At 53.5% G+C, this 44,930-nt stretch carries 34 protein-coding genes; 17 read left to right on the top strand and 17 right to left on the bottom strand.

The window, feature by feature from the left end:
• Nucleotides 1-16 precede the first annotated feature (16 nt).
• A complete protein-coding gene (locus FDX22_RS02460) occupies nt 17-8,023 on the top strand; it encodes an Ig-like domain-containing protein (RefSeq protein ID WP_255432692.1) in 8,007 nt (2,668 codons plus the stop codon).
• A 65-nt stretch (nt 8,024-8,088) separates the two neighbouring features.
• Nucleotides 8,089-8,340, top strand: a complete 252-nt coding sequence (locus FDX22_RS02455) for a hypothetical protein (protein WP_370316670.1) — start codon at nt 8,089-8,091, stop codon at nt 8,338-8,340.
• Between the two features lie 157 nt (nt 8,341-8,497).
• Here the strand turns inward: FDX22_RS02455 and lapD are convergent, their stop codons facing one another.
• Genes lapD through FDX22_RS02430 form a run of 5 tightly spaced genes read right to left on the bottom strand, consistent with a single transcriptional unit; the run spans nt 8,498 to nt 15,131 of the window.
• Nucleotides 8,498-10,432 carry a cyclic di-GMP receptor LapD gene (lapD, locus tag FDX22_RS02450; RefSeq protein WP_137362598.1) on the bottom strand — a complete coding sequence of 645 codons (1,935 nt, stop codon included), beginning with the start codon at nt 10,430-10,432 and terminating at the stop codon, nt 8,498-8,500.
• Between the two features lie 9 nt (nt 10,433-10,441).
• Nucleotides 10,442-11,131 (bottom strand): cysteine protease LapG, encoded by a 690-nt coding sequence (gene lapG / locus FDX22_RS02445; RefSeq protein ID WP_170974770.1) that lies wholly within the window; start codon nt 11,129-11,131, stop codon nt 10,442-10,444.
• A gap of 5 nt (nt 11,132-11,136) precedes the next feature.
• Nucleotides 11,137-12,030: a transporter substrate-binding domain-containing protein gene (locus FDX22_RS02440; RefSeq protein WP_146716665.1), complete on the bottom strand. Its 894-nt coding sequence runs from the start codon at nt 12,028-12,030 to the stop codon at nt 11,137-11,139.
• On the bottom strand, nt 12,014-12,946 hold the full coding sequence (locus tag FDX22_RS02435; protein ID WP_137399658.1) for a transporter substrate-binding domain-containing protein: 933 nt from the start codon (nt 12,944-12,946) through the stop codon (nt 12,014-12,016). The genes FDX22_RS02440 and FDX22_RS02435 overlap by 17 nt, the downstream gene beginning before the upstream one ends.
• Entirely contained in the window at nt 12,939-15,131 is a 2,193-nt protein-coding gene (locus FDX22_RS02430; protein ID WP_117343167.1) for a bifunctional diguanylate cyclase/phosphodiesterase, read from the bottom strand. The genes FDX22_RS02435 and FDX22_RS02430 overlap by 8 nt, the downstream gene beginning before the upstream one ends.
• A gap of 621 nt (nt 15,132-15,752) precedes the next feature.
• Here FDX22_RS02430 and FDX22_RS02425 point away from each other — a divergent pair.
• The 9 genes from FDX22_RS02425 to FDX22_RS02385 all read left to right on the top strand — a co-directional run bounded on the left by FDX22_RS02425 (nt 15,753) and on the right by FDX22_RS02385 (nt 27,647).
• Entirely contained in the window at nt 15,753-17,945 is a 2,193-nt protein-coding gene (locus tag FDX22_RS02425) for an EAL domain-containing protein (RefSeq protein WP_117343168.1), read from the top strand.
• Nucleotides 17,946-18,010: 65 nt separating this feature from the next.
• Nucleotides 18,011-20,101 carry a Cache 3/Cache 2 fusion domain-containing protein gene (locus tag FDX22_RS02420; RefSeq protein ID WP_146716664.1) on the top strand — a complete coding sequence of 697 codons (2,091 nt, stop codon included), beginning with the start codon at nt 18,011-18,013 and terminating at the stop codon, nt 20,099-20,101.
• Nucleotides 20,098-21,165 carry a chemotaxis protein CheB gene (locus tag FDX22_RS02415; RefSeq protein WP_137362602.1) on the top strand — a complete coding sequence of 356 codons (1,068 nt, stop codon included), beginning with the start codon at nt 20,098-20,100 and terminating at the stop codon, nt 21,163-21,165. The genes FDX22_RS02420 and FDX22_RS02415 overlap by 4 nt, the downstream gene beginning before the upstream one ends.
• Nucleotides 21,162-22,574, top strand: coding sequence for a protein-glutamate O-methyltransferase CheR (locus FDX22_RS02410; protein WP_146716663.1), 1,413 nt, complete (start codon nt 21,162-21,164; stop codon nt 22,572-22,574). Before FDX22_RS02415 ends, FDX22_RS02410 begins: the two co-directional genes overlap by 4 nt.
• An 11-nt stretch (nt 22,575-22,585) precedes the next feature.
• Entirely contained in the window at nt 22,586-24,703 is a 2,118-nt protein-coding gene (locus tag FDX22_RS02405; protein WP_146716662.1) for a response regulator, read from the top strand.
• A gap of 22 nt (nt 24,704-24,725) precedes the next feature.
• Nucleotides 24,726-25,082 (top strand): response regulator, encoded by a 357-nt coding sequence (locus FDX22_RS02400; protein ID WP_135911512.1) that lies wholly within the window; start codon nt 24,726-24,728, stop codon nt 25,080-25,082.
• 15 nt (nt 25,083-25,097) lie between these two features.
• Complete coding sequence (locus FDX22_RS02395) at nt 25,098-26,783, top strand: diguanylate cyclase (RefSeq protein WP_115257615.1); 1,686 nt, start codon at nt 25,098-25,100, stop codon at nt 26,781-26,783.
• The gene (locus FDX22_RS02390; protein WP_096755949.1) at nt 26,780-27,304 is read left to right on the top strand and encodes a chemotaxis protein CheW; all 525 of its coding nucleotides are present in this window, start codon (nt 26,780-26,782) and stop codon (nt 27,302-27,304) included. The genes FDX22_RS02395 and FDX22_RS02390 overlap by 4 nt, the downstream gene beginning before the upstream one ends.
• Nucleotides 27,288-27,647, top strand: coding sequence for a hypothetical protein (locus FDX22_RS02385; RefSeq protein WP_096755950.1), 360 nt, complete (start codon nt 27,288-27,290; stop codon nt 27,645-27,647). Before FDX22_RS02390 ends, FDX22_RS02385 begins: the two co-directional genes overlap by 17 nt.
• 74 nt (nt 27,648-27,721) lie before the next feature.
• Here FDX22_RS02385 and FDX22_RS02380 read toward each other — a convergent pair whose 3' ends face one another.
• The 6 genes from FDX22_RS02380 to sitA form a co-directional block, all read right to left on the bottom strand.
• Complete coding sequence (locus FDX22_RS02380) at nt 27,722-29,344, bottom strand: serine hydrolase (RefSeq protein WP_146716661.1); 1,623 nt, start codon at nt 29,342-29,344, stop codon at nt 27,722-27,724.
• A 90-nt stretch (nt 29,345-29,434) separates the two neighbouring features.
• Nucleotides 29,435-30,157 carry a cysteine hydrolase gene (locus tag FDX22_RS02375; protein WP_117343175.1) on the bottom strand — a complete coding sequence of 241 codons (723 nt, stop codon included), beginning with the start codon at nt 30,155-30,157 and terminating at the stop codon, nt 29,435-29,437.
• A gap of 171 nt (nt 30,158-30,328) precedes the next feature.
• Nucleotides 30,329-31,180 carry an iron/manganese ABC transporter permease subunit SitD gene (sitD, locus tag FDX22_RS02370; RefSeq protein ID WP_117343176.1) on the bottom strand — a complete coding sequence of 284 codons (852 nt, stop codon included), beginning with the start codon at nt 31,178-31,180 and terminating at the stop codon, nt 30,329-30,331.
• Nucleotides 31,171-32,034, bottom strand: a complete 864-nt coding sequence (gene sitC / locus FDX22_RS02365) for an iron/manganese ABC transporter permease subunit SitC (RefSeq protein WP_048213040.1) — start codon at nt 32,032-32,034, stop codon at nt 31,171-31,173. Before sitC ends, sitD begins: the two co-directional genes overlap by 10 nt.
• Nucleotides 32,031-32,852, bottom strand: a complete 822-nt coding sequence (gene sitB / locus FDX22_RS02360; RefSeq protein ID WP_115257617.1) for an iron/manganese ABC transporter ATP-binding protein SitB — start codon at nt 32,850-32,852, stop codon at nt 32,031-32,033. Before sitB ends, sitC begins: the two co-directional genes overlap by 4 nt.
• Nucleotides 32,849-33,766, bottom strand: a complete 918-nt coding sequence (gene sitA, locus FDX22_RS02355) for an iron/manganese ABC transporter substrate-binding protein SitA (protein WP_146716660.1) — start codon at nt 33,764-33,766, stop codon at nt 32,849-32,851. The genes sitB and sitA overlap by 4 nt, the downstream gene beginning before the upstream one ends.
• Before the next feature lie 186 nt (nt 33,767-33,952).
• Here sitA and FDX22_RS02350 point away from each other — a divergent pair, with 186 nt between their 5' ends.
• Nucleotides 33,953-34,297 (top strand): nitrous oxide-stimulated promoter family protein, encoded by a 345-nt coding sequence (locus FDX22_RS02350; protein ID WP_096755954.1) that lies wholly within the window; start codon nt 33,953-33,955, stop codon nt 34,295-34,297.
• 78 nt (nt 34,298-34,375) lie between these two features.
• Here FDX22_RS02350 and flhA read toward each other — a convergent pair whose 3' ends face one another.
• From flhA to hypA, 6 genes are all read right to left on the bottom strand, one after another.
• Nucleotides 34,376-36,454, bottom strand: coding sequence for a formate hydrogenlyase transcriptional activator FlhA (flhA, locus tag FDX22_RS02345; protein ID WP_115257620.1), 2,079 nt, complete (start codon nt 36,452-36,454; stop codon nt 34,376-34,378).
• A 131-nt stretch (nt 36,455-36,585) separates the two neighbouring features.
• The gene (gene hypE / locus FDX22_RS02340) at nt 36,586-37,596 is read right to left on the bottom strand and encodes a hydrogenase expression/formation protein HypE (protein WP_146716659.1); all 1,011 of its coding nucleotides are present in this window, start codon (nt 37,594-37,596) and stop codon (nt 36,586-36,588) included.
• The gene (gene hypD / locus FDX22_RS02335) at nt 37,593-38,714 is read right to left on the bottom strand and encodes a hydrogenase formation protein HypD (protein ID WP_096755957.1); all 1,122 of its coding nucleotides are present in this window, start codon (nt 38,712-38,714) and stop codon (nt 37,593-37,595) included. The genes hypE and hypD overlap by 4 nt, the downstream gene beginning before the upstream one ends.
• Nucleotides 38,715-38,987 (bottom strand): hydrogenase 3 maturation protein HypC, encoded by a 273-nt coding sequence (hypC, locus tag FDX22_RS02330; protein ID WP_096755958.1) that lies wholly within the window; start codon nt 38,985-38,987, stop codon nt 38,715-38,717.
• A complete protein-coding gene (gene hypB / locus FDX22_RS02325; protein WP_096755959.1) occupies nt 38,978-39,850 on the bottom strand; it encodes a hydrogenase nickel incorporation protein HypB in 873 nt (290 codons plus the stop codon). Before hypB ends, hypC begins: the two co-directional genes overlap by 10 nt.
• Before the next feature lie 85 nt (nt 39,851-39,935).
• A complete protein-coding gene (gene hypA, locus FDX22_RS02320; RefSeq protein ID WP_096755960.1) occupies nt 39,936-40,292 on the bottom strand; it encodes a hydrogenase maturation nickel metallochaperone HypA in 357 nt (118 codons plus the stop codon).
• Nucleotides 40,293-40,490: 198 nt separating this feature from the next.
• Here hypA and hycA point away from each other — a divergent pair, with 198 nt between their 5' ends.
• The 5 genes from hycA to FDX22_RS02295 all read left to right on the top strand — a co-directional run.
• A complete protein-coding gene (gene hycA / locus FDX22_RS02315) occupies nt 40,491-40,949 on the top strand; it encodes a formate hydrogenlyase regulator HycA (RefSeq protein WP_096755961.1) in 459 nt (152 codons plus the stop codon).
• A gap of 144 nt (nt 40,950-41,093) precedes the next feature.
• Entirely contained in the window at nt 41,094-41,705 is a 612-nt protein-coding gene (gene hycB / locus FDX22_RS02310; RefSeq protein ID WP_096755962.1) for a formate hydrogenlyase subunit HycB, read from the top strand.
• Complete coding sequence (gene hycC / locus FDX22_RS02305) at nt 41,702-43,528, top strand: formate hydrogenlyase subunit 3 (RefSeq protein ID WP_117343180.1); 1,827 nt, start codon at nt 41,702-41,704, stop codon at nt 43,526-43,528. The genes hycB and hycC overlap by 4 nt, the downstream gene beginning before the upstream one ends.
• A 2-nt stretch (nt 43,529-43,530) precedes the next feature.
• Complete coding sequence (locus FDX22_RS02300; RefSeq protein WP_096755964.1) at nt 43,531-44,454, top strand: respiratory chain complex I subunit 1 family protein; 924 nt, start codon at nt 43,531-43,533, stop codon at nt 44,452-44,454.
• Between the two features lie 17 nt (nt 44,455-44,471).
• The coding region (locus tag FDX22_RS02295) for an NADH-quinone oxidoreductase subunit C (RefSeq protein ID WP_186805275.1) at nt 44,472-44,930 on the top strand (459 nt) is incomplete at its 3' end.

The following is a 44,930-nucleotide window of genomic DNA, read 5'->3' as shown; positions in this document are numbered from 1 at the left end:
GAACACCACGGTAACGCTGGATACCCAGGCGGCAAACGCCATCAGTATTGATACCGTGGCGGATGACAATATCGTCAACCGCAGTGAGTCCCGGATGCCGACGCTGATTTCTGGCGCGGTAACCGGGGACGCGCAGCCGGGTGACCCGGTGGCGGTGCAGGTGAACGGCCAGACCTTCAATGGCGTGGTGATCACCGACGAACACGGGGCGCTGCGCTATAACGTGGCGGTGCCGACCTCCGCTCTCCACGAAGGCCGCAACGACGTGCAGGTCACCGTCACCGGCGTGGATACGGCAGGCAACACCGCGGTGGCGGTGCAGAACACCACGGTGACGCTGGATACCCTGGCGGCGGATGCCATCAGCATCGACACCGTGGCGGATGACAACACCGTCAACCGCAGTGAGTCCCGTATGCCGACGCTGATTTCTGGCGCGGTAACCGGGGACGCGCAGCCGGGTGACCCGGTGGCGGTGCAGGTGAACGGCCAGACCTTCAATGGCGTGGTGGTCACCGACGAACACGGGGCGCTGCGCTATAACGTGGCGGTGCCGACCTCCGCCCTCCACGAAGGCCGCAACGACGTGCAGGTCACCGTCACCGGCGTGGATACGGCAGGCAACACCGCGGTGGCGGTGCAGAACACCACGGTAACGCTGGATACCCAGGCGGCAAACGCCATCAGCATCGACACCGTGGCGGATGACAATATCGTCAACCGCAGTGAGTCCCGTATGCCGACGCTGATTGCTGGTGCGGTAACCGGGGATGCGCAGCCGGGTGACCCGGTGGCGGTGCAGGTGAACGGCCAGACCTTCAACGGCGTGGTGGTGACTGATGAACACGGGGCGCTGCGCTATAACGTGGCGGTGCCGACCTCCGCCCTCCACGAAGGCCGCAACGACGTGCAGGTCACCGTCACCGGCGTGGATACGGCAGGCAACACCGCGGTGGCGGTGCAGAACACCACGGTAACGCTGGATACCCAGGCGGCAAACGCCATCAGCATCGACACCGTGGCGGATGACAATATCGTCAACCGCAGTGAGTCCCGTATGCCGACGCTGATTGCTGGTGCGGTAACCGGGGATGCGCAGCCGGGTGACCCGGTGGCGGTGCAGGTGAACGGCCAGACCTTCAACGGCGTGGTGGTGACTGATGAACACGGGGCGCTGCGCTATAACGTGGCGGTGCCGACCTCCGCCCTCCACGAAGGCCGCAACGACGTGCAGGTCACCGTCACCGGCGTGGATACGGCTGGCAACACCGCGGTGGCGGTGCAGAACACCACGGTGACGCTGGACACCGAGGCACACAACGCCATCAGCATTGATGATGTGACGGTCGATAATACGCTGAATTTTGATGAGCTATCGGCGAAAACGCGGACCATTACCGGTACCGTCAGCGGGGAAGATGCCCGGGCGGGTGACCGGGTAGATCTGGTCATCAACGGTCACGATTATCACGGGTGGGTGATCGACCTGGGCAACGGCAGCCTGGGCTACAGCATTGCGGTGGACTCCGCCGCCTTTGCGGACAACAGCGGCAAGGTGCTGAAAGATGTTGATGTGCACGCCAGCGTAGTCTCACAGGATGCGGCAGGTAACGAGGCGGTGGCGGTCAGCACCCACACCGTACATCTCGACAACTACGCCGAAAACCAGGTGCATATTGATCAAGTAGCCGTCGATGACATTATCAATATTAAAGAGTTTTCAGAAAACGGCGGCGTTACGCATATCACCGGAACAGTGACCGGTATTGACGCGAAAGCAGGCGATGTGGTGACGCTGGAGCTGAAAGGCGGATATACCCTTACAACGACGGTGATTGCGCTGGCGGGTGGTGGGTTAGGTTATAGCTTCCCGGTAAACACCCATATGCTGATAACGCATCCGGAGATTTACGTTACCGTGACCTCAACCGATGCGGCAGGTAACAGCGTCACCCATAGCGAGTCAAAAGCTATCGACTCGGATATGTACACACAGTCGCATATCACCATTGATGGCGTGACCGCTGATAACTTCATCAACATCAAGGAGTCGACGGACAATAACGGTCAGACGAAGATCAGCGGCACGGTGAGCGGAGATGCAAAACTGCATGACACCGTTGAATTGATGATTGATGGTCATCGGTACTCTGGTTTTGTCGAAGCATTGCCTGGCGGGAATCTGGGGTATCACATCCTGGTGGATACCCAGTCGCTGGTTAACGATCCGGTGATTCATGCCCGTATCAACACCACCGATAATCACGGTAACGAAAGCACCGCCACGACAGAACGTACCGTTGGGCTCGATCTCAATGCCAGCGCCAGTATCGGTATTGATACCGTGGCAGGTGATGACATTATCAGTCATGCCGAATCTCTGCTGAACACGACGACGATAACAGGACCGGTCGGTGGCGATGCGAAACCTGGCGATGTTGTGACCTTAACGTTCAACAACCAGACCTGGCACGGTAGCGTGGTGGTGCTGGCGGACGGCTCGTTAGGCTACAGCATTCCGGTGAGCACCAAAAACCTGCCTGATGGTGTCGATCAGAACGTGCATGTTTCAATCTCCACCGTCGATGAACACGGTAATCAGTTAACCGTGTCCCACGATCATACGGTGCATATCGACCTGCATGCGGATGCGAAAATCACCATCGATAAGGTGACCGACGATAATGTGCTGAACCACTTTGAACTGGATAAGCCTAAACAGTTGGTGAGCGGTACGGTGGGCGGCGATGCACAGGTCGGTGATGCGGTGAACATTGAGATTAATGGTTACACGTTTACCGGCAAGGTTATCGACCTGGGTGGGGGTAAGCTGGGCTATCAAATTCCAGTTGATTCGGCTGCATTCAGCAATAACCAGGGTAATCAGGATAAAAATCTCACCTTTACGGCAACGGTGACTTCCCACGATGCGGTGGGTAATGAAGTCACCATCGGCACTTCCCACACTGTTCATATCGACAACCATGCAAGGGCAGGGATCACTGTTGATACTGTAGCGGGTGACGATGTGCTCAATGGTGCAGAGGCTGCTCGACATACCACCGAGGTGATGGGTACCGTTTCTGGCGATGTGAAATTCGGCGATAAGGTGCAGATCATCGTCAACGGGCATACCTACAATACAACCGTACAGCACTTACCTGAACATAATGGCGCACTGGGTTATAAACTGGATGTTCTGACCCGCGATCTGCTTAAAGACCCTCATATTATTGCCCAGGTCAATGGCGTGGATGCTCCACACAATATTCAGCATATGCAGACGCCTCACGATCTGACGGTGGATCTGCACGCGAAAGCAATGCTGAGCATCGATCCCGTTACCGGCGATAACCGGGTGAACGGTGATGAATCTCACCAGCCGTTTACCTGGGTAACCGGAAAAGTCGCTGGTGATGTGCACGTCAATGATGTGGTGTATCTGACGGTGAAAGGCCACGTCCTGACAGGGAAAGTTGTCGATCTGGGCGGTGGAGTTCTCGGGTATAGCATCAAGGTCAGCACCGCTGATTTGCTGGCCGACCCGCACTTAACCGCCACCGTCAGCACCACCGATGCGGCGGGCAACGTGGCGAAAGCGGATGCCGAAACGACGGTGATTATTGATACGCGTGTCGACGCAGCAATCAAGATTGATACGGTAACGCCGGATAACACGCTTAACCGCGATGAGCAAATGCAGGGCCATACGCTGGTCAGCGGCACGGTTACCGGCGAAGTGCATCCGGGCGATCCGCTGGTGATGACAATCAACGGGCAGATTTATACCGGGGTGGTGGAAGACCTCGGCGGTAATAAAATGGGCTTCCATATTTCGGTGGCGACGTCCGATATTATCGCCAGCCCACATATTGATGTGTCGATGGATGTCACCGATACGGCGCAAAACCATGCGCATATTACGGCACACCATAACGTGGGGCTGGATGATAAAGCCTACGCCGCAATCACTATCGATCCGGTCACCGGTGATAAGGTTCTGAACGGTGCTGAGTTGCAGAAAACAACCACCGTAGTGAGCGGGACGGTGGGCGGTGACGCGAAGGCGGGCGATATTGTTCATCTCAATATCGGCGGACATCTGGTGGACACTCAAGTGATTCCGCTGCCGAATTTGGGCGGAACATTAGGCTACAGCGTCGATGTGGCCACCCAGTGGTTGCAGCACGATCCGCATATTACCGCCACCATTACCGCCACCGATCCGCATGGCAATAGCGCCACAGCGCAGGCGCAGGATGTCCTGACGATTGACGACCATGCTGTTGCTACGGTGCACATCAACCCGATCGTTACGGCGGATCACGATTCCGTCATCAACTATAACGAGGCGCATAACCCGCTGACAACCGTCACCGGGACGGTGGGCGGTGATGTGCTGGTGGGCGATTGGGTTGAGCTGACCGTCAACAATCAGGTCTATTACGCCCAAGTACAGGACAGTAACGGGCAGCATACCTTTAGCGCGGATGTCTCCACGCTGGACTTGCTGTTGGATCCGCACATCCATGCGGAAGTGTCGGCCACAGACGCGGCAGGTAACGTGGCATATGGGCATGATGACCGTCCGGTAGTGATTGATACCCATGCCGATGCCAGGATTACGATTGATTCAATGACCACCGGTTTATTGCCTAACATGACGACCCCGCAGGATCTTGCTCCGGGCAGAAAACCTGACTATGTGATTGTCACCGGACATGTTGACCCAGATGCTAAGTTGAATGATGAGGTGATTCTTATTGTTGGGAATGGGATCCGATATACAACCCATGTCATTGAATTACCAAATCACATTCTGGGTTTTCAGGCCTCAGTGAGCACGGGCGATCTCGGTGATAACGGTAATATCACCGTGTCGATTACCACGCATGATGATCATGGTAATACCGCGACGGCAACGGACCACAAACTGATTGATCTGCCATGGACTCACAATCAGGCTGTCAGTGGGAATACGCCGTATATCATGCATAACCCGCCAGCGATCACTACGCCACCAACCGGCACTGGAACGTCAGCGCCGCATCAGCCGCATGTTCATCTGACCGTTGATAAGGTGACGGGTGATGATGTGCTGAACCACGATGAAGCACAAAAAACCACCACGCCGGTGCGCGGGCGGGTGACGGGGGATGTGCATGCCAACGACGTTGTCACCGTCACGGTGAACGGCGTGGACTACCACGGCAAGGTATTTGCGATTCCGGGGCTGTCAGGCGAATTTGGCTACCAGGTTGATGTTCCCTCAAATGTGCTTCAGGCACACCCGACGTTTGATGTCTCTGTTACCGTGACCGAGGGCAATCTGACGGGATCGGATACGCAGCATAAGGTTATTAGCATCGACACCGATAACCCTATCACTATCAACATGAACCCTGTGGCCAGCGATGATGTCATCAATGGCAAAGAAGCGCTTACAGGCAAAACGATGATAACGGGTACGGTCAAAGGCGAAGGGTTACACGATGGCAGCGTGGTGTCCTTGCAGGTCAATGGCAATACCTTAACCACCGTGGTGCATGACAATAACGGCACGCTGGAGTGGTCAAAAGAGGTCAGCATTAATGACCTGCGCACCAACCCGACTATTGTTGCGACCGTAACCGGCACCGATGCGGCCGGGAACACGGTCACCGGGTCGACGGACCGACATGTCATCGTCGATCTGAACGCCGTTGCGGGAGTGACGATTGATAACATCACCGCTGATAACGTGCTCAACGCGCAGGAGTCTGATGTCAATGTGCATCCGACGACGACGGTGACGGGCTCCGTGACCGGCGATGTGAAGTCCGGCGATATCGTAACGCTGGAAGTGGACAATCATACCTACACCGCGACGGTTGATAACCAGTTGCATTATTCGGTGGATATCGACACCCAACACCTGAACGCCGACCACTCAATTGTGGCGAAGGTCACTGGTCATGACGTTCACGGTAACGATCAGGACGCCAGCTACACGAAGAACTTTACGCGTGATACCACAGCGGCAGCGACGGTGACCATTAACACCGTCGGCGGTGACGATGTCATTAATGCGGATGAAGTGAAGGCAGGCCAGATTGAAGTCAGCGGCACCGTGGGTGGCGATGTGCATAAAGGCGATAAAGTGCATATCACCGTCAATAACATCACGGTGGATGCCGATGTGGTCGAACTGCCGCATATGAACGGACAACTGGGCTACTCCGCGTTAGTGAGCACCGCTGGTCTGCAAACCGATCCCACTATTTACGTTAGCGTGACGGGTGAAGATGCGGCGAAAAATACCCAGACTGCGAACAGTCAGAAACCGGTGACCATTGACACCAATGTGGTGGCAGAAATTCATCTGGATAAGGTGTCGGATGATGATGTGTTGAATAACGCGCAAACGAAACTTCAGCACACCAAAATCAGCGGCTATGTCACCGGTGATGTTGACGTTGGCGATCTGGTCACCATCAGGGTCGGCGGCAAAGACCTGGTGGCGAAAGTTACCAGCAGCGGCGGTAAAAAAGTGTTTAGCGTCGATGCCAGCACCGTGGATTTGGTCCATGACCAGAATATTACGGCGCACGTTACCGCCCATGACGACGCGGGCAACCGTCAGGAAATCGATACTGCGAAAACCCTCACCATTGATCGGGAGGCGAAGGGGACGGTGGATATCGATAACGTCACTGCTGACAACGTCCTGAACCAGCAGGAGCTGCAGGCGCTGAAAACGACGATTACCGGTACTGTGGGAGGGGATGCGCAAAAAGGCGATCCGGTGGTTTTAACGATTGGTAACCGTACATTTAATGGTTCGGTGGACGTGCTGCCAAGCGGCAAGCTGGGCTATCAGATTGATGTGGATACCGATGTATTAAAAGCCAACACCAGTATTGATGCCAAAGTCACTGGTCATGATGCGCCCGGCAACCCGTACAGCATCCATATATCCCATTCTTACGTGGTGGATGATCATGCCGAAGGTACGATTGTCATCAATAACGGTATTGCAGGGGATAACGCGGTAAACCAAACGGAATCTCAACACGACACGGTTATTTCTGGCGTCGTTACCGGTGATGCGCAAGTGGGGGATAGCGTCACCCTGACGGTGAACAGTTTCTCCACAACGGTGAAGGTGACACAGGATCCGCACAGCAATAAATTGGTTTACGCAGTTGCGGTACCGACCAGCGCGCTGAATGAAGGCGATAACGACGTTCAGGTGAAAACCACGGTTAAGGATGCGGCAGGTAACACGCTGGATGTGACCGATCATAAAACCGTGGTGCTGGATACTCACGCTGATGCCACTATCGTGGTGGATAAAATCACCGGCGATAACCACATTTCGCAGGCAGAGTCGCAGAACGCGATCACCCACCTTACCGGCAGCGTAACCGGCGACGTGCATGATGGTGAACACATTACAGCGCGGGTCAATGGTCATCAGTACGATACGGTTATTCATCTGAATAATAACGAACTGCGTTATGACTTTGCGGTGGATACGTCGACCTTGCGTACCGGCCATAATCGCGTCAGCGTGATGGTTGAGGCGAACGATAACCACGGCAATACCACGACACATGCGCAAATGGCTGATGTCACCATGGAAGATCATGCGCCAGTGAAAGCGCATGCGGCAGACAAGGGACAGCACGCCGCAGCACAGCATGCGCTGCACAATCTGTTTGATGACAGCGCATTGTCTTTGTCATACGCGCCAGCGGCATCCGCGCACGGACAGGCGGCAGCCGTACTGGGTCCTGACGATAAAGCGAAGGCCGTGCTCGATAAAGTCGACCTGAGCGATTTGGCCCGTGAGCTGCATGAAGGCGTTGATATTGCGAAGTACATTCAAAGCGGCGGCGATCATCATCTGATTGCCAGCCCGGCGAAGGTTGCGCATGGCATTGACACGGCAGTCTCCACACCGTTGAGTAGCGATGTGCATGCGTCAACGTACTCGCTGGATCACCTGATCGCCAAACCGGAACAAAATCACTCTCACTAACGGAAGCTGACTGCCCTGTGTACACGGGGCAGTCGCGTCACGACATATTAATCTAAGGCAACAAGATGAATGCTGTTCCACCTGATGAACACGGCACTGAAATAGACAACCAACAGTTCCTGGCCATGCTGCAAAAGAGCGACCTGGAGATGGTGCGCGTACTGGATGACTTGATTTACCTGTTGATCCGTAAAGGCGTTATAGCGATTACCGATCTACCGCCGATGGCGCAGGTTAAATTAATGAATCGCGCGAACGCGCGTCAGGAACTCGGGGGGTTAGAACAACTGCTCGGTAACGATGACCGAATTTTTTAACGGCAACAGACAGCCTGCAGACAACGTAGAAAATGCCCGGTGGCGCAGGCTTGCCGGGCCTACAAAAATCATAACCATTTGATTTTGTAGGCCGGATAAGCGAAGCGCCATCCGGCAAAAGCAAGCAAAACAACGGCGTCCAGACGGCCTGTTTTCATCACAGCGGCGCGGGCTCGCCTAACAGCTGTCCCATTGCGCCATCCACGCCCAGTTCCTGCAACACCTTAAGCTCACCTGCGGTTTCAACGCGCTCGGCAATCAGCGGTAAATCAATACTGCGGGTGGCGTTACAGAGCACTTCAATAAACAAGCGCTTATCTTTTTCTTTGTCGATATGGCGGATATAGCTGCTGTCGATTTTCAGATACGCCAGGCCCCACTGTGACAGATGACCAATCATATCGAAGCGACTGCCGAAGTGTTGCAGGCCCAGCGAGCAGCGATATTGACTTACGGCTTTAACAAACATCGCCATTTGGTTCGGCCCAGGTAGCTGGTTTTCATCCAGCTCGAGAATTAACCGACCGGCCAGCTTTGGTGCGTATTTCAGCGGATTTAACAGGTCGGAAATGGCGCGAGCACTGGTTACTGAACTGCCTGAAATACTCAGCGCTAACTTACCGGGGGCGATTTTCAGCTGATTTAAGGTCAGTTTTAACATGACCTTGTCCAGACGATGGCTCCAGCCAAAGCGGTGGATCCACGGCAGGAAACGACCGGCGTTAATGGTATTGCCCTGCTCATCAACAATGCGCGACAGCACTTTGTAATGCAGGATTTTATCCGGCTGATGACAATCGACCACGGGCTGATACACCAGCTGAAATTGCTGATTCTCCAGCGCGTGCTCCAGACGCACAAACCATAAATGCTGATCTTCGCTCGCTGTGGCGACCTCTGTCGTCGGCACGACCTGGTGGTCGGTATGCGTTTCCGCTTCGACCAGCAGACGATCGGCCTGAATCAACAACGACTGCGGACTGTCTCCGGCGCTGAAGGGCACCATGCTGCAGTAGGCGACCGGCTGTTGATCTGACATTCCGGTGGCATAAAATGCCGTCAGTTTTTGCGTCAGCGAAGTACGCAGTTCCAGCATCTCACCGTGCGTGACGCCGGGGCAGAGCAGGGCGAACTCGCCGCCCCGAATGCGGGCGAGCGTGCTGTCGAGCGGCGCGTATTTGGCTTTGTGTGCATTCAACAGGTTGGCGATATTCAGCAACAGCTTATCGGTATGCGGGCCGCCAAAACGCTGGTTCAGCCCCCCCAAATCCTGAACGCGAACCAACATCAAATAGCCCGGTGCGGTATCCGCATCGCTCAGTCGTGCCTGCAACTGCATATCAAATGCGCGGCGGTTGGCAATACCGGTCTGGCTGTCGAGATAGGCCTCATTGTGCAGGCGCTCGCTATAGATAGCCTGCTCTTCAAAGAGTGATTTCAGCTTGGTCGCCATCAGGTTCATGGCTGCGACGACCCGGCGCAGTTCCGGCGTTTTTGGCAGTTCAGGCAGCGTCAGGAATTCGCGACGGGTAATCGCTTCTGATTGTTTCGCCAGATAGTTAAGCGGGCGCAGCAGTTTACGCAACAGCATAACCCCCGCCAGCAGGCAGGCCAGACTACAGGACAGCATCCACACCAAATTGCCTACAGTGCTGCTCCACAAACGTTGCACTGCAAAGATGGGGTCACTGGTGACCTCCACGCGGGCGGCCTGTTGCCAACCGCGCATAATGGTGGCATTGCCCGTTTGCGGGACCACATCTACCAGATCCACAAACCAGCCGGGTACATCCGGGATCGACGCCGCCGCGTGACGTTCCAGCATCGTTGTACCGTTGGTCAGATCGACGATGCGGATTTTTTGATAGTAACCACTATCAAAAATAGAGCTCACCATCAGCTCGATCATCGCCGGATCGTTGACGTTCGGTGTGAGTGAAACCCCCAGAGCCGTTGCCGCATCCTGGGCATGCGCCAGCAGCTGGTTGTTGTATTGATGGCGGGAGCTTTCCAGCGTCACAATAAAACTGCCGCTGAAGACAATCATCATGAAAAGAGAAATAGAAAAAAGTAACTGTTTAAAAAGTGACACTGACGTTCCCTATTTATCTATCGGGAAGCCTTCTTCCCGCATTTTGGTGAATACTTGCTGCCAGCGAGAAAGTCTCTTGCTGTCCCCAATACGTTTTGTGTTCTGGTTGCCCGGCAGCCACAGGCCGCTATCGTTAAATGAGTACACCGGTAATAAATCCTGACGCTGGCTGGCCGGTGAAAGGGTGTTTGTCAGACTATCGAGAACCAGAGGGATGGCGTCAGGCGTGGCATACCAGGTCAGTACCATATGTGCGCGGTTTAAACGTAGGGCTTTAACGTAAGTGATACGCAGCTTCTCTTCGGAAACACCCAACTGCCGCAGCGTGAAATATTTTGCGATGGCGTAGTCTTCGCAGTCCGCTTTACCCTGGCGCAGGGATTCCACCGGCGTCGCCCAGTAATCGACGTTGTGCCAGACGTCGCTATCCTCGGCGTAACGGAGCTGGGTATTAAAAAACAGATTTACCGCGCGCAGCTGTGTTTGCTCATCGGCATGGCGCAGTTGAATTAAGAGCTTTTGCCAGGCGTTGATGCGCTGTTGTGCCGCAGCGCTGGCGGGGCCATAGAGGACATCGGACTTCTGCATGATGGTGGCAAAATCCCACGCCGCGCGCAGCGAATTGACCATCAATAGCAACAACAGCGCCCCTGGGATCTGCCAGAGGCGAAGTAAGCGAGTGAGTGAACAGACGCTTATTTTTTTCAAGGGTGATGCTGACACGGTGTAGCAGGCTGATTTCCCGTATGTTTACAGGCATAAGGCGCCAGCCATTTTTTGCGCAGCTGTACATTAATAGGGGAAGCGAAAATGGTTTTCAGTGAACTGTCGATGAACGCCACAAACTGCGGATCGTTTTTGCGCATCATAATGGCATAGTGCATATCCGCGCCGATGGTTTCGGCTGACACGCTGAATGTGTCAGGCAGTTCACTCTGATTAATCAGCGGCCAGGCCAGGATATCATCGATAAACAGCGCTGCAGATTCATTCTGCGCCATTTTATTAAACGCCCCGTTTATCGTGGTAGTGGTTATTGTTGAAATATTAAGATGCTGTTCCCGGTTCGCCTTGTTGAATTCCAGCAAATCTTTTGAACTGCCTGTCAGGCTAACCGTTCGTCCTTTTAAGTCAGCCAGGGAATGAATATTGTTTTTACGTAAAGAGATGATGCGCATTTTCGCGATGTAGTAGTTAACGGAAAATGAAACGCTGGAGGTCCGCTCTGGCGCGTTAGTATTTACGCCACAGTCCATGTCTATTTTACGTGTTTTTAATGCAGAAAAGCGTTCCGCAAAATTCACCGGAATATAATGAATGGTTAAGTTATTGAGCTTGAGATACTGCCGCAGTTTGTCCGCAATCAGGTTACACACCGCAATGGTATACCCCGTTACCTTGCCGTTTGGGTCGGTAAAGGAAAACGGCGGCAGCTGGCGATAACCCACGTTCAGTACGCTGCTGATTTGTATGTGTTCCAGCGTGGCGGCATTCTGCTGCGCCATCAACACAGGGGACACGGTGAGGCCAGCCAGTAAAATCAGCCCCTGCGCCACACGTTTTATCCGGGCCATCTCATGCTTAATTATATTTTTCATAATCAAAACCGATCTTCTTTTTTGCTGACGTTAATGCTTTCAGATTATCTGACATGGGAATATTTAAATTGATGGCTTTCGGCGGTATTGGAGACTGAAACCATTTATTGTACAAGGTCGTAAACTCACCGCTGGTCATCAGAGAAGATAACGTGTCATCCACAAAAGCTTTAAATTCTTTATCGTGTAAAGGGAGCAGCAGTCCCGCCGGAAGTGGCGCACTGAGCGCAATACGGGATAGCATATATTCATCCGGGTTGGCGGCCTGCGCAATCATCCCTTTTAATAATACAGTGCTGGAAATCAGCGCCGGATAGGCGCCGCTCTGAACGCCATTGAAGGCGACGTTGTTGTTAGTATCCAACTCAATATTAATGTTAAGCGCGTTGGCGGTATTAATTTTCTGTAGTTGCTCAACGTAAACTGTGCCGCTTTTTACCAGCACGCTGTGCCCGGAAAGTGCTTGTAGATTGCCATTATAATCATTCCTACGCATCACATAGCGAGTGCTGGAAAAGTAAAATGGCAATGAGAATTCGCTAATGCTGTGGCGACCCTTCGAATAAAAAGCCGGAATGCACATGATATCGGCCATGTGTTTTTTAATGAGCACAAACTGAGATGCCGAGTTTGCGCGCACCCATTGCGTTTTCAATGTTTTAAGCTGTAGTTTGGTTTTCAGCGCCGCGACGATATTTTTACAGATATCAATGGAATAGCCAGCAGGTGACGTACCTTCCTGGTACGAGAAAGGAAAGGCATCATCCTGGTAACCGAGGGTGATAGTTTTCATACTGGCAATCTTCTCCAGCGTGCGCTGTTCGGGCAAAACATCCGTCGCGCAGCGTGCAGAGAAGGGGATTAACAGCGCAGCGGCAAGCACAATACGCGTTGCCAAACGCAGGCGATTAGTCATGCATAACCTCTTCTGCAAGGGCTTCATCGGCAAAAGCAGACAACACGTCACGCTCGCGCAGCGGATAGCTGAAGAAATATCCCTGCACATGTTGGCACTTAATTTTGCGCAAAATGTTGCGCTGGAGCGGTGTTTCCACCCCTTCCGCGGTGACGGAGATATTGTACTTTTGCGCGAACTGGATAAGCATCACAATCAAGTACTGGCTGGCATTATCCTGCTCTAATTTATCGATAAGCGTGCGGGCAATCTTGATGCGCGTGAAGGGATAGACCAGCAAATAGTCCAGCGCGGCGTAGCCTGTTCCCAGATCGTCCATTGCGATGTCGATCCCCATCGCGCGGATCTCTTTCAGTACCGGGAGGGCAATAGACTGATCCAGTTTCTCGGATTCGGTGATTTCAATTTCGAGTCGATTGGCTGACAGTTGGCTGGTGCGTAACGCTTCTTTGATGACGTCGACCAGCCCAGGGCTGTGTAGCTGGTTGGCTGACACATTGACGGCAATGCGGATGTGTTCCGGCCATTTTGCGGCGACGGCGCAAGACTGGCGAATGACCCATTCACCTAAACGCACAATCAGGCCCGAGCTTTCAGCAATATTGATAAAGTAATCCGGGTAAATCAGCCCTTTCGTCGGGTGATTCCAGCGGATCAGAGATTCGTAGCCGTGAACCGTTTCATCCTGCAGATTAACGATGGGCTGGTAGTAAAGTTCGAACTGCTCGTTATCAATACCATCAATAATTTCCTGATTAATGAACAGGCTGTGGCTCTGTTTCATCACCATGCCGTCTTCGAAGAAATGGAAGCAACCGCGGCCATGGTGCTTGGAGGCATACATGGCCAGATCGGCATTGATCATCAATGTTGAGGTATTATTGCCCTGATAAGGTGCGCTGGTAATGCCAATGCTGCAACTGATAGAGAACGTGTGGGTGCTCCAGCTAAACGGTGTGCTCAGCGCGCGGAGAATACGTTTCGCCAGCCGGTTCGCCTCTTTAACGGCGTTGTCGCTGACCTGTTGCAGAATCGCAAACTCATCCCCGCCCAGACGTGCCGCCATATCGTTTGGCCCCAGCAATAATTGCAGGCGCTGCGCCACGTTGATTAACACTTCATCGCCGGCTTTATGGCCGAAGGTGTCGTTTACCGGCTTGAAGTTGTCGAGGTCAATCAACAGCAGGTTGAACGGTTTCTCTGCCTGCTGGACTTCACTGACGCGTTTATCCAGCGCCAGTCCGAAAGAGACGCGATTGGGTAAGCCTGTCAGCGAATCATGATGGGCCATATGCTCCATCTTTTGCGACATTTCATGCATGCGCTGTAGATAGCCGCGTTCTTTCATCGCGACGCGCAATTTTTCAATGGCGCTGGCGAGATGTCCAATCTCATCATCCTGGTCAAGATAGGGGGTGACAGAGTCGGTTTCTTCGTGGGCAATGCGGGTAATGGAGTTAATCAGCAACGGAACCGGGCGGAACAGACGGCGCATGAACAGCGTCACCAGCGTCAGAGTTGCCAGTAAAATGAGGACGAAAATGATACTGCTTTTTTTCAACATCGCATCATAGGCAGCGTACAGATCACTCTTCTTACCAATGCTGCTTATCAGGCTGCCGAGGATTTCACCTGAGGGCGTCAGAACAGGGACGGCGCTGATGAAGCACGCTTCGCCGTTGATCTGGGCAAATCCGATATAGTCATTGACCAGCACATCACGTGGCAAACGCCCGGCGAAGGAGATTACCCCGTCGCCCTCTTCAGACTTATTGTTGATGCCCACGAAACCTTTATCGGGCGTATACAGGAACATCCAGGTGGGATTGTGCGTTTGCGCTGAGGCTAGTGCCAGAACGTCTACCGGGTTGTAGCCGGTCTGAATAATGGAGTCGGTATCGCCAAGCTGTCTGTCCGAGACAATACGGGATATTTGCCCCGTGTCGCGGGTTTCAACCGAAACGGTGGTATACACGCTGCGGATGATGTAGGTCATGATCTGGGCGTTGGCTTCTGCTCTCTGTACCCACTGCTGATAAGAAAAGTTGTCGATCAGGCTCCAACTGGTAAAGGCACCAGCACCAAACGCAATAATGATCCCCGCCAGCAAAAACTGTGTTATTTTGCCGGTGATCGAATGTTGCCATCCTTTTATTGCCTTTAGGGAAAACAGAGACGTGGCCACGGATTCTTTTTAATTCCTGAAAATACACATATATGCTGAATTAAATTTCTTTTATGACTTAATGAAATAACAGTATGGGTATTTTTGTTACAAGTAAGTAGATGAAAGGTGTGAAACTCTCAGGTACAACATTTAATTAACACTGGAGCTGAATAGCTAACGATAAAATAACGGTGTATAAATATAAGGATCGCTGTACATTTCGTCAACAGATAAAAATGTACATTAAAACACAATTTCATTCAGTGGTGATGTGTCGTATTAATGTTGACATTAATGCCTGTAAGGAATGTTTTTTGTACACACGTTAAAGATGTGCGATGGATACGCTGGCGGTGCTGTGTTTTTACACTATTAATCAATTGATTAGGTGGCTTATTAACTGGTGAGATAAAAATAAAAATATCATGATATGTCCATTTTTATCTATAAATGATGGTTTATTTTCTGATGCGATATGAATAAGATGCACGCTTCAATGTAGAACCTTTTTTATTTTCTCAGTGTGCGGTTAATGTCATCAATTTTACAATGGTTAATGACTGGCCCAAATGGATTTGTTTGCGACATTAGAATCTGGATTAAAGTCCTATTGGTATAGTGTATAGCGGATAAATTGATTTGGACGCAATAATAAATACAAACACTGCAAAAATCACTCGTGAATGGTGTCTGCCGCTTGCTATTCCTGGCCTTTTTTATCCACTGGCACACTATCTTAACGGTTACTGCATTCTTAATAATACTCTATTAACCGTTTACGATCTCAAATTAGCCGTATTTTCCGCCGCATTGGTTCTCTTTGGTTATCGGGTTCTGCCGGGGATAATGCTGTTTCTGGCGGTGATGTTTTGGGTTGGTCCTGTAGGCGAACACGTGGATGCGTTGTGCCTGACGGCGGCATCGACGCTGAGCTATGCCATTTATCGTAAAGTGACGGGCAGACGCAGTAGCGCCAGCTTTAGCCGGATCACCATCAGCCTGAATCGTATGATTTGGCTCTGCGGCTACAACATTTTGCTGTATCTGCTTTTCAGCAAAATTTTCGCCTTTGTGGTTCCCCACAGTCAGCGATCGGATGTGGCGAACCTGCATATTATGAGTCTGGAAATGCTGGTGCGTGTCCAGGGACTTGCTAACGGTTGCCTGACGGGGATCCCCTTTTTCTATAAAGCATTTCGCATCCTGCGCCGACCGTCCTGGTTGTTTACCTTTATTAAGTCGATCGGCGAACAATGCAAAGGCAATGTCACGGTATACGGCGTCATGGCGTGGTGCACCGTGCTTATTGGTCTGATGCTATGTTTAACGTCGCCCTATAACTCGAATATTTTCTTCTCATTCTACAGCCTGATCCTGCTTTTCCCGTTGATGCTGTGGGGAGCTATTAAGATTGGCCACTCATTTACGATGCTAGTGTGGACGGTGGTATTAATTATTCTGGGCAAGCATAACGATAATTATATCGCCAGCGATGAGAGTTTCATGCTGCACCAGGCTATGGTTTCAACGCTTATTTTTATCTTTTCACTCACCATTGTGATTATGGGCGCGCTGGCAAAATTTACCCGTCAACGATTTAGCCAGGCGCTGGTATTAGGTCTGACCGACCCGATGACGGGCATGGCAAACTTGCGTGCGCTGAAGACGGAGCTTTTTACGACCGAACATGCGACGGTGTGCCTGATTCAACTCCCCGAACTGGAGCTTTTTTCCCGCCGCTACGGTTTTCATTTTCGTACCCGTTATCAGAAAATTTTGGCTGAGCATTTGCAAAAGCACTTGGTCGAAAGTGAGAAGGTCTATTATCACGCCGGTTATGATCTGCTGATCAGGCTGGAAAATTGTACCTGGGAGCGGTTGTGTGATTTATACCAGGCTGCTAACGGTTTTCGCCTTTTTCATAATAATCAGCGGCTGGGGTTTCGCAGTGGTTTGGGCTATTGCCTGATTCACGATGTGAGCGATGACATCTATCAGTTGGTGGGGAAACTGGGCATGGTCGCGGGGTTGTCTCTGACCAACGGCAGACCCGAAAACCTGGAAACGCAACATAGCCGCATGCTTGGCAACCATATTGTGGATAAAACCGATATTCGCACGGCGTTGCAAAATGCGTTGGATAACAATGCGTTTGTGCTGATGGCCCAGCCTATTGTCAGCACCCAGGGCGAAGAACACTATCATGAAATATTGATCCGCATGTTAAACGATAAGGGTGAGTTTATTTCGCCAAACAGTTTCCTGCCGGTGGCGCATGATGCGGGGCTGGCACCGGAAATCGATTTATGGGTCATCGAAAATACGCTCAAAGCCATGTGTCACCATCCACAGCGTTGCTTTTCTATTAACCTGGCACCGGTGACGGTGTGTCGTTCAAATATTGTCTCGAAGATCACCCAGCTCTTACAGGAATACGCCGTCGCGCCGCAGCGAATTATTTTTGAGATTACCGAAGCGGATACGCTGTCCGATAAACAACAAACCGTAGAAACGCTGCGTTTAATTCGCCAGTTAGGCTGCCGGGTGGCGATTGATGATTTTGGTACCGGGTTCGCCAGCCATGCGCGTTTGATGAATATCGAGGCGGACATTTTGAAAATTGATGGCTCGTTTATTCGGCGGATCACGGAAAGTGAAATCAGCTACTACATCGTTGAATCATTCTGCCGCGTTGCCGAAATGAAAAACATGCAAGTCGTCGCCGAATTTGTGGAAAACGCCAGTATTCAGGCATGCCTGGAGCAAATGAACGTGGGGTGGTTGCAGGGATATCACATTGGTAAGCCGACACCGCTGCTCACGCTGAAATAGCGTGGCGCCAGCACAATTCTGACTCAAAAAAAGAACAGCGCCTTCTCAGACAGAGAATAAAAAATATGAGTGACATGATTAAAGTAAAAGAACGCCCGGCGGCCATATCTTCAGACGGACCCACTGCACGAGTGCTCGCCTGGCTGCACAGTATTCACCTGGGTGTCGCGATGAAACTCGGCATGATTCTGGTGGTGTGCATTGCCACGCTGCTGATTGGCGCCTCTTTTATGTTATCGAATTATCTGTCCAGCGAGCTGCAGGTCAATGCGCTGGAAATGATCAAAACCAACACCCGTATTTTCCATAATAGTATTGCTAATGAGTTCCAAAGGGTTACCCGGGATGCGGAGCATTACAGTAATGTTTATATTAACAATTACCAGAACGTGGCGGCAAAACCGCTACGTTACATGGACTCTACCGAATTAAAAGCGGTTCTCAGTAACACGAATACCAATGCACATTTCACCGAATTAACCAGCGTCTTTGCCAGCACGTTTATTCTGCAGGGCGAGCAGTTTGTTCGTGTCAGCAGTACGTTGCTGGCCAGTTCAGGTAACACGGCAACGACAACGGCACTGGGGCGCGATAATCCGGCATTGCCATTACTGCTGAAAAATAAACCGTTTTCTGGCGTGGTCACGCTGTTTGGTAAGCAGTTTATTAGCCACTATGAGCCGATTGCCGATAAATATGGTCAGGTGATTGGTGCCGTGGCGGTCGGGTTTGATGTCAAACAGACCCTGCAACCGATCATCAGGCACTTACTCGATGTACATATTGGTAAAAATGGTTATGCCTACGTGCTGGACGCCGGGTTTGATCCCGGACGTATGCTGTCGCATCCTTCGTTGGCAAACCAGCAGGTGGTGAATATTACTGACGCCAACGGTTATAAGCTGTTTGCCGATATCCTCGAACATAAAAATGGCATCACCTACTACAACTGGGTGAGTGGTTATGGTGTCGCACCTAAGACCAAAGTTGCCGTCTATGAGTACATTGAAGGGATCAACTGGATCATCGCCACCACCAGCTATGTGGATGATGTCGCCAAGAGCAGCAATCTTGTGCGCAATGGCCTGTTGCTGTTCACCGCGTTGCTGTTACCCATCATTTTATTGCTGATTGCGATTGCCAGCCGCTTCCTGATTTCACGCCGTCTAAACCGCGTGCTGAGGATTGCGCAGACCATCGCGGAAGGTGACTTAACGGTGGATGTGCAGGTGGATCATCCTGATGAAATTGGCGAACTGCTCGGCGCGGTAGAAATGATGCGCCAGCGCCTGCACTCGCTGGTGGGGGATATGGTGTCTCATGCGAACTCAGTGCACCAGGCATCATTGCACATCACCGAGGCGGTAGACGGCCAGGCCTCAACCAGCGTGGAGACCTCATCTTCGGTGGCTGAAATTACCTCCACCATGGAAGAGCTGTCGGCCTCTTCCACCCAGATAGCCGAGCATTCGCGGGCGGTGGTCGATATTGCCAACCAGACGCTTGAGGATTGCAATAAAGGATCGGATTCGATGTCGCAGCTGCTGATGCGTATGACGGATATCGACAACGATAACCAACAAAACATGCGTGAAATCATGATGCTCGGCAACAAGTCGACGGAAATCAGCCGCGTGATGGTGATTATTAACAGTGTGGCGGATCAAACCAAACTGATCGCCTTTAACGCCGCGCTGGAAGCGGCCAGCGCCGGAGAAGCCGGGAAACGTTTCTCCGTGGTGGCGGCTGAAATCCGTCGTCTGGCGGATTCAGTCACCGAATCGACGGTTGAAATCGAGAATAAAATTAGTGAAATCCAGAACGCGATTAATCGCCTGGTGCTGAACGCGGAAAAAGGTGGCGAGAGCATAAAATCGGGGACGAGGGCGTGTCAGCTGAGCGCTGAGCACCTGAATGATATCGTCGTTACCGCAGAGCAAACCTCTACGGCGGCGCTGCAGATCTCGCTGTCTACCCAGCAGCAGAAAACCGCCAGCAATCAGGTGGTCATGGCGCTGCGTGAAATTGTTGTCGCCAGTAACTACACGTCGCAGTCGATCAAAGACATTCTGATTGTGAGTCAGGATATGACACAGTTGTCGAAGGCGCTGAAAGAGGCCTCTGCATCATTCACCCTGATGGATATGGATGCATGAGTAGCCGCGGTATTCGGGTACTGATCCTGGATTTGGGCAGCGTGTCGCGCAACCAACTGGTCAAGCAACTGGAAGATCATCCACATATTTCGGTGGTTGGGCAGGCGGCCCATCGCCGCCAGGCAATGCGGTTGTTGCAACAGTTAGGGCCTGATCTGCTGATCCTTACGCTGGAAACGTCGACCGCCGATAACGTCGAGATCGTTGAAACCATCATGGCGACCAGCGCAATCCCTATCCTGGTCATGCATTTTGGTGGTGAAAATGCAGGCGATGAGGATTACATCTCTCGCGGGGCGCTGGCGGTGTTGCACTATAACTACGACTCCCCACTTGCCACCCGGACGCTGCATCGACAGGTGGAACTGCTGGTGGGCGTGAAGGTCATCCGTCATATCAAGGGGTTACGCTACCCTGCAGAACCGAGTGTGTCGGGCACGCGTTTGGCAATGGAAACGGTTGAGACCACGGCCGACTGGCCCTATGTGCTGGCGATTGCCTGTTCGACCGGTGGGCCGCAGGCGCTGAGCAAACTGTTGCAGGATTTACCCGGTACGTTCCCGTGTCCGGTACTGATTGCCCAGCACATTGCCGATGGTTTCGCCAAGAACATGGTGCACTGGCTGGACAGCGTAACCGATCTGAAGGTACGGCTGGCGCAGGATAATGACCCGGTGGAGGCCGGAAATGTCTATATCCTGCCACCGGAACAGCATCTGATCGTCAAAAGTAACCAACGGCTGGCGACGGTTCCACGACAAGAAAGCGACGTGTATCACCCCAGCTGCAATCTGTTACTGGAGTCGGTCGCTGAGGTGTTCCGCGAAAAAGCGGTCGGGCTGATCATGACCGGGATGGGCAGCGATGGATGTCGCGGCATCGAGCTTATCGTCCAGCGTGGTGGGCGAACGCTGGCGCAAGATGAAGAAAGTTCGGTGGTCTTTGGTATGAACAAGAACGCGATTGATAAGCAGCTCATACACCGCACGATCCCGCTGAATGGCCTCGCGAAGGTGCTGCTTTCGATGGCAGGTCACGGGCATTTCGAGAGTACATTGCCATGATACCCAACCTTCCAGAATATGCCCGCTTGATCAAAGAACGGGTGGGTTTGCACTTTGATAATGCGATGGAAGCGCTGCTGAAATCGGCGCTGAGTCAGCGCATGGCTGAGCGTAATATCACTGATTACTATGAATACTATGAAAAACTGCGGCTGTCGCAGGACGAGTTTGATCGCTTTATTACCCTGATTACGATTAATGAAACGTATTTTTTCCGTGAAAGCGACACGCTGGATTTAATCTGCGAAAAATGGGTGCCGCGCATCATGCAGCAGCGTAGCGGTCCGGTGCGTATTCTTAGCGCAGGGTGTTCATCAGGGGAAGAAGCCTACTCGCTGGCCATCAAACTGCATGAAAAGTACCAGGATGGGATGGCGGAACGGGTTGAACTCTACGGCTGTGATATTGACCCGGCAATTCTCGCGAAAGCCAGAAATGCCAGCTATTCCAGCTACTCGTTTCGTGGCGTCGATCCGTTAATTCAGCAGCGCTATTTTACCCGTACGGGAAACCAGTTTCGGCTGCATGACGCCATCCGTGAAAAAGTGTCATTCCACCGCACCAACATCATCAAAGAGCAACTGCTGCCGGAAGTGGACATTATTTTGCTGCGCAACGTGTCTATCTATTTCGACACGCCGACCCGCCGCGAGCTGCACGCAAATTTGCAAAAGATGCTGCAGCCGCACGGCGCTCTGTTCTTCGGCAACGCAGAAACGCTGGCGAACAATTTCGATATCCTGAAGCTTGAGCAGGAAGAGAGCATTTTCTATTTTTGCCACCACGCTGAATCTCCTCGGGTAGTGCCAACACCACGGGCTACGCCGCGCGTGACCGTTACCGCCCCCGTTGTTGCCGTCGAGCCTGCCGCACCCGCGACGCTTAAGTCTGACGACTGGCTGAAAAAGTCGCGTGCCTGCCTCGATGAAAAACGTTTTTCCGATGCTGAAAAGTGCATCGCCTGCGTATTACGCAGCGATCCAGGCCATCAGGATGCGCTGCTGATTCAGGGCGTGATTGCGCTTGAGCAGAGAGAGTTCTCGCAGACCACCGGCAATGCGCAAAAGATCCTCGCCCAGGATGAATGGTCGGCAGAGGCAAAAATGTTGCTCGGTCTGGCGATGATGTGGCAGCACCAGACGCAGCAGGCGATTGCCTGGTTCAAACAGGTGGTTTATCAGGAACCGGGTTACTGGCCCGCGCATTATTATCTGGCCGAAATGTATCGCCAAAGTGAACTTCACCAGCCCGCGCAGCGGACTTATCGCGTGGTGATGCAATTACTTAACGATGAAATCAACAATCCTTCAACGGTGTGTCGTCTACGTTTGCCGATGGTCTTTCCCGGCACGACGTTTCGCTTTCTGTGTGAACATCAACTGGCGCAATTCGCCCATCAAAGCGGGTAATAAGAACGATTATGGCTATCGATCTGAAAAAATTCGTTCTGCGTTTTATTGATGAAGGGAGAGGTCATTTGCAGACGCTCAGCGAGGGGGCCTTTCTGCTCTCCGCTGGGGAACATACTGATGCCGGGATCGGTGAGATGTTTCGCGCCGCGCATACCCTGAAAGGGGGCGCTCGGATGCTGAAACTGCAAAGTATCGCCGATGTCACGCATCACCTGGAGGACGTCCTGAGCGAACTGCGGGAAAAAAAACTGACGCCGGACCGGGCGCTGGGCAACCTGATTCATGAAGCGGTGGAGTATCTCTCAAACCAATTGACCCAGCTTTTTGTTAGCGCAGGGGATAACCAGCTGCCGCCTGCGGATGCGGGGCTGTGTGAACGTCTTGCCTGTGCGAGCCGTGGTGAAGCCGCTACGTTGGCGGTGGAGGCGGTTATTCACGCGGACAAACCCGCGCCGTCGATTACCGTGGACGGTGGCATTAAGCAGGCTGACTTCGTGCGCGTTAAGCTCAACAAGCTGGATGATCTGATCGACATTCTGGGGGAAGTGGTCGCCGGTCATGACCGCCTGGAACAGCAGATACAGAACCTGAGTCACATTGTGCCGCGGTTGTTAGGGCTAAGCGCAGAGCAACTTCGTCAGCAGATCCGCGATTTCAGCGCCCAGTTAAAAGAGAGCGTACAGGTTCAGCATTTGCAGATGTTTGAACTGTATGACGTGGCGGCGCGGATCCGCATGCTCCCGCTTTCCACGCTCTTTGAGCCGATTTCATTGCAGGTGAGTGAGCTGGCCTCCACGCTGAATAAGCAGGTGGTCTGCCGCTTTGTGGGCGGGGAAGTGGAGATTGACCGCCAGCTTATTGACCGGCTATCGGAGTCGCTGACGCATCTACTGCGCAACGCGGTCGATCACGGCATTGGTGACATTGATGAGCGGTTGGCGCTCGGTAAATCCACGCGCGGTACGATCACCATCACTACCCAGCAGGATGGCAGCGGAATATTACTGCGGGTGGAAGATGATGGCCGTGGGCTGAACTATCCGGCCATCAGCGCGAAGGCGGTCAGTAGAGGACTGGTTCCCGCGTCGATGGCCGGGCAGCTCTCCGAGCAGGAGTGCAATGAACTTATTTTTCATCCCGGTTTTTCAACCAGCAAAATCGTTTCTGAACTGTCCGGTCGCGGCGTCGGTCTTGATGTGGTGCGCAAAACGGTGGTAACCGATTTGCAGGGGGATTTGCAGGTGTACAGTCGGCAAGGTGTCGGAACGAGTTTCACGCTGCGTCTGCCGGTATCACTGACAATGATGCGTATCCTGCAATTTGAAGAGCAGGGACACCTGTTTGGGTTGCCCGCTCAGTACGTGGTTGAGGTGGTGGAGTACACCCCGGAAGGGATCAGCGATATTGCCGGACGCCCGGCCATTATTTTGCATAACGAGTTTATTCCGGTGGTTTGCGCAGGCCTGTTACTCGGTATACACGCACGTCAGGGAAGCCGTTCTCCGGCGGGGCAGCGCTTAATCATTGTGCAGAATCAGTACAGCAAGATGGCGCTGCGGGTCGATAAGTTGCTCGATGAGCGCAAGATGATGATCAAACCGCTACCGAAGCATATGCAACAGCAATCGCTGGTATCCGGAATGGTCCAGACGCCGGAGAACCAGCTGGTCAGTATTTTACAAGTTCCGGCGTTGATGGCGATGGCGCAGCAATCGCGACAAACCAGTACGCCCGTAAAACCGGTGAGCGTGGCGCAAAACGCCTGGCATGTGCTGGTGGTTGATGACTCGCTGAATACCCGCGAGATAGAAAAAAATGTACTGGAAGCGCACGGCTATCAGGTGACGCTGGCGGAAGATGGGCTGTCAGGCTTGCAGAAAGCGAAACTGACCCAGTTTGATGCGGTCCTGACGGATGTCGAAATGCCGTTTATGGACGGTTTTACCTTCACAAAATCGCTGCGTGGCGAGAAAAACTACCAGCACACGCCGATTATTATCGTGACCTCCCGCGCCAAGGAAGAAGACCGGCGGCGCGGTATTCAGGTAGGCGCGGATGCCTATATTGCCAAGGGCGATTTCGAGCAGGACAGCCTGATAAAAACCTTAAAAATGCTGTTGTGCTGAGGGCACAACACCGAGAGAGACGATGCGAATTTTATTAGTTGATGATGATCTTTTTGCCGCTGAACTGGCATCCGTCTTCCTGGAAATGGACGGCTACGAGGTGGTGATTGTGGAAAGCGCCATCTCTGCCTTAGCGTGCCTGGATTCGGATAAAACACTCGATCTGGTGATAAGCGACCTGCATATGCCAGAGATCAGCGGGCTGGATCTGCTGGCGCTGCTGCGTGCCCAGGGCTGGTCTAAACCGTTTATTTTGCTGAGCGCCAATGAAGTGACGGCCAGCGATGTGCCGTATGATCGCTGGGTGAAAAAAGATGAAAATCTGGCGGAAAACCTCGGCGCCGCGGTCAATGCGCTGCTGCAGCCTGCTACTGAATAAGTCAAAAACCTCACGATGAAACAAGAAAATAAGCACCTTGCTATGGCTGCCGCTCAGGAAAAAATCTCACGGCTGAGACAGGGGTTTTTACGCCGCATTCCCGATATGCTGGCACAAGCGGACAGGCTATTGGTGCAACTGGTCGCCGAACCCAGCGAGGTTTGTCGTAAACAGCTGCATATTTTGCTGCACAGTATTCACGGGTCTGCCGGGTCTTTTGGCTTTGCTCCGCTCGCTACTGCCTCCGCGGAAGGTGAGCGATTACTCACCGAGCCGGAGCAATGCACATTACATTGCGATGAGCTGCGGAGGATCCTCCGTTGGCTGTATACCCTGACGCAAGAACAGCTCAGTCTTGAGCATCGTATCAGCGACACAGGCTTCAAATTACCGAACCCTGAGGAGCGTCCAGAGGAGGCGTTTGTCCGCCGTACCAGTAAACCGATCTACCTGTGCGATGATGACCTCGATCAGGTTGAGCTGCTCGCCACCCAACTGCGCTGCTTTGGTTTTACCTGCCATGTCTTTGCGAATACCGAGGACTTTACCCAGGCCGTACTGGCGCAACCGCCTTCCGTGGTGATCATGGATGTCAGCTTTCCGGACAACGCCTACGGCGGCCCGCTGACCATGTCGGATCTGAAAAAGAAAGTTGGCACCGCTTTCCCGGTGCTGTTTCTCTCCTGTCACAGCGACTTTACGGCGCGTATTAACGCCATAAAATCGGGCTGCGACGGCTACTTTGTTAAACCGGCGTCTATCACCGATTTAGTGCAGGAACTTCACCGCTTAACCCAGCCGTCGCTAAAGAAACCCTATCAGATCCTGTTGATTGACGATGAGCCAGCGGTCGCGGAATACAACGCGGAAATGCTGCGGATGGCGGGAATGGACGTGCATGTGCTGGAGAAACCTCAGTATTTGCTGCATGTGCTGAACGCCCAGCCGATTGATCTGGTACTGATGGACTACCACATGCCTGAGTTTAGCGGCGTGGATCTGACCAAACTGATCCGCCAGATCCCGCAGCACATTGGCCTGCCGATTGCCTATCTTTCCAGTGAAACTAATAAGACGGCGCAGTTTGGCGCCATGAGTATTGGTGCGGAGGACTTTATCCTCAAACAGGCCGATCCTCAGGGATTGATCCATGCCGTGTCGATCCGAGCGGAAAGAATGCGCACCCTGCGCGCCCGGATGTCGCAGGACAGTTTGAGTGGGTTATACAACCACTCGACGACCACCCACTTTCTTAAAAGCGCGATCGCCGAATCTAACTACAGCGGTAAACCGTTCTGCATGGTGATGGTGGACCTGGATCATTTTAAAAATATTAACGATACCTACGGCCATGTCGTCGGAGACCAGGTGATTGTCGGCATCTCGCAGCTGTTTTCCCATCGTTTACGCAGCACCGACATCGTGGGCCGCTACGGCGGGGAAGAATTCGCCATCATCATGCCGAATACCACCAGCGAAACGGCAGCCCTGGTAGTGGAACGTTTACGCAAGGATTACGAGCAGGTCGCGTTCTCCGTTAATGATACCTATTTTCACAGTACCTTCAGCGCTGGTATCGCGCAGTGGCAGTTTGGCGATCGTATTGAAACGCTGCGTGAGCGTTCCGATCAGGCGCTGTATGCCGCCAAGCAAAAAGGCCGCAACACCTTCTGTATCGCTGAAGAAAAGGAGAGGGCATGAGTCCACAACTGGAGCAGATCCTGGCGCTGAATCATGGTGAGAAACCCGAGTGTGAAAGCGTCGATGAGCCGCAGTGCACGCTGGTGTTATTTCAGCTGGCGGATAAAAACTTTGCTTTCTACGGCGCGCAGATAAGAGAGATCCTCGCAGAACGTCCTATCTCGTGGGTACCCTGTTGTCCGCCGATGCTTGAAGGCGTGATCAACTATCGCGGGCGCGTGGAGTCAGTCATGAGGCTGGACGGCCTGATTGATAACCCCGTGGCTAACGCCCTGGGAAAACGGACTATCCTGATTGGCTGCGGTGAGAGGATGCAAAGTGGCATCCTGATTGACAGATTGATTGATGTTCTTGAGGTGGTGGAAAGCCAGATTCATTTACCCGGTGATTCGCTGCCTCCGGCGCTACAGCCGATTGCGGTCGGGGTGGTCAAGGTGGGCGACACCTGGTTCACCCTGCTGGATCTGAATCTGGTATTTGACCGTTATCAGGAGACCTGTGGTGATGACGCAACCCGTTAACCTGGCGGCCGTGCGCATCCGCATGGGAACGCAGGAGTTTTACATTCCCGCAAGCCAGGTCCGTAACTGCTCGCGGGTGACGCACGTTTCACCGGCTATCCCGCGCTTTAGCCAGTGGCTGGGCATTGCCGATGAACCGCCAGAGGGCGGACATTTGCATTTTTTTGTTCCGCCAAGTGGTGTTGATACTGGCTGGTACTTATGGGGGCAACTGGAGAATGTCATGCTCTCCAGCGACATCATTTTTGCGCTGCCTCCGCTGCTGGCTCACAGTTGTCGCCTGCCCGCGCTACGGGCACTGGTGGGGCGCGAAGCGCTCAGCCCGCTGTTGAGCTGGGGCTGATAAATTAGCGCTTTATATGCTGCGGGGCAGGTTCTGACCTCGCAGCGTGGGGGCGTTGAGAATACTATATCCAGTTACTGGATATAAACATCTACAGACCGACTGACCAGATTAGTCATGAAATTATCAAGACTATCAACGGTCTTTTGGTCCTGAATACCATAAATTTTTGCCACGTCATCAAGGTTTTCATAACTAACCCAAACCCGACCAATCTTATCCTGCCAGACGGAAACACGTAACGGCAGATCAAGCGATATGCCCTGTTTATCCTGCATCAGTTTTGTACCGACTTTAGGATTACCAAATACCAGGACTTTCGTTGGTCTGAGGTTCATGCCAGCGCCCTCGGCATTTTTCTCATGATCAATCTCGGTGAATAACGGAACACCTTCACTATTCAGAACGGCCTTCAGTCGGGAAATAGTCTCATCGACAGAGTATTTACTCTCTTGATTTTTGATTTTCTCTGAATTTAAACCAGAATTCAGTCCGGTTTTGTAGGCTTCGGCAATATCACGTGCCACCTGGGTCATGTCGACACCTTCTTTGTTGGTCAGCATCGTCACACAAACCAGTTCATCACCGGCGGTAAAGCGGCTCAGATAGGCGCTGAAACCAGCGGTCGTTCCTTTGATTTCAAGGAAACCAGGATGACGGGTAAATTCCCAGCCAGCCATAGCGGGCACGACTTTGCCGTTTTTCAGTTTTGCGGGGCTGTAGATAATATCGCGCAGCTGTTTATCTTTAACTAGCGTGCTGCCTGCAAGACCGATGTCCCATTTACTGATGTCTTCAGCTGATGACCACAAGCCGCCGTACGCGTACAGGTTATCGGTGGCGATAGCGCTGACCGGCTCCAGTTTTTCACCCGCGACGGCATAACCGGTTGCGGGTTCAACCGGGTTGATGTAGGCGATTTCTGCTTTAAATTTAGCGTGTTGGTTGTGTTGCTTGTCGGGTGTTGGGCGATCCAGATAGGCTTTCGTTGGCATATCCTTCGCGAACTGTGTGCTTTGCAGGCCTAATGGTTCAATTTGGTATTTGATAACGAAGTCTTCATAATGCATTCCGCTGACGTTTTCGATAGCCATCCCTAACAAAATAAAGTCGGTCGCACTGGCGTTGATATCAGTACCGTTTTTAAATTCGAGTGGTTTATTTTTGACAAGATCAACCAGCTGCGCAGGTGTATATTTCTGCGCTTGTTTATAGCCGAAGGATCTGAAGTCGGGGATCCCGGAAGAGTGTTGCATTAACTCCAGTATCGTAATGTTATGCCAGCTTTCCGGTAAGCCGGGTATATACTTGCTTACTGGGTTATTAAGATTTAATTTTCCTTGCTCTACCAGCTGCATGACCGCTACGGCGGTAAAAGCCTGAGTGATTGGCCCGATACCCCACATAGTTTTGGTCGAAGCCAATTCATCATTGGTGAGTGTTGCCAGTCCATATCCAGCTGAGCGCGGGATATACGGAGCCTGAACGATCGCCATGGATAAACCGGGCAGATTATTTTTCGCCATCACCTCGGCAATCATCTGATCGATATATTTACCGTTTACTTTTAACTGTGGGTTACCACGATTAACTAAGTAGGTTGTCTCGTTCGAATTAGGGGCGGCAATCGCCACGGAGGTTGAAACGGACATGGAAAGTAAAATACATGCCGCAATCACCTTTAACTTAAGCTTCATGGAGGGGTTCCGTTTTATTGATTTTTCTGTGCAGTTGTTGGCGATAACTGCACAGCAATTAGATAATGATATGAAAGGTGCCGGTAGTCGTTACTTAGCTGCGGCTTTTACTGTTTCAATCGTCTTTTCAGTGTCCCATAAATCATTAGCAATAATACGGTAGTTGGTGAGTGCGGCGAGATAACCGTCACCTTCCGGAATTCGTGGCCCTGCCGTGGCGTCTTTAACTACGACAACCTCAAAGCCTTGCTCAATCAATTCACGCAAATGGGATTCAATGCACAGATTGGCGGCCATACCTGCCAGAATGACCTGGGAGATGCCACGTTTTCTGAGTTGCAGCACCAGATCGTTGGTTTCTGGTCCAAAAATTTTATGCGGTGATGTAATGACCGTTTCGCCGTCATAAATATAGGGTTTAAACTGCGGCATAAAGTCAGCACCTGAATTTTCGAAATTATCCACGTTCAGCGGTCCCTGACGATCAAACATTCCCGTGCTGTGCATAAATGTTTCGCCTGGTGCTGTCGATACCCATTTATGATCATGTGGGAAATAATAATGTGGAGAGACAAATACAGGAAGATGCTGTTCTTTTGCCAACTTAAACAGCGCTTCCAGGTTTTCTACGGTATTGTTTTCGGTGATGCTGTCTTTAAATACTTCCCAGCCAATTCCCTGCGGACTTAGAAAATCAACTTGTGGATCAACTACCACCAATGCAGCAGTCTTGCTATTAAGTGTAATACCTTTACGTGGTAATCCGTAGGCTTCTGGTTCAGAATATATTTCGGACATGCTCATCTTGCTCATAAAAATTTACCTGTTTGTATTTATTTATATCTGATGTGATAGTTACTATCGTCGCGATAAATAACGTCGGTAAATATGGCATGGTTTCAGAGGGAGTGAGTTGCTCAATACGCTGATAAAATTGTCATTGCGTATTCTAATAACGAAAGTGGGCATCTGAGTGCCCACACGTTAGAGGTCGTATTGCTGGCGTCGCCGTTCTAAACGGCGATCGCGTAGAGTGGAATAAATAAAGGCGATAACAAATAGCAGGGAGAATAAGACGACGATGGTCGGGGCCGGTGCGCTGTCGATGAAAAATGACAGGTACACGCCCATAAATGAGGTGGCCATCGACATGACGACGGCGAGTATCAGGGCGTGGGAAAACTGGCGCGTGAGTAAAATTGCAATCGCGCCCGGCGCAATTAACAACGAGATCGACAGAATAATACCCACCGACTTCAGCGTGGCGACGATGGTGAGCGCGATCATACACAGCAGACCATAATGCAGCAGGGTGGTGTTCAGCCCGCAGGCTTTTGCCTGGTGCGGATCGAAGGCGTGCAGCAACAGATCTTTCCACTTTAACCCGATGACAAGGGCAATCCCCAGCGCAATAACCGCCGTTTGTGCGATATCCCCCAGCGAGACACCGAGCATGTCGCCGAACAGAATATGGTCCAGATGAATCTCAGACTGGATTGAGACGTACAGCACCAGTCCTGCGCCAAACATGCCGGAGAAGACGATACCCATCAGCGTGTCGCGTTTGATGCGGCTGTTATCATCGAGATAGCCGGTCGCCACCGCGCAGAACAGCCCAGCGATAAACGCGCCAATGGCCAGCGGAATGCCCGCGATGTAAGCCAGTACGATCCCCGGAAATACCGCATGGCTCATGGCATCGCCCATCAAAGCCCAGCCTTTAAGCACCAAAAAAACCGACAACAGCGCGCAGGGTATGGCGACGATAACGGAGATGGTCAGCGCGTTCACCATAAAGCTGAACTGAAAGGGTTCCAACAGGGCGGTTAAGAACATGAGGACTCCTTATTCACCTGGCGGGCGCGGCGACGGTTGGCCAACAGACCGTGTTTTGGCGCGAAGACAAACGCCAGCAGAAACAGCAGTGTTTGCAAAACGACAATGATTCCGCCGGTCGCGCCGTCCAGCCAGTAGCTTAGCCAGGCACCGAAAAAGCTGGTCAGGCTACCGATAGCGACGGCGATAGTGAGCAGCCGGGGAAAGCGATCGGTCAACAGCCAGGCCGTGGCACCGGGCGTCACTACCAGGCAAATCACCAGAAATGCGCCGACAGTTTGCAGCGCCGCAACGGTGGAAACTGAGAGCAGCGTAAAAAATAACAGCTTCAGGCGGCCTGGGTTCAGACCGATAGAACGCGCGTGGTTCTCATCGAAAAAAACCACCATCAAATCTTTCCACTTCAACAGCAGAATGGTAAGTGAGATGACGCCGATAATCGCCAGTTGCAGAATATCTTCCGGTGCAATCGCCAGCACATTACCGAGAATAATGGTCTGAATGTTCACCGACATCGGATTGAGCGACACCATAAACAGCCCGATGCCGAAGAAAGAGGAAAAAATCAGCCCAATGATCGCATCTTCCTTCAGGCGCGAACGCTGGTTAAGAAACAGCATACTGCCCGCTGCCAGCCCACCAGAAAGAAACGCGCCAAGCGCAAAGGGGAGCCCTAACATATAGGCCCCGGCAACGCCCGGCACAATCGAGTGTGACAGTGCATCGCCAATTAACGACCAGCCCTTGAGCATTAAATAGCAGGAGAGAAATGCGCACAGGCCGCCGACCATCGCCGAGACCCACATGGCGTTGAGCATATACTGGTAGCCAAACGGTTCTGTCAGCCAGTTCATGGTGATTCCCCCTCGTTGGGCGTACGTCGAGAAATAAACGGCCGTTCATCATCGGTGATTACGTGCTGCTCACCGCCGCTTAGCTTCACATGGCGCAGGACGCCGCTGAACGCCAGCTCGAGATTCTCAGGGGTAAAGGTGGAGTCGGTCGGGCCGCTCGCCAGCACCGTCCCTTTGATCATGACTGTGTAATCACAAAACTCGGTCACCGAACCCAGATTGTGAGTAGAGACCAGCATCGTGCGCCCCTCATCGCGCAGTTCGCGCAGCAGGTCGATGATGCGGGCCTCGGTTTTCACGTCTACGCCGGTGAACGGTTCATCCAGCAAAATGACCTGTCCGTCCTGGGCGATGGCGCGCGCCAGAAAAACACGTTTTTTCTGCCCACCGGAGAGTTCGCCGATCTGCCGATGGCGGTATTCCAGCATATCGACCCGCGCCAGCGCCGCATCCACGCATTGATGGTCGCGCGCGGTTGGTCGTCGCAGCCAGCCCATATGGCCAAAGCGTCCCATCATCACCACGTCTTCCACCAGCACCGGAAATGACCAGTCCACCTCTTCCGACTGGGGAACGTAGGAAATCAGATTCTGTTTTAGCGCCTTGCTGACCGGCTGCTGCAGAATGGAAATTTCGCCCTGCGCCAGGCGGACAAACCCCATCAGCGCTTTAAACAGCGTTGATTTCCCGGAGCCGTTGACCCCGACCAGCGCGGCAATCGAACCACCCGGTACCTGAAAGGTGGCATCGCGCAGCGCGGTGTGTCCGTTGCGATACGTCACCGTCACCTGATTGACGGAAATCGCTGAATGACTCATGGCTGGCTCCCCAAACCTGCGTTAATCCCGCTGACAATGGTTTCCGTTGTCACGCGCAGTAAATCCAGATAGGTCGGTACAGGGCCATCAGCAGCGCTCAGCGAATCGACATACAGCACGCCGCCGTAATGTGCGCCGGACTCACGCGCCACCTGACGGGCAGGCTTGTCGAACACCGTGCTTTCGCTAAATACCGTCGGGATCTGATGAGTTCTGATCGCATCGATCACTTTGCGCACCTGTTTGGGTGTGCCTTGCTGATCGGCGTTGATCGGCCACAAATACAGCTCTTTCAAATCGTTATCGCGCGCCAGATAGGAGAATGCGCCTTCACTGGTGACCAGCCAGCGTTTATCGGCCGGGATTTTTGCCAGCGCCGCATGCAGGGGATCGAGCGTCTGACGAATTTTTGTTTTATAGCGCTCTGCATTGTTCTGGTAGATGGTGGCATTGTCCGGATCGTACTTCATCAGCGCATCGCGGATGTTATCGACGTAAATCAGCGCGTTCTCAGCTGACATCCAGGCATGGGGATTCGGCTTGCCGTTATAGGGGCCTTCGCTGATGCCCATCGGCTTCACGCCGTCAGAGACCATCACCTCCGGCACGCCGGATAAATGCTGGTAGAAGCGGGCAAACCACAGTTCCAGATTGAGACCGTTGGAGAGAATCAGCTGTGCGCCCTGCGCGCGTTTAATGTCGCCCGGTGTGGGCTGATATTCGTGAATTTCAGCCCCCGGCTTGGTAATGGAGCTGACCTCGGCTGCGTCACCCGCTACGTTGCTCGCCATATCGGCAATCACCGTAAAGGTGGTGACCACCTTAAATTTTTCTTGCGCCGATGCGGGCGACAGCGTCAGCGCCGTCAGGACGCAGGCAAGGAGAAACGATTTCAGATGGGGCAGGCGCGGCATAGTATCCCTCACAAGAAAGTGGTTAATTTATCATCGAATATAGCCTTTGCTATGTTATATAGCACAAGGCATGATAAATGAAAATAATTCTTATTTGCGTAGGGTGCTAAGGATGTATCACCTTCAGGTAATAGTGCCGCGGATTACTAAGGTGTATTATGCATGCAACTTAAATGTGGAGGCATCATGTCCGGCAAACGTATTGCACGTGAAAAAATGACGATCCAGAAAATGATCTCGCTGTATGAGAGCCAGTGCCCGCAGGCTTCAGACGAGCCGGGGCATTACGATGCGTTGTTTGCCTATGCGCAAAAACGACTGGATAAGTGCGTATTTGGTGAGGAGAAACCAGCTTGCAAACAGTGTCCGGTACACTGTTATCAACCTGCAAAACGCGAAGAGATGAAGCAGATTATGCGCTGGGCCGGGCCGAGGATGCTCTGGCGTCATCCGATCCTGACCGTGCGTCATCTGATTGATGACAAACGCCCGGTACCGGAATTGCCAGAGAAATTTAAGCCTAAGAAGTAATGTTGCTGTGTGCCGGATGGCGGCTGTGCCTTATCCGGCCTACAAAGGCATACGCATCTGCGCCATCAGCCACAATCGTTAAACCAGCGCATCCTTATCAATACCCAGTCGCTTCATGCGTGAGAGCAACGTTGTGCGTTTCAGTCCCAGCCGCTGTGCTGCGCCTTTTGGACCGGCGACCACACCGTTGGTCTCTTTCAGCACGCGCATAATCAACTGGAATTCATCTTCGCCTTCCTGCGCAACTTCGGTCGCCACCGGCGGTGTGCACGGCGCCGGCGTGATGATATCCGGCAGGGACAGTTGCAGCACGTTGCCTCTGGTCAGCAGGACCGCGCGTTCCACCACGTTTTCCAGTTCGCGCACGTTACCCGGCCACTCCATGCCGCTTAATGTGCGCAGCGCTTCAGCCGGAATGCTGTCGATATTGCGCCCCATCCGGCGAGCAATTTTAAAGGTGAAGGCTTTCACCAGCAGTGGGATATCTTCCGGGCGCTCGCGCAGCGGCGGCAGATGGATCGGGAAGACGTTCAGGCGATAGTACAGATCGTTGCGGAATTCGCGATCGGCCACCATTTTTTTCAGATCGCGGTTGGTGGCGGCGATCAACCGCACGTCGGTCTGGATCAGCTTGTTGCTGCCCAGGCGTTCAAATTCCTGCTCCTGCAGAACGCGCAGCAGCTTAGGCTGTAGCTCCAGCGGCATGTCGCCAACTTCGTCGAGAAACAGCGAGCTTTTATCGGCCAGTTCGAAACGCCCGATGCGCTGCGTACTGGCACCGGTAAACGCGCCACGCTCATGACCAAACAGGTCGCTTTCCAGCAGTCCGGCAGGCATCGCCGCACAGTTCATCTTCACCATCCGACGGGCGTTACGTCCGCTCAGATTGTGAATAGCCCTGGCAATCAGCTCTTTACCCGTTCCGGTCTCGCCCAGAATCAGCACGGTGCTGTCGCTTTGCGCCACCATCTCGACCTGTTTGAGCACGCTGTACATGGCTTCGCTGCGGCCAATGATTTCACCAAACTCACTGTCCACGTTATTGAGCTGCTCGGTCAATGCCAGGTTCTCATCGACCAGCCGTTCTTTCAGGCGGTGGATCTCCTGGTAGGCGAGGGCGTTATCGACAGCAATGGCCACGCGCTCGGCAATCTGGCGCAGCAGCTTGAGATTGGCGGTAGTGAAGACTTTTTCTTCGCACTGGGCCAGCTTGAGGACGCCAAGCATCGTGTTACCGGACATCAGCGGCAGCAGACACAAGGTTTGTAACTGGTTGCCCCAGGTGTCAAACAGCATGCGTTCGTAAGGCGCCAGCGCATCACGTTCGCTCAGGTTAATCAGCAGCATCTCTTTGCTTTTGAAAACCCGCTCAGAGAGCGTGCCCGCTTCGTCAACTTCGCTCTGCTCGTGCGCCGGATGATGCTCATCCAGATAGTGGGTGGAATAGATGCTCAGCTTATTTTTGCGATCGCTGCGCAGCACGATGCTGATGGCGTCGATATCGAAGTAGTGGTGGATCTCTTTGGCGACTTCGCTGACCAGCTCATCAATGTCCAGGCGGGAGAGCACCGCATTGGTGATGGCGACCAGGATACGAAAGTTGTCACGCTCACGACATAGCAGATCGTAGTCGACGTTGTTGCTGACCCGGTTCTGGATCTGTTCGGCCACGACGCCGACGATCTGGGTAAAGGTTTGCAGGCGGTTGTACTCTTTTTCACTCCACGGGCTGTCTTCGTGGCGGATAAATTCACAGCCGCCGAAGATGCGCCCATCGGCCGCCAGCGGCAGCAGACAGTAGTGACCAAATTGGGAGTACAACCCGCCGGATGCCAGCTGCGGCCAGGTTTCACTAAACTCATGATAGCTGCAGTGCAGGGCATCGGGACGAGACAGAATGCGGCGCACCGGACCGTGTGCCAGCACCGTTTCGTCTTCATAATCGATGGGTTTACCATTTTCACGCGTCGTAAAGTAACGCGCACGCTGCGTCTGCGCCTGCCATAACACAATAGCCGCACTGTCGGCCAGCGCCGAACGCTTGACCAACTGAGAAAGCGCCTCACTGAGAGACTGAAGATCGGGCTGCTGTAATAATGTACGAGTGATATCGAACAAGCCTTGCTGTCCGAGGTCGCTCATCGGTGTATACGACATATTGCTTTTCCAGGAAGCACCAACGGTGCAAAAACGGTAAATGAATTATAGGTATAAGTTGAAAATTATTGTCGGATGGCCAGGGTACGCCATCCGTAGGCCCGGTAAGCGAAGCGCCACCGGGCAATATATCAGCATATGCGTGGGAGTGGTTCGGCGTGTGGTAAATCAAGAGTTCGCTTCACGCCGTACAGTCCGGCCAGACGAACGCCTTTACGTTCCACCACTTCACCAATCAGCGCCGCATCGCGGCCCAACGGATGCGCGCGTAGCGCGGCAAGCACGCTTTCTGCGGCCTGGCGTTCCACGGCGATAACCAGTTTGCCTTCGTTGGCAAAGTTGAGCGCATCCAGACCGAGCAGTTCGCAGACGCCACGTACCGCTGGTTTCACCGGCAGGGATGATTCGGACAATTCAATGCCGAAGCCGCAGGCCGCCGCAAACTCGTGGGTGACTGCATTCACGCCGCCGCGAGTGGCGTCGCGCAGCGCTTTCACGCCGGGGATGTCACGCAGCGTCTGAATCAGCGGCGTTAACACCGCGCAGTCGCTGACCAGTTCACCGTCCAGCCCCAACTGCTCGCGCAGGTTAAGGATGGTTGCGCCGTGGTCGCCGAGCGTTCCGCTGACCAGCAGTACATCGCCTGGGCTCAGGGTTTGTGCACCCCAGTGGATAGTAGCGGGGATCGCGCCCATTCCGGCGGTGTTGATAAACAGTTTGTCCGCCGCGCCGCGCTGCACCACCTTGGTGTCGCCGGTGACGATGGCAATGCCCGCTTCGCGCGCGGTGGCCGCCATGCTGTTGACCACGGTTTTCAGCGTGTCCATCGGCAGACCTTCTTCGAGGATAAACCCGCAGGAGAGGTAGCGAGGGAGCGCTCCACTGACGGCGACGTCGTTAGCCGTACCGCAGACAGCCAGCTTGCCGATATTGCCGCCAGGGAAGAACAGCGGATCAATCACGTAGCTGTCGGTCGAAAATGCCAGACGGTCGCCTTCAGCCATCAGTTGCGCCAGATCCAGACGCGCCTGATCTTCTTGTTCCGCCAGCCACGGATTCGCAAATGCTTCCATAAACAGGCTATTGATCAATTGTTGCATAGCCTGACCGCCGCTACCGTGGGCGAGTTGTACGCTGTTCATGCTTCACACTCCTGCTGACGATACTGATACCAGGCGGCACACGCGCCTTCGGAGGAGACCATCAGGGCGCCAAATGCGGTCTCCGGATTACAGGTTTTACCAAATAACGGGCACTGATGCGGTTTACATCTGCCGGTCAGCACCTCGCCGCAGCGCGCGCGCGGGTCGTCATACACCTGCTGTGGCGCCGGTTTGAAATGTGCTTCGGCATCAAAACGTTGGTAGTCAGGCGTCAGATGAACGCCGGAAGATTCGATAACGCCCAGACCGCGCCATTCGCTGTCGCCATCGACGCAGAACACCTCGGCGATAGCCTGCTGCGCCAGGGCGTTACCGGCATCCGGCACCACGCGACGGTACTGGTTCTCAACCTGGCTGTGGTCGGCAATTTTCTGCTCAATCAGCATTACCACGCCTTGCAGCAGATCCAGCGGTTCGAAACCGGCGACCACCAGCGGGCGATGGAAATCGGAGGCGATGAAATTATAAGCATCGGTGCCAATGACCATGCTGACGTGACCCGGTGCTAAAAAGGCGTCAATACCGTTATCTGGCTGTTCCAGCAGGCTACGCAGTGTTGGGATCAGCGTAATGTGCTGACAGAAAAAGTAGAAGTTTTGCACGTCACGCTGTCTTGCCTGCTGGAGCGTGATGGCGGTCGTCGGCATGGTGGTTTCAAAACCCAGACCAAAGAACACGACTTTGCGGGTCGGGTTTTCCTGCGCCATCTTCAGGGCATCCATCGGCGAATAGACGATACGGATATCTGCGCCACGCGCTTTGGCCTGCAGCAGCGACCCCTGTTTTCCCGGGACGCGCATCGCGTCGCCAAAGGTGCAGAAAATCACTTCCGGGTGGCTGGCAATTTCTACGCAGCTGTCAATTCTGCCCATCGGCAGCACGCAAACCGGGCAGCCGGGGCCGTGAATAAACTCCACGTTTTCAGGCAGCAGTTGGTCAAGACCGAATTTGAAAATAGCGTGGGTATGGCCACCGCACACTTCCATAATGCGCAGCGGACGTTCAGCGGTGTAGGGGAGGTGAGCGGCACGTTCACACAGGTGGTCAATCAACTGCATCACCTGTTCTGGTGCGCGATATTCGTCAACGAAACGCATTTATTTTTCCTCGCCGTACAGCAACGCGCCGACATCCGGCTCAACGTCAAACATGTTTTGCAGCGCCTCGAGCGTGTCGCGCGCTTCAGCCTCATTAATGATGCTCATGGCAAAACCAACGTGCACCAGGACCCATTGCCCCAGACGTGGTTGACCGTGCTCATCACAACTACCGACCAGCGTCAGGTCGACGTCGCGCTGAATACCGCAAACATCGACCTTGGCCTGGTTTCCCTCAATGGTGCGGATTTGACCCGGAACACCTATGCACATCGCTGCGTCTCCAGCCAGGAGAGCCATTGATCCATGCCTTCACCGCTGGTGGCGGAAATCAGGATGATCTCAATTTCCGGGTTCACTTCCCGGGCGCTGGCGATGCATTGTTCAACATCAAAATTGAGGTACGGCAGCAGGTCGACTTTGTTGAGTAGCATCAGCGAGGCGGCGGCAAACATATGCGGGTATTTCAGCGGTTTGTCTTCGCCTTCGGTAACGGAAAGCACCGCCACTTTATGACGTTCGCCGAGGTCGAAGCTCGCCGGGCATACCAGGTTACCGACGTTTTCAATGAACAGAATACCGTTGTCTGCCAGCGGCAGTCGCGGCGCGGCATCGGCAATCATTTGTGCATCAAGATGGCAGCCTTTACCGGTGTTCACCTGGATGGCGGGCGTACCGGTGGCGCGAATACGCGCGGCATCGTTAACCGTCTGCTGGTCGCCTTCGATCACCGCACACGGCACGCTGTCTTTCAGCTTCATCAATGTTTCGGTTAACAGCGTTGTTTTACCGGAACCGGGGCTGGAGACCAGATTCAGCACCAGATGCTGACGGGCGGCGAAGCGGGCGCGGTTACGCTCGGCCAGACGGTTGTTCTTGTCCAGCACGTCAATTTCCACTTCCAGCATACGGCGCTGGCTCATGCCTGGCGCGTGGGTGCCGGCTTCACCATGACCGTAGTGTAAATCGCCTTCTTCAGTTTGGCTCGGGGTGAAACTGGCGGTCTTCACTCCGGTAATATTTAGCGCCGGACGAGCGGCCGGGGCAAATGGCGCGCTGCGAAACGCCGAGTGGGGGTTATGTTCATCACCCTCTATATAAAGGTTGCCTTCAGCGCAACCACATGTCGTACACATCGCTCACTCCTGATCTATTGCTTGTTACTCGCTTTTTGCCGGATGGCGACGCTAACGTCTTATCCGGCCTACTTTGTCACCAGCTTTAATCTTCAGCATCGCCTATTTCAATTCGTCGAATCTGCAGGCCGTCATCGGCCACGATTCTTAGCATGTCGCTGTGACATTGCGGACAACGGCGCACGCGCTGGGTCAGTAAGGTGACGTACTGCTGGCATGTTTCACACCAACATTCGGCTTCTTGTTCTTCGAGGTGGAGTTTACAACCTTCTGCAAGGGTGCCACGGCATACCAGATCAAAACAAAAGGCGAGAGCGCTGGTTTCTACGCAAGAAAATGCGCCAATTTTGAGCCAGACCGCAGTAACCCGTTTTGCACCGTGTTGCGTAGCCTGTTGTTCAATCAATTCCAGTGCCCGTTGGCAGAGGGTTATTTCGTGCATATCGCCTCCCATGTTGTTATCGGGATAAAAGCAAAAAACATGCCAAACTGAATTTTTTCACCCGTGACAATGACGACGATGACGAAATGACATGTCGTCACGACTAGTAATTTATTTATCCATATGAAATATAAGCAATTAAATATTGGCATGAAACGTGCTTAACGCAGAATGTCTCTGCTAAACGGGTAACCTGACATGACTATTTGGGAAATAAGCGAAAAAGCCGATTACATCGCTGAACGGCATCGTCGCCTACAGGACCAGTGGCGTATTTATTGCAACTCGCTGGTACAGGGGATCACCCTGTCGAAAGCGCGTTTACATCATGCGATGAGCTGCGCGCCGGACAAGGACCTGTGCTTTGTCTTGTTTGAGCACTTCGTTATCTACGTCACGCTGGCGGACGGCTTTAACAGCCATACCATCGAGTACTACGTTGAAACGAAAGATGGCGAAGATAAGCAGTTGATTGCACAGGCACAACTGTCTCTCGACGGCAAGGTCGATGACCGTATCAGCAACCGCGATCGGGAACAGGTGCTGGAGCACTATCTCGAAAAAATCGCCAGCGTCTACGACAGCCTGTACACCGCGGTTGAAAACAATATGCCAGTGAATTTAAGCCAACTGGTAGAGGGTCATAGCCCGGTTTAAGCCTCGGGTGTGTCCACGTAAGTCATGATGCGGTGCGTATGCTGCGTCACGACAGTTTAGGGAATGGGCATGTCGATAAGTGTCGAAAATGACATTTGATAGACATGTTTTCGTCAAAAATGACTATCACCTGAGGAATGCCTGGTGAATCGTTTTGTAATTGCTGACTCCACTCTTTGTATCGGCTGCCACACCTGTGAAGCCGCCTGCTCAGAGACACATCGCCAGCATGGCCTGCAGTCAATGCCGCGCCTGAAAGTGATGCTAAATGAAAAAGAATCTGCGCCGCAGCTTTGCCACCAGTGTGAAGATGCGCCTTGTGCCACCGTTTGTCCGGTCAATGCGATTAACCGTGTCGATGGTGCCGTACAGCTGAATGAAAGCCTGTGCGTGAGCTGCAAACTGTGCGGGATCGCCTGTCCGTTTGGGGCCATTGAGTTTTCAGGCAGCCGTCCGCTGCATATCCCGGCGAACGCCAATACGTCAAAAGCGCCTCCTGCTCCGCCAGCGCCAGCTCGTGTCAGCACGCTGCTGGACTGGGTGCCGGGTATTCGCGCCATTGCGGTGAAATGCGACTTGTGTAGCTTTGATGAACAAGGTCCGGCCTGCGTGCGCATGTGCCCAACGCAAGCCCTGCATCTGGTGAGCAATATGGACATCGCCCGCGCCAGCAAACGTAAGCGTGAGCTGACGTTCAATACCGACTTCGGCGATCTCACCTTGTTTCAGCAGGCTCAGAGTGGGGATGCAAAATGAGCGCAATTTCACTGATTAACAGCGGCGTGGCCTGGTTTACGGCGGCGGCGGTTCTGGCATTTCTGTTTTCGTTTCATAAGCCGTTAAGCGGCTGGATCGCCGGTGTCGGCGGTGCGGTGGGTAGCCTCTGTACGGCGGCTGCGGGGTTCCTCGTACTGACCCGCGCCGTTGCGGTTAGCGGCGTGATGCCGTTTATCGGTCATAGCCTGCAAATGTCGCCGCTGAACGCTATCTGGCTGATTACGCTGGGTCTGTGCGGCCTGTTCGTCAGCCTGTACAACATCGACTGGCACCGTCACCCGCAGGTAAAAGCCAACGGACTGCTGGTTAATCTGCTGATGGCGGCGGCGGTGTGCGCGGTGGTTGCCAGCAATCTCGGCACGCTGGTGGTGATGGCGGAAATCATGGCGCTGTGTGCGGTGTTCCTGACCGGGTGCAGCAAAGAAGGCAAGCTGTGGTTTGCGCTGGGTCGTGTCGGTACGCTGCTGTTGGCGATCGCTTGCTATCTGGTGTGGCAGCGCTACGGTACGCTGGAACTGCGCTTGCTCGACCTGCGCACTCAGCAACTGCCGCTCGGTGCTGACATCTGGCTGTTGGGTGTGGCGGGCTTTGGTCTGCTGGCCGGGATTATCCCACTGCACGGTTGGGTGCCACAGGCACACGCCAACGCCAGTGCACCGGCGGCGGCGCTGTTCTCTACCGTGGTAATGAAGGTGGGTCTGCTGGGTATTCTGTCCCTGTCGCTGCTGGGCGGTAATGCACCGCTGTGGTGGGGCGTTACGCTACTGGTGCTGGGGATGATCACCGCGTTTATCGGCGGCCTGTATGCCCTGATGGAGCACAACATCCAGCGTCTGCTGGCGTACCACACGCTGGAAAACATCGGCATTATCCTGCTGGGTCTGGGTGCTGGCGTGACCGGTATTTCCCTTAACCAACCGGCACTGATCGCACTTGGCCTGACCGGCGGTTTGTATCACCTGGTCAACCATAGCCTGTTCAAAAGCGTCCTGTTTTTGGGCGCAGGCAGCATCTGGTTCCGCACCGGTCACCGTGATATCGAGAAACTGGGCGGTATCGGTAAACGTATGCCGGTGATTTCTCTGGCGATGCTGGTTGGCCTGATGGCGATGGCCGCGCTGCCGCCGCTGAACGGCTTTGCCGGTGAATGGGTTATCTATCAATCCTTCTTCAAGCTGGGTAATAGCGGCGCGTTCATCGGTCGTCTGTTAGGACCGTTGCTGGCTGTCGGTTTGGCCATTACCGGCGCGCTGGCGGTGATGTGTATGGCGAAAGTCTACGGTGTGACGTTCCTCGGCGCACCGCGCACGAAGGAAGCGGAAAACGCCTGCTGCGCGCCTATCCTGATGAGCGTGAGCGTGGTTGCGTTGGCTATCTGCTGCGTGATTGGCGGCGTTGCTGCCCCATGGTTGCTGCCGCTGATTTCTGCCGCTGTTCCGCTACCGCTGGAAACGGCGAATACCACCGTATCTCAGCCGATGATCACGCTGCTGCTGATCGCGTGTCCGCTGCTGCCGTTCATCATCATGGCTATTTTCAAAGGCAACCGCCTGCCGTCACGTTCACGCGGTTCCGCGTGGGTGTGTGGTTACGATCACGAGCAGTCAATGGTGATCACTGCGCACGGCTTTGCCATGCCGGTTAAAGAAGCCTTTGCTCCGGTACTCAAACTGCGTAAATGGCTGAACCCGGTATCCTGGGTTCCGGGCTGGCAGAACGCGGCGGCACCGGTGTTGTTCCGTCGCCTGGCGCTGATTGAGCTGGCGGTGCTGGTGGTGATTGTGGTTTCACGAGGAGCCTGAGAATGAGTGTTTTATATCCGTTAATTCAGGCGCTGGTGCTGTTTGCCGCGGCGCCGCTGTTGTCCGGTATTACCCGCGTGGCGCGTGCGCGTTTGCATAACCGCCGCGGTCCGGGCGTGTTGCAGGAATATCGCGACATTATCAAGCTGCTGGGCCGTCAGAGCATTGCGCCAGCGGATTCCAGCTGGGTCTTCCGCCTGACGCCGTTTGTGATGGTGGGCGTTATGCTGACTATCGCTACCGCGCTGCCGGTGGTGACCGTGGGCTCGCCGCTACCGCAACTGGGTGATTTGATCACGCTGATTTACCTGTTTGCCATTGCCCGCTTCTTCTTTTCTATCGCCGGTCTGGATACCGGTAGCCCGTTCACCGCTATCGGCGCCAGCCGTGAAGCGATGCTCGGCGTACTGGTGGAGCCGATTCTGCTGCTGGGCTTGTGGGTGGCGGCGCAGGTTGCTGGTTCGACCCACATCAGCAACATTGCCGATACCATTTATCACTGGCCTGCCGCGCGTAGCATCCCTTTGATTCTGGCGCTGTGCGCCTGTGCCTTCGCCACCTTTATCGAAATGGGCAAGCTGCCGTTCGACCTCGCGGAAGCCGAGCAGGAGCTGCAGGAAGGTCCGCTGACCGAATACAGCGGCAGCGGCTTTGCGGTGCTCAAGTGGGGTATCAGCCTCAAGCAACTGGTCGTTTTGCAAATGTTTGTCGGCGTGTTCCTGCCGTGGGGGCAGATGGAAACCTTCACTGCGGGCGGGCTGCTGCTGGCGCTGGTGATTGCTGTCGTTAAGCTGGTCCTCGGCGTGCTGGTCATCGCCCTGTTTGAAAACAGCATGGCGCGTCTGCGTTTTTGCGCCACTTCACGCGTGACCTGGGCCGGTTTTGGGTTTGCGTTTTTAGCCTTCGTCTCCTTGCTGGTGGCGTGATTTAAGAGAGTTTGAACATGTCTGAAGAAAAAGTAGGTCAACACTATCTCGCCGCTCTGCACCAGGCCTTCCCGGGCGTGGTGCTGGATGAAGGCTGGCAGACCAAAGATCAGCTGACCATCACCGTGAAGGTCAACTATCTGCCGGAAGTAGTTGAATTTCTCTACTACAAACAGGGCGGCTGGTTGTCGGTGCTGTTTGGTAACGACGAACGTCAGCTGTGCGGCCATTACGCCGTCTACTATGTCATGTCGATGGAACAGGGCACCAAGTGCTGGATAACCGTTCGCGTAGAAGTCGACGCCAATAAACTGGAGTTCCCGTCCGTGACGCCGCGCGTACCGGCCGCTGTTTGGGGCGAGCGTGAAGTGCGCGACATGTACGGCTTGATCCCGGTAGGGTTACCGGACGAACGCCGTCTGGTACTGCCGGATGACTGGCCGGACGAACTCTATCCGCTGCGTAAAGACAGCATG

It is taken from the genome of Citrobacter sp. TBCS-14 (assembly GCF_005280805.1).
Classification (GTDB): Bacteria; Pseudomonadota; Gammaproteobacteria; order Enterobacterales; family Enterobacteriaceae; genus Citrobacter; species Citrobacter gillenii.
Note: the sequence above shows the minus strand (reverse complement) of the source record. Positions and strands in the feature narration are given on the sequence as shown.

Excerpts from the sequence above, each read along its gene's own strand:
- FDX22_RS02375 (WP_117343175.1), bottom strand. The coding sequence starts at position 30,157 with ATGAGCAAGATGAGCATGTCCGAAATATATTCTGAACCAGAAGCCTAC.
- FDX22_RS02400 (WP_135911512.1), top strand. The coding sequence starts at position 24,726 with ATGCGAATTTTATTAGTTGATGATGATCTTTTTGCCGCTGAACTGGCA.
- hypB (WP_096755959.1), bottom strand. The coding sequence starts at position 39,850 with ATGTGTACGACATGTGGTTGCGCTGAAGGCAACCTTTATATAGAGGGT.
- FDX22_RS02440 (WP_146716665.1), bottom strand. The coding sequence starts at position 12,030 with ATGAAAAATATAATTAAGCATGAGATGGCCCGGATAAAACGTGTGGCG.
- hypD (WP_096755957.1), bottom strand. The coding sequence starts at position 38,714 with ATGCGTTTCGTTGACGAATATCGCGCACCAGAACAGGTGATGCAGTTG.
- FDX22_RS02385 (WP_096755950.1), top strand. The coding sequence starts at position 27,288 with ATGACGCAACCCGTTAACCTGGCGGCCGTGCGCATCCGCATGGGAACG.
- sitB (WP_115257617.1), bottom strand. The coding sequence starts at position 32,852 with ATGAGTCATTCAGCGATTTCCGTCAATCAGGTGACGGTGACGTATCGC.
- FDX22_RS02300 (WP_096755964.1), top strand. The coding sequence starts at position 43,531 with ATGAGTGTTTTATATCCGTTAATTCAGGCGCTGGTGCTGTTTGCCGCG.
- hycA (WP_096755961.1), top strand. The coding sequence starts at position 40,491 with ATGACTATTTGGGAAATAAGCGAAAAAGCCGATTACATCGCTGAACGG.
- hypE (WP_146716659.1), bottom strand. The coding sequence starts at position 37,596 with ATGAACAGCGTACAACTCGCCCACGGTAGCGGCGGTCAGGCTATGCAA.
- sitD (WP_117343176.1), bottom strand. The coding sequence starts at position 31,180 with ATGTTCTTAACCGCCCTGTTGGAACCCTTTCAGTTCAGCTTTATGGTG.
- sitC (WP_048213040.1), bottom strand. The coding sequence starts at position 32,034 with ATGAACTGGCTGACAGAACCGTTTGGCTACCAGTATATGCTCAACGCC.
- FDX22_RS02395 (WP_115257615.1), top strand. The coding sequence starts at position 25,098 with ATGAAACAAGAAAATAAGCACCTTGCTATGGCTGCCGCTCAGGAAAAA.
- FDX22_RS02420 (WP_146716664.1), top strand. The coding sequence starts at position 18,011 with ATGAGTGACATGATTAAAGTAAAAGAACGCCCGGCGGCCATATCTTCA.
- FDX22_RS02435 (WP_137399658.1), bottom strand. The coding sequence starts at position 12,946 with ATGACTAATCGCCTGCGTTTGGCAACGCGTATTGTGCTTGCCGCTGCG.
- flhA (WP_115257620.1), bottom strand. The coding sequence starts at position 36,454 with ATGTCGTATACACCGATGAGCGACCTCGGACAGCAAGGCTTGTTCGAT.
- FDX22_RS02415 (WP_137362602.1), top strand. The coding sequence starts at position 20,098 with ATGAGTAGCCGCGGTATTCGGGTACTGATCCTGGATTTGGGCAGCGTG.
- hycC (WP_117343180.1), top strand. The coding sequence starts at position 41,702 with ATGAGCGCAATTTCACTGATTAACAGCGGCGTGGCCTGGTTTACGGCG.
- FDX22_RS02380 (WP_146716661.1), bottom strand. The coding sequence starts at position 29,344 with ATGAAGCTTAAGTTAAAGGTGATTGCGGCATGTATTTTACTTTCCATG.
- hypC (WP_096755958.1), bottom strand. The coding sequence starts at position 38,987 with ATGTGCATAGGTGTTCCGGGTCAAATCCGCACCATTGAGGGAAACCAG.
- FDX22_RS02350 (WP_096755954.1), top strand. The coding sequence starts at position 33,953 with ATGTCCGGCAAACGTATTGCACGTGAAAAAATGACGATCCAGAAAATG.
- sitA (WP_146716660.1), bottom strand. The coding sequence starts at position 33,766 with ATGCCGCGCCTGCCCCATCTGAAATCGTTTCTCCTTGCCTGCGTCCTG.
- FDX22_RS02410 (WP_146716663.1), top strand. The coding sequence starts at position 21,162 with ATGATACCCAACCTTCCAGAATATGCCCGCTTGATCAAAGAACGGGTG.
- FDX22_RS02455 (WP_370316670.1), top strand. The coding sequence starts at position 8,089 with ATGAATGCTGTTCCACCTGATGAACACGGCACTGAAATAGACAACCAA.
- FDX22_RS02390 (WP_096755949.1), top strand. The coding sequence starts at position 26,780 with ATGAGTCCACAACTGGAGCAGATCCTGGCGCTGAATCATGGTGAGAAA.
- FDX22_RS02405 (WP_146716662.1), top strand. The coding sequence starts at position 22,586 with ATGGCTATCGATCTGAAAAAATTCGTTCTGCGTTTTATTGATGAAGGG.
- hypA (WP_096755960.1), bottom strand. The coding sequence starts at position 40,292 with ATGCACGAAATAACCCTCTGCCAACGGGCACTGGAATTGATTGAACAA.